The organism is Neisseria subflava (genome assembly GCF_024205705.1).
GTDB classification, from domain to species: domain Bacteria; phylum Pseudomonadota; class Gammaproteobacteria; order Burkholderiales; family Neisseriaceae; genus Neisseria; species Neisseria subflava_D.
In genome coordinates this window covers 979,737-1,036,771 of sequence record NZ_CP073115.1, presented here as the reverse complement: position 1 = coordinate 1,036,771, position 57,035 = coordinate 979,737, and the positions used below count along the sequence as shown (strand labels likewise).

Here is a 57,035-nt window from a genome sequence, read left to right as displayed (position 1 = left end):
GAGCGTGCCGACTTGTTGCACGCCAATGGCGAAATTTTCAAAGTACAAGGCGCGGCGTTGAACAAAGTTGCCCATCGCAACGTTAAAGTCCTCGTCGTCGGCAATCCGGCCAATACCAATGCCTACATCGCCATGAAATCCGCACCCGACATCCCGCCGGAAAATTTCACCGCCCTGATGCGTCTCGACCACCACCGCGCTGTCAGTCAAATTGCCGAAAAAATCAACCGCCCGATTACTTCCATCGAGCAAATGTGCGTCTGGGGCAACCACAGCCCGACCATGTACGCCGACTACCGCTACGCCACCAGCAATGGCGAGTCCGTCCAAGACATGATTACCGAACCTGACTGGAACACCGAAGTCTTCATGCCGAAAATCGCCGGACGCGGTGCCGCCATTATCGCCGCACGCGGCTCATCATCCGCTGCCTCCGCCGCCAATGCCGCCATCTACCACCTGCGCGACTGGTTACTCGGCAGCAGCGGCAAATGGATAACCATGGGCGTTCCATCCGACGGCTCTTACGGCATTCCCGAAGGTTTGATTTTCGGCTTCCCCGTCATTTGTGACGAAGGCAGCTACCGCATCGTCCAAGGCTTGGACTTGTCAGATGAATTCAGCCAAAAACGTATCGCCGCCACACTGGCCGAATTGGAAGAAGAACGTTCAGCCATCCAGGATCTACTCTAAAACAGAGGCCGTCTGAAAACCAAATTTCAGACGGCCTAAATAATTAAATGCCCGTTCTACAATCATTTTTAAAAGCTAGAATGGAACTCTTTGTCCTTGCTTATCTTTAAGATGCCATTGACCTGCCGGTGTACAACCGCCGCCACTACCGCTGACAGCATAATGATCACAATTCGGATCAAGCCGTTTCCCTTGAGAATATGAGCTATTTGTCAAGCCGTCTCCATCAAAGGAACTGCATGCGCCGATGAAAGCTACGCAAAACAGGATTAAAAATTTCTTCAACATTCCCATCACCATTTTTATAAAAGCCACACCACAAAATTGCAGCCTGGATAAAGTTCCCATGCTATCGATATGAGCTACACTGTGTGAGCAAAGAAAACAATCCTGCCTTGCTCACTGTTGTATTGCCGCCGATATAGGTACCAGAATTCCCGCTGCCATCACTCAAAGAAAAACCACTGCTAGAAACTCAAAATAAGCACCTTGCAAGATTAAAAACATAAAAAAATTATCAACATAATTTTATATACATGTGACAAAACTTTTGCAACTTTGTTTCTTATGGTTTTGCTTTTTTATAAAGCTCGTTCTAATAATATCAAACAAAAATAACAAGTAACTTTACTGCGTTTGAAAAAGGCCGTCTGAAAACCAACTATCAGACGGCCTTTACGGTGCAGCCTTATTCCGCTACATCAATGCACAAATATTTCAGTTCCAAATACTCATCCGCACCATATTTGCTACCTTCACGTCCCAAACCGCTGCGTTTCACACCGCCAAACGGTGCCACTTCATTACTGATTAAGCCCGTATTGATACCGACCATGCCGTATTCCAAGGCTTCGCCGACACGCCACTGACGGGCGGTGTCGGAGGTGAAAAGGTAAGCTGCCAAACCGTATTCCGTATTGTTCGCAGCCTCGATGACTTCGGCTTCGGTTTCAAAACGGAACACTGGACACAAAGGCCCGAAGGTTTCTTCGCACGCCACCGCCATTTGCGCCGTAACGCCGCTTAAAACGGTCGGCTCAAAAAACGTTCCGCCCAATGCGCTGCGTTTGCCGCCGGTCAGGCAACTTGCGCCTTTAGCCAATGCGTCGGCGATGTGCTGCTCGACTTTTTCTACCGCTTTTTCCTCAATCAACGGCCCTTGGTTTACTCCATCTTCCAAGCCGTTGCCCAATTTGAGCGCTGCCACTTTTTCACTTAATTTGTGGCAAAATTCGTCGTAAATACCTGATTGAGCGTAAACGCGGTTGGTGCAGACGCAGGTCTGACCGCTGTTGCGGAACTTGCTGGCCAGCGCACCTTCGACTGCTTTGTCCAAATCGGCATCGTCAAACACGATAAACGGCGCATTGCCGCCCAGTTCCAAGCTGAGTTTTTTAATGTCCGCCGCGCTGTCGGCAAAAATTTTCGTGCCGACTTCGGTTGAGCCGGTAAAGCTGATTTTGCGCACGGTCGGGTTTGTAGCAAATTCATGGCTGATTTCCGAAGCACTACCGCTGACAACAGGCAACAAATCCTGCGGCACGCCGGCTTCATAAGCCAAAACGACCAATGCATACGCACTCAAAGGCGTGAGCGATGCTGGTTTAACTATCATCGCGCAACCAACAGCCAAAGCCGGCGCAGCCTTGCGCGCAATCATCGCGGACGGGAAATTCCACGGCGTAATCGCAGCGGTAACGCCGACAGGCTGTTTCAGTACAACCAGTTTTTGCGACGCTTTCACACTTGTCAGCACATCGCCGTCAATCCGCCGCGCCTCTTCCGCAAACCAGCGCACAAACGAAGCCGCATAATCAATTTCACCACGCGCCTCAGTCAGGCTTTTGCCCTGCTCCATCGTCATGATACGCGCCAGTTCTTCTTTGTTTTCCTTAATTAAGAAATACCAACGCCACAACACATCTGCGCGTTCCAACGCGGTTTTTGCCGCCCATAATTTTTGTGCCGCTTCAGCTTTTTGAATCAAAAGCTTCAGGCCGTCTGAATCAGTCTTACGGACAAACGCCAAAGCCTCACCTGTTGCAGGGTTATCAACTTTAATGGCATCTGGGATCGAAGAAAAGGAAATATCAGGATGATTGAGTAAACGGGCAAAATCTTTCATGAGAAACGACCTTTCTAAAACCGAGGATATACGTTCATTATCATATTCATACCATCAAAGTGCAACTAAATAGAAAAATAAACCAACAGCAAAGGCCATCTGAATATCTTTCAGACGGCCTTTTTTATTCGGTTTTATCTAATCTACACACTTATCTCAATTTAGGTGAGCGAAGATAAGAATATATATTGATTAACAGAAGTAACGCATATAGAGCAAATATAATGATTAATCCATAATTACCTGCTTTTATTGTACTGAAGACAATGATAAAAAACAGATCCAATTCTACTAAATGATAGACAAATATACCAATTAAAGCAAAGACGATTGTGCCAAGTATTTTTCTATTAAGCAAAAAAAGCAAAATAGAAATATTATTTAAAATAAAAAATAACTTAACGACGATTTCACTTCCCTCTATCTCACCCTGAAGTTCGGACAGCTTATACATATCTCCATATACAATATAATCTGTAATATAGAAATTTTGCTTAAGAATAAAAAAAGACAATATACATAGTAATAAAAAAATTATATATCCAACAAATTTATCAAATTTCATATCATCTCTTCCATAACAAAGCTTTCTATAGACAGCCAAATTCCATCTAATTATCTAGAGCAGATAAAATAAATGGAAAAAAGGCCGTCTGAAAGGTAATCAATCTTGTTGACTTCCCCTCCAGACGGCCTTTAATCCGCCTTACTCAAACAAGACGTCTATACCTTCTTCTCCAACCTCCAAGCTCGCTCGCTCCGGCATATGACCCGCCGTCTGCTGCCATTGTAAAAAGCTTTGGGCTATCGCCGGCATCACCTGACGGTTCAGCAGGTGGTCAATGTTGCGCGCACCACTGTCGCCGGTCGTACAGGAATCGGCCAGCAGCGCTGCAAAGTCCTCACTGTAGCTGAGGCGCGTTTGATGGGCTTCATACAGCCGGTCTGCTATTTTATCCAACTTCAATCTGACGATTTGAGCCAATGCTTCTTTTTCCAACGGACGGTAAGGAACGACCTGCATACGCGCCAACAATGCGGCCTGGAAGTGGTCTGTCAGTATCGGACGGATGGCTTCCGCCAGTTCTTCCAAGCTGTATTCGGGTGCTTCTTCGGCTTCGGCAGGGCCGTCTGAAACTTCGGTGTGCTCAGACGGAGTTTCCGGCATTTGTGCAGAAAGTTCTACTTCGGTATCGGCGATCTGTTCTTGTTCGTTTGCTTCTTGGTTTTCTGCTGCGGCTTCTTCTGCCTCTTCTGGCTCTTGCGGTTTCAGCAACTGGGTCAGTTCGTTTGCCCCCAAGTTCGAAGTCATCAGGATAACGGTGTTTTTGAAGTCGATTTCCCGGCCTTCGCCGTCACGCATCATGCCTTTGTCGAAGACTTGGTAGAAGAGGTTGAGGATGTCTTTGTGGGCCTTTTCGACTTCGTCCAGCAATACGACGCTGTATGGTTTTTGACGTACGGCTTCGGTCAATACGCCGCCTTCGCCGTAGCCGACATAACCCGGAGGCGAGCCTTTAAGTTGGGAAACGGTGTGTGCTTCGCGGTATTCGGACAGGTTGATGGTAATCAGTGATTTTTCGCCGCCGAAGAGTGCGTCTGCCAATGCTAGAGCGGTTTCTGTTTTGCCGACACCGGATGGGCCGCTCAACAGGAATACGCCCAACGGGGAGTCGTTGGTTTTCAGGCCGGCTTTGGCGGCCCTTAAACTTTGCGCAATCGCATGGATGGCTTCGCTTTGTCCGACTACGCGTTGCTCAAGCAGGCTTTCGAGCTGCAGCAGGTTGGCCAGTTCGTCTTTGAGTACGCTGCCTGCGGGCACGCCTGTCCAGTCGGCGATAATGTCGGCAATCACGGTTTCATCGACGCTGGTAAAAATCAGCGGTTTGCCTGCGACGACGGCATCCAGCTGTTGCTGTTTCTCGGTCAGGCTTTGTTGTGCGGCTTCCCGCTCTTCGGAAGTCAATTCTGTATTTTTGGCGGCTTCCATTAAGGATTGGATTTCGTCCGCCAATTGTTTTTCTTCCTGATAGCGGCGGTTCATTTCTTCGCGTTGTTCGTTCAGCTGGGCAATTTCCTGCTCGACTTGTCGGATGTTTTCTTCTTGCGACGCGTTCAGACGGCCCAGTTGTTTGTCGGCATCCAATGCTTCCAATTCCCGTTGCAGCGAGGAGGCCTGTGCCTCCATCAAGCCGAAGATATGGGGAACGGTATCCAAGCTCATGCGGACGCGGGCGGCGGCTGTATCCAACAAGTCTACGGCTTTGTCGGGCAGTTGGCGGCCAGTAATGTATTTTCTGGAGAGTTGCACGGCTGCGATGACTGCGGAATCCTGAATATGGACTTTATGGTAGGCGGCATAACGCTGTTTCAAGCCGCGCAGCATGGTAAAGGCTGATTCGTCATCGGGCTCTTCTACTTTGACCATTTGGAAACGGCGCTCCAATGCGGCATCTTTTTCAAAATATTGTTTGTATTCGCTCCAGGTTGTGGCGGCAATGGTGCGCAATTCGCCTCGTGCCAAGGCCGGTTTTAAGAGGTTGGCGGCATCTGCGCCACCGGCGCTGTTGCCAGCGCCGATTAAGGTATGCGCTTCGTCAATGAACAATAAGATAGGCTCTTCGGAATTTTGAACGGCTTCAATCACGTTACGCAGGCGTTGTTCAAATTCGCCTTTGACGCCCGCACCTGCCTGCAGCAGGCCTAAATCCAAGACCAATACCTGTGTGTTTTCTAATATTTTAGGCACTTCGCCTGAGGCGATTTTCAAGGCCAGGCCTTCTACCAGTGCGGTTTTGCCGACACCCGGCTCGCCGACCAAAATCGGATTGTTTTTACGGCGGCGCGATAAAATATCCATCATTTGGCGGATTTCTGTTTCGCGGCCAAATACGGGGTCGATGCCGCCTTGGGCTGCTTTTTCAGTCAGGTTGACGGTAAAGCGCGCCAATGCATCGTTTTGTCCGGTTGCTTTAACCGGTTGTGGTTTGGATTCGGCCTGAGTGCCTTCCTGGCCTTCTTCGGCAGAAGTTTGGGCAAACGTATTGTTGGTGCCTTCGATTGAGACTTCATCCAACCATGTTTTCAGACGGCCTATTTGGGTTTCCGTCAGACTCAACAGCGGCCATGCATCCTGCGTCATCAGACGGTAAGGGGATTTCAACAATGCCTGATACAGATAAGCGGAACGGATTTCCGATGCGCCTTCGTCACTTGCCAGTAGCCATGCGTCTGACAATAGGCTGACCAGTGATTTGGACAGTGAAGGATTACCGCGGACATTGCGCGGCAGTTTATCCATCGTGTCCAGCAAAGGGTTCCAGATGTTTTCCGAATCTATTTCGTAACGTCTCAATAAGGCGCCGACATCGCCATCCCCTAATTCCAATAGCTTGATAAACAAATGGTCAACCGTAATTTCGGCATGACCCCGTGTTTGACATAAACCGGCGGCGGCTTCCATTGCCTGTTGGCAATGCGTATTCAGACGACGTAATAATAAGGCTTGATCATGTGCAGACATTTGATATCCCTGATGTAAAAATGTGTTATAAAAAAGTGCTACCTTTATCAGGCAGCACTTTATGTGGATGATTAAGCGCGGCTTTCGTTCCAGCTGTCGGAATGAATGATGTTGCCGTCTTTATAAGTCCAAGTGATTTTTTCGTAGCGCAATTCAACGCGTTCCAAGTGGTTGTAACGCTCGCGTGCAGGGTCTTTGATGTTGTGCATTACAGGACCTACTGCGACAACTTTAACGTTGTCCAGTTTGGTATTGAAGTACTCTTTCTCTTGACCGGATGCATCAATTTGATACCACTTGATTTCTACTTCTTTTAAAGTTTGGCCGGTGGTCACGGCTTTGTACAAGTATGGAGAAGACGCATCGTATTCTTTGTACAATACGATAGGTTCATGAACGCGGGTACCTGTCAGTTTGCCGGTGTTGGCATCTGTAGGAATGCGGACATTGTGTTGGAACTCAACGATCTCAACACTGTCTTCACGGCCGTTAACGTCAACGGAACCTTTAATAGCGGAACCGCCATCGTCTTTCAGCCACATATAAGCAGGAATTGCCATATTTTTACTCCTTAGTTTTATTAAAAACGCTTTAAGTTTTAAGGCTTAAAGCAACTTGTGCTGCATTGAATTACTGTGTTGCCGAGGGAATAAGGATAATCTCAACCCTGCGGTTCTTGGCCTTACCGTCTTCTGTCTGATTGTCTGCAATCGGTTTGGTATCGCCAAAACCTTTGACTTCAAACCTGCCCTCCGGAACATTGGAGGAAATCACCAACCAGTCTTTGACGGATTGGGCCCGTTTTTCTGACAACTGCTGATTGGAAACAGGATTTCCGACATTATCGGTATGGCCTTCAACTAAAATGCGGGTATCAGGATGTGATTCGATTGCCTTCAATACGCCAATCAATGCTTTATTGGCATTATTTTTTAATTCAAACTGGCCGGTTTCAAAGAGTGCCAAACTGTCCAGGGTAAGAACCACCGGCTCCGGCTTTTTGACAGGCTTGGGCGCTTTAGGAACTTCGGCGGGAATTAAGGCTTTTAATTTGGGGGTATAGGCCTGCGCACGATACAGCCCTAAACCCAAATACGCAGGAACACCGTGATCACGGTATCCTTCAAGCAATTTCAAGTCCTGCTTCAACAGCCCTATTTTTTTATCCTGTTCAGCTTTATCCGTTTCCATGCGGAAGTCCGCTATATGCGTGCCGATTTGTTCCAACAAACGGCTGTTGTTGACAGTTGAAAACGACGCGGCCAGAAAAAAACCGGCAACACCAATGAATAATACCTTAAAAATCATATCTGAAATATGATTTCTATGATAAACGGCATATTTATCCAGATATTCGGATAGGATGTATCTTACCGAATCATGTTGAACGCTTTTTGCCGTCGGAATAAGACCATCTGTATTTTTTACCAGATAAGCTGCCCATTCAGATGTATTTTGAAAATTTCCGCAATCGGCAAGGCTTAAACTGCATATGTCCACATACTCCCATCCGCTATCTGTATTTTTTAAGAATTTTTCTTCTAAAAAATTCAGTGCCTCCATCAGATAAATATATTGATGGCTATACTGGGCATTGCTATCATGCAGGAATTTAAGGGACAGGGCGTTTTTCAGGTTCTTTAAGAATTCGTTTATCTGCAGACGGTTGTGTTCTTTCTTATTGATGATAGAAAAAACGGAATGACTGTTTTTTCTATCAAACAAAAAAGACACCGGCGTTTGAATCAACCAGTGCACTGGGATAGTCAAACCCGTGCTCTTCTGCAGAAAAAGTATATTACGCAACCATGTGCGCAAAGTGGTCGCAATATCGGTATTTTCCGCAGGGGAAAGCCACAGCTCCAGACTCACAGAAACATACTTATGGGCTGTATTTTCAAGCAAATTGGAAACGACCGGATGCAGATTTTCCGAACCCGACATATTGATATAGACGGTTTCATTTACCCTCTCTACCAACTTTCTCGGCACAGAAGAGTCATGCAGACGAATGGTATAGCAACCCAAATCTCCGTTGGAATCCAATTCTTCTGTGATTTTCTTCCAAAAATCCGTATTGATTTGTTCGCGTTTTTTCTTTAGATAAAAACGCCAATAATAAAAGGCAGCCCCAACGGACAATGCCCAAGCACAGCCTTTGATTATCCAACCTGCCTGCCAATATACTGCGAACACATACAGTAAAACGAGCTCAAAAACAGCCAAGGTTGCCAGAACCGAAATTTTCCGATAAGTCATTATATAAACACTTGAAATTACAATGCTTGTATTTGTTCAACCAAACCATCCAGATAATATCTAAATGCAAAGTATGCAACCGCTGCTACAACAATGCTTCCCACAAGCAGCCAGGCAGGACGGAGGCTGAATGCTTTTTTCAGCGGCGTTCCCTTTTGATCTATATAAAACAACTTACCGTCTTCCGATACGGCATTGCTTGGAAAGGCGGGTGTGATTTTTTTCAACTGTTCCTGTGCGGTGTGTAATGCATCTTCATCCAGAACATATCGGCCCCTGAAGCCCAAATTAATCACACTCAGATAGGTTTCCGCCACTAAGGGGCTGGCATCCTTGTGGTTTTTACACAAAGATTCGATTCGGTCACACAGGATATCCCCTGCATTATATGATTGGAAAAAACAAACCTGCATAGGGTTTCTTTCCCATACTTCCCTGTCGTTACCTTTCAGCGTGCGCAGTGCAACCTCATCCAAAAGGGCGCATTGTGCATATGAAACTTCTTCAATATCCGCCTCTTTCCATCCAAGCTCAGCTAATTTTGCCTTTAAATCTTGAATCAGATTTTTGCAATGAGCATACCATGATTCGGAATGGTCAGGTGTAAAGCCGGCAGATAATGCGGATACCGCCAAAGCAGTATCTCTCAAAACGGTTCTAATTAAGGGTTGGTTATTCATATTAAATACTCACTACTGCAAATAGGCTTAAATGTAAATCAGAAATAGAGGCCGGAACATAAATGCTGCATACTTGGGACTGCATCATCCTATCAAACGCGACATGCCGTTTATCCAACCTAAAATACACATTGTCCATTCTAAAAGGCAGGCCCGGCGGAGTCTGATGAAGGTGATGTAAAGGTACGCCGACCACTGCCGTATTAATTACCCGCTCCACATCATCGGGCGCACCGATTTTGCTGACCAAAGGCAGCTGTTTTTGCAATTCCAAAAAGTCGACGGAGTCGGAATGGGCGGAAAGATAAAACTCTGCATCAGCATTGATTCGGTCATCAAATATCTGGGCGCGCCAATGCGTCGATTTCAGATGCTCCAGTGACAATTCGATAACAGGGGAAGGAATAACCTCATCCAGCAAATCACGGATTTTTTGTTCCAAACGGTTGAATGTTCCAAACAAATCAAAGTGATCATATGAGTCTATCTCTTTAACGGACTCGTTGGCTCTAAAGGTATACAGCATACCCAGCAGGCGTACCAAAAGTTTATAAAACTCTTCCGGATGCTTCTGCGGGTAGTCATTCAGGTGCTTCAATTCCGGATAAATGGTATTTAAGCCATGCAGAAACCAAAACAGCATCGAATCGGAAACTGAAAAATCAACGACACTTTCGCTCCGAGAGCGGCGGCGGGCAGACAAATTCTCTATACGGGATAATACCATCAAAGTGATGCGGTTAAGACAAGAGAATAAAGTTTCCGATCCTGTTATGGATAACAATGGCGGGATATAGTTTTTAGCCCAAACGAAAGCACCCGTCTCATCTTTCTCTATTGCACCGATAGGACAGGTAATATAGTCGTCATTTTGTTCAAAATCGAAACGAATGGTGAGATTCAATCCCTCCACCGCAAACTCTGTTTCCTCGGTAGAGAAAATATCCTCCACCTTCTCAAAGCTCTTAACAAAGCGCTTGGGCGTATCTTTGGTTTCATCCTCATCTACCAAGTTTGAAACATGCGCCTGATAGACGGGCAGTGCCAACAATACAACATTTCGTTGCTGTAAAGGCAGACCTTCAATATTGCGCACATTGACGTGGCGTCCGCCGGCCTGCAAATCAATTAAGGTGCCATCCGGCAAGCATGCCTGAAGTGTATCTAATTTGATTTTTCCAACTTCTAATGCCTGACGGTCAAATTCACATTGAAAACAGCCCCACCTAAAATCCCCCATCATTCTCATTAACAGGGCATGCATATGATTATTGAATTTGTCTTGTTGTTGAAAATGTTGAGGCGATAGGAGTACCCCCTCTTCCCATAACGGCTTGTGAAATTTCACTGAAAAACCTTTTTCCGGTAAATTTGAATACGATAGACAAGCTATCTGTCTAACATTTATACTAACCAATCAGGATATTTCCTGACCCCATACCTTGCATTTTATTTGAAAAAATGACATAAGTGTCATTTAATCTATCAAAAAAGGATAAATTTCATCGTGAGCAAAAGTTTTCAAAACGAAGTTCCGCCTTCCCGTATCAATATTAAATTGGACTTGCATACCGGCGGCGCACAAAAAAAGGTTGAGTTGCCGCTTAAGCTTTTAGTAACCGGCGATTACAGCAACGGCCAAGATAAACGCGATCTTGCCGAAAAAGAAAAAGTCAATATCAACAAAAACAACTTTGATTCAGTATTATCCGATTTCAATCCTAAAGCCAATCTGACCGTCAAAAACACACTCTCTCCTGCCGGCGGCGAGATGAATGTGAATTTGGATTTCAAATCCATGCGCGACTTCCATCCGGAACAAATTGCCCAGAATGTGCCGGAATTGCGTGCCTTGCTGGCTATGCGCAACCTGCTTCGCGATTTGAAATCCAACTTATTGGACGACTCTGCTTTCCGTCGCGAATTGGAAGCCATTCTGCGTGACGAAAACCTGTCTGCCGAACTGCGCGACCGTCTTGAAAAAATCGCACCTATCAATAATAAGTAATATCAAAGGCCGTCTGAAATACCCGTAAGGATTCAAATATGCAAAAAAGCCAAAAGGCCCAAGCCCAAACTACAGTTATCGAACAAGAAAGCACAAACAGTGTTTATGAAGACCTGTGTAAAAAAATCAATCTGAACGCCGTTGACTCCGTCATCGATATCGAGCAATTCCAAAGTGCCGAGAAAATGTCGGAAGCCTCTGCCGACGAGCGTATCGCCGCAGCCGTCAGCGTCTTCATGAAAATGATCCAAGACTCTTCCCAAAAAGTGGAACGCCTGGACAAAAGCCTGCTCGATTACCACATTGCCCGTATCGACGAACAACTCAGCCGTCAACTGGATGAAATCCTCCATAACGAAGAATTTCAAAAAATCGAATCCGCATGGCGCGGTTTGAAATTCTTGGTCGACCGAACCGACTTCCGTCACAATGTCAAAATTGAAATTCTTGATGTTTCCAAAGAAGATTTGATTCAAGACTTTGAAGATGCGCCTGAAATCGTGCAAAGCGGACTGTACCGCCACACTTACAGTAACGAATACGACACCCCGGGCGGCGAACCTATCGGCGCCGTGATTTCAAACTACGAATTTGACCGCAGCCCTCAAGATATGGCTTTGCTGCGCAATATCTCGCGTGTTTCCGCTTCTGCACATATGCCATTTATCGGCTCGGTCGGTGCATCTTTCTTCGGCAAAGAAAGCATGGAGGAAGTGGCCGCCATCCAAGACTTGGCCAACTATATGGACCGTGCCGAATACATCAAATGGAAAAGCTTCCGCGAAACAGACGATGCACGCTATATCGGCTTGACCCTTCCCCGCTTCCTTGCCCGTCTGCCGTACGGCAGCGATACCGTGCCTGTCCGCAGCTTCAATTACGAAGAACAGGTAAAAGGTACGGAGCATAACCGCTATTTGTGGGCAAATGCATCATTTGCCTTTGCCGCCAATATGGTACGCAGCTTCATCAATAACGGTTGGTGCGTCCAAATTCGCGGCCCGCAGGCCGGCGGTTTGATTGAAGATTTACCTATTCACATGTACGACCTGGGCACCGGCAATCAAATGAAAATCCCGACAGAAGTCCTGATTCCGGAAACCCGCGAATTCGAATTTGCCAACTTGGGCTTTGTTCCGCTGTCTTTCTATAAAAACCGCGATTACGCCTGCTTCTTCTCCGCCAACTCGACTCAGAAACCTGCGTTGTACGAGACCAAGGAAGCAACCGCAAACAGCCGCATTAACGCCCGTTTACCTTACGTCTTCCTGCTTTCCCGTCTGGCACACTACCTCAAACTGATCCAGCGTGAAAACATCGGTACCACCAAAGACCGCCGCATGCTTGAGTTGGAACTGAATAATTGGATCAATACCCTGGTAACGGAAATGACCGACCCGAGCGACGAGCTGCAGGCAACACATCCGTTAAGAGAGGCAAAAGTATTAGTGGAAGATATTGAGGACAACCCGGGCTTCTTCAAAGTCCGCCTGTTTGCCCGCCCGCACTTCCAAATCGAAGGCTTGGATGTCAACTTGTCATTGGTATCTCAAATGCCTAAAGAGAAGAAATAAGCAATTAGGTAAACTTGAAAAATCCTCTTTCCTTTTGGGAAAGAGGATTTCTACTCCTACAAGTAATTATTTCTTTGCCCATAGGTATAAAGAAATTTAGTCAAAATATCCCGTGAAATCTACAATTTTGGAACAATATCCCCTTAACCTAGACTCCTTGGCATAACAAAAATTTGTAATATTTGTGATTATTTTAAACAGGGAATACTCTTCCCAAATACTCTACCTCAAAAGGATAAGACACATGTATGACAACAATTTGCTATAATACAAAACTCATTTCAACCCTCATCCAAAATTCCATTTTCAGACGGCCTTTGTCTGTTTATAAGGCCGTCTGAAATGTTTTCCGTCTATCCTCTTCCGCCGAGCCATGATTCCATCTGATTTCATTGACGAGCTTTTGTCCAAAGTCGATATTGTCGATATTATCGACGAGCAGGTTCCGCTGAAGAAAGGCGGGGCGAACTATATGGCCTGCTGTCCATTTCACAAGGAAAAGACGCCGTCGTTTTCGGTCAGCCCGACTAAGCAATTTTACCATTGCTTCAGTTGCGGGGCGCATGGTTCGGCGATTGGTTTTGTGATGGAACATCAAGGGCTGTCGTTTCCGGAGGCGGTGCAGTTTTTGGCTGATCGCGTCGGCATGACGGTACCTAAAGTTCGTGGGCAGGAAGACAATCCTGAAATCCGTGCCGAACGTAAGAAAAAACAGCAGACTTTGGAAGAAACGACGGCAGCGGCAGCGGATTTTTACGCGCAACAGTTGAAATTTAATCCGGCGGCGAGGGCTTATTTGGACAAACGCGGCTTGAGTGCGGAAGTCATCGCGCATTACGGTTTGGGCTATGCGCCCGACGGTTGGCAACCTTTGGCACAAGTGTTCCAACCCTATCCTAATACTGCGTTGGTGGATACGGGCATGGTCATCGATAACGAAGGCAAACATTACGACCGCTTTCGCCATCGGATTATGTTCCCTATCCGTAATCCGCGTGGGCAGGTCATCGGCTTTGGCGGCCGCGTATTGGACGACTCCAAACCCAAATACCTAAACTCTCCCGATACGCCTTTGTTTGACAAAGGGAAAAACCTTTACGGGCTATATGAAGGGCGTGCTGCCGTAAAAGAGGCAGGACGGATTTTGGTGGTTGAAGGCTACATGGACGTGGTCGCATTGGCGCAGTTCGGCGTCGGCTACGGCGTAGCGGCTTTGGGTACAGCAACCACGGCAGAACACGTCAAAATCCTGATGCGTCAGGCAGACAGTATTTATTTTTGCTTTGATGGCGACAGCGCGGGACGTAAAGCGGCTTGGCGCGCGCTGGAAAATGCGTTGCCGCAATTAAAAGACGATAAATCGCTGCATTTTCTATTCCTACCCGAAGAACACGACCCAGACAGCTACATCCGCGCCTATGGCAAGGCTCAATTTGAAGATGCCTTGTTAAACCAAAGCAAGCCTCTATCCGAATACTTTTGGGAACATCTTTCAGACGGCCTCAACCTCAATACGCAAGAAGGCAAAGCAGAATTGGTCAAAACCAGTTCTCCGCTTTTGGCTCAGATTACTGCGCCGGCATTGGGCTATCTTCTGAAACAAAAACTCAGCGAGCTGGTAGGCATTGATCCGGACAACCTCGCCCAATTACTCGGACAAGAAGCACCAAAATGGCATGTCAAACAAAAAAGTTATAAACTGCCGCCTATTTCTGTCAAACAGCCAACCATGCTGACGCTGGTTCAAAGACAGATACGCAGCCTCTTGATAAATCCGGCTTGGGCTTCATATATAGACCTGCCCGATTATCTGGCTTTAAGCGGCGACTTCGCCTGCCTTGCCAATTTGGCCGAAACCATCAAGCATCACGATACGACTCCTGCAACCGCACAAGTGCTTGAATATATGCGCGGTTCGCCCTATGAGGAAACCGTCAATCAAATCTTTTTATCGACCCTTCATTCTGAAGAAATGGAAGGGGATAACGAAGAAGATTGCGAAAGTTTCCAAATCGGCATGAAAAAGTTGTTAAATGAATTAAAATACAGTCAAATCGAAACTTTAAAGCAAAAAAGTATTCAAACTGGTTTGACCGAAAATGAAAAAAGACTATTGCTGTCGCTTTTGACGGCAAAGCAAAACTAACCCCTCAGGCCGTCTGAACAATCTAAACACACGCTGCGAAGCATGACACGCAGAACACTCCATCCGTAATATTTTCAGACAGCCTCAGAGTATTAAAGTGAAATCTGATTTCACAACAAAAAGCTCTGCTCCGCCTTCAGGTACGGCCACATCACCGTAAACCGTCGGCATCCTATCAACCTAGAGAGCAATCCATGTCTAAAAACCAAAACTACGAAGAATACCAAGACCAAGATGACAACCGTCCCTTGAGTATCGAAGAGCAGCGCGCGCGTCTGCGCCAACTCATTATCATGGGTAAAGAACGCGGCTATATCACTTATTCTGAAATTAACGATGCCCTGCCCGACGATATGTCCGATGCCGAACAAATCGACAATATCGTCAGCATGATTTCCGGCCTGGGTATCCAAGTAACCGAGCAAGCCCCCGATGCTGAAGACATCCTCTTGAGCGACAACGCCGCCGCCATGACCGACGACGATGCCGTTGAAGAAGCCGAAGCAGCACTCTCCAGCGCAGATTCAGAATTCGGCCGCACAACCGACCCTGTGCGTATGTATATGCGTGAAATGGGACAAGTCGATCTGTTGACACGCGAAGACGAAATCATCATTGCCAAAAAAATCGAAAATGCACTGAAAAACATGGTGCAGGCCATTTCTGCCTGCCCGGGTTCGATTGCCGAGATTTTGGCTTTGATTGAACAAGTCCGCAACGACGAAATTCGCGTAGATGAAGTGGTTGAAGCCATCATCGACCCTAATGAAGTTTTGTTAAACGAATTGGGTCTGGGTCATTTGGAAAATACCAAACCTGACGATGAAGAAGGTGAGACTGACAGCGAAGTCGAAGATGACGACGAAGATGACGAAGATGACTCCGGCAGTGATTCCGAAGCCATGTCCGCCGCCCATTTGGCCGAACTGAAACAAAAAGTGTTGGAACATTTTGCCTTTATCGAGAGCGAATACGGCAAAATGATCAAGCAGCTGGAAAAATACGGCAGCCAACACGCCAACTACCTGAAACACCGCGATGCCATTGCCAACAAACTGCTGGAAGTCCGTTTTGCCACACGCCAAATCGAAAATTTGAGCAGCAACCTGCGCAGCCGCGTTGAAAACATCCGCAAACTCGAACGCGAAATCCGCGATATCTGCATCGACCGCGTACGTATGGAACGCGACTACTTCATCGAAAACTTCCTGCCTGCCATTACTGATTTGGAATGGGTTGAAAAAGAAGTAGCCAAAGGCCGAGTATGGGCAAATGCTTTAGATCGTTTCCGCCACGCCATCCTCGAAAAACAAGCCGAGTTGGCCAATATGGAAAGCGAAACCCGCATTTCCATCGAAGAGTTGAAAGAAATCAACAAAAACATGGTGCTGAGCGAAAAAGAAACCTCAGCCGCCAAACAGGAAATGATTCAGGCCAACTTGCGTTTGGTTATTTCCATTGCTAAAAAATACACCAACCGCGGCTTGCAGTTCCTTGATTTGATTCAAGAAGGCAATATCGGCCTGATGAAAGCGGTGGATAAATTCGAATACCGCCGCGGCTATAAGTTCTCGACTTACGCCACATGGTGGATCCGTCAAGCGATTACCCGTTCCATCGCCGACCAAGCGCGTACCATCCGCATTCCGGTTCACATGATTGAAACCATCAACAAAATGAACCGTATCTCGCGCCAATACCTGCAAGAAACCGGTGAGGAACCTGATTCCGCCAAACTGGCCGAGCTGATGGAAATGCCGGAGGACAAAATCCGCAAAATCATGAAAATAGCCAAAGAGCCGATTTCTATGGAAACACCGATTGGCGACGACGACGATTCGCACTTGGGCGACTTCATCGAGGATGCCAACAACGTTGCTCCGGCAGAAGCTGCGATGTACACCAGCCTGCACGAAGTAACCAAAGAAATCCTCGAAAGCCTGACACCGCGCGAAGCCAAAGTGTTACGCATGCGTTTCGGTATCGATATGAATACCGACCACACGCTCGAAGAAGTCGGCAAACAATTTGACGTAACCCGTGAACGTATCCGTCAAATCGAAGCCAAAGCCCTGCGCAAGCTGCGCCACCCTACCCGCAGCGACCGCCTCCGCAGCTTCCTCGACAGCGAAGAAAACAAATCATAAAAGCAAACCGCAGGTTGAAAGACCTGCGGTTTTTATTGGAATACGAAGGCCGTCTGAAAACCAAATCTCAAAAGATTTAATCGCTTCAGACGGCCTTAAATTTATTTTGATAATTTATTCAGCCTCAGTGGTTTTCTTTTTCGGACGGCATCGACGACGTTTGGGTTTGTCGTCAGTTGAGCCACTTTGTTTCTGACGTTTGTACTCATTGGCCGCAGTCATTTGCTGGCGTGCTTCCTCATCGGCATGTTGGAAAGTTGTCCACCAAGAAGCCATCTCTTTATCAACCTCGCCAACCTCGCTACGCAAAATCAGGAAATCATAAGCAGCTCGGAAACGGGCTTGTGATAGCAGACGATATGGGCGTGCGCCGCGCATATTGTCGAATTGCGGCTGAAATTGCCAAATTTCACGCATGGTTGCAGAAAATCGTTGCGGTACGCCCCAACCTTTCTCTACCGTATCGCGCATGGTGTTCATCGCATCCATCAACGCAGGGACAGGTTTTTGACCATGGCTTTGATTGCGTTGCCAAATGGCGTTTAGTGTCGGCCACAATACCGCCGCCAATACAAAACCGACGGAAACGGACTTATCCGCACGAAGGCGCTCATCGGTATTTTTCAAGGCCAACATAATCATACGTTTATCAGCCGCTTCGGCGGTTTTCAAGGCATCTAAAAGCGGATGGATGCCTTCGGGAATACCCAACTCATTTAGCCGTTTCAAACAAGCACGAGAATAACCGGAAAACAGGATTTTCAGAATTTCATCAAATAAACGGGCAACAGGCTCATTTTTCAGACGGCCTGCATATTCGGCAATCGGCAAAGCCGTTTGCTCTTCTACTTCGAAACCCAATTTGCCCGATAAACGTACAGCGCGAAGAATACGGACAGGATCTTCCTGATAGCGTTCGGCAGGATCGCCTATCATCACCAATTTTTTATCAGCAACATCAGCCACGCCCTGATGGAAGTCCCAAATCTCCTCTTTAATCGGGTCGTAATACAGCGCATTACAGGTAAAGTCTCGGCGCATAGCATCTTCTTCAATGCTGCCATAAGTATTGTCCTTCATAATTCGGCCTTGCGCATTTTGCTGAACCTTATCGCCACCGCGGAACGTCGTCACTTCAATGGTTTCAGGGCCAATCATCACATGAACGATTTGGAAGCGTCGGCCGATAATGCGGCTGCGGCGGAATACTTTACGGATTTGCTCCGGCATGGCATCGGTTGCAATATCAAAGTCTTTGGGCTCGACCCCGAGCAACAAATCCCGAACGGCACCACCCACAACATAAGCCTGAAAACCGGCTTCATGCAGGCGTTTGGCAATTTTCTCCGCGGCAAAGCTCAACATATCCGCGCGGATACCGTGTTGCTCAAGCAGGATAATTTCCTTTTCGGGCAACGATTTGACGTGTTTTTTAGGCAACACTTTATGCAGCCATTTTTTTAACATAAGCAGCTCTTTTCACAATAAAAAAGGCCGTCTGAAACTTGTCTGGCTTAAGCCTTTGCGCAATATTCTGCCGCAGAAGGCGCAAAACATTGAGCAAAGGCTTCAGACGGCCTAAAAAAGACGTGCTATTATACCTTATGGAAGTTCGATTAATTAGCGTATTGGCAAAAAATATCGGCTATAATGACGGTCTGACAACGATTCAGGCAGAACATCATGTACCACTACAAATCCGAAGCTACCCAATTCCTCGACAAACTCATGGAAGACAATCCCGAAATGGAAGCGCAACGCCTCGAAAACCGCCATTTGCTGTGGGATGTTACCCTCAATCCGGCCGAACAGGCTGAATTTGAAGCGGCCAAAGTCAACAAAAAACCTTACACCTACTATCAAGACTAATTCCGTATCGGTATGACGACCAACACCCACAATACCGATCCGGCGTTACAGCAGTACCTCAACAGCATCGGTCAATCCGAACATCCCGTTTTGACCGCATTGCGCGAGCGTACCCAATCACATCGTCTGGGAAAGATGGCCATCGCCCGAGAGCAGGCAGCCATGTTGGTGTGGTTGGCCAAATTATTGAATGCCAAAAAATATTTGGAAGTTGGCGTCTTTACTGGTTACAGCAGCACCTCCGTTGCACTTGCCCTCCCCGAAGACGGCAAAATCACGGCTTGCGACATTAATGTAACCTTTACCGATATTGCCCGCGAAACATGGCAGGCAGCAGGCATAGCGCATAAAATCTCGCTTCATCTGCAACCGGCTTTGCTGACTTTGGACGATTTGATTGTGCAAGGCGAATCGGAAAGCTATGACTTGGCACTTATCGATGCCGACAAACCGCCTACGCCAAAATATTTCGAACGCTGTTTGCAACTGGTACGGAGTGGCGGCGTGATTGCCATCGATAATATCTTGTTGGGTGGGCGCGTCATGAATGAAGCTGCCGAAAATGATCCGCCAAGCTTGGATATCCTGCGCCATTTCAACCAAAATCTGCCGCGCGATACACGCATTATTCCCATTACCCTGCCTGTCGGCGACGGTTTGACACTGCTACTAAAAAAATAAAACGACACAATCCGATGAAAACATTATCACATTCCCTGTTTCTTTTGCCGCTTACTCTATTGGCCACATCGTGCGCCGTTTCCCACCCTCTTCAACCAGCCGATAATCCTAACTTCGTCCTGCCGGATATTCCGCGTGAGCCTTTGCCTGAAAAAAGTATTCCCTATCCGCGTTTGGACGCACAAACCCAGATTGACCACTTAGGTATACAAATTGCCCGACTGGAACGCACGGTTGAAGAATTAAATCAACGCTTGCACACATTGGAACAACAACGGACTATCAAACGTCCGACTACTTCTGCTTCCAATCCCAAAGCCCAGCGATTGGACGACCGCAAGCTGAAAATGAACTATTTGGCAAATGGCGGCGGCGTGCCGTCTGAAACAGACTCAGCCGCACAAAACGAATTACGCCTTTATAATCAGGCGCAAAAATACTATCAGCGTAACAACTATTCCGCCGCAGTGGCCATTTTGAAAGAGGCTGACGGCGGCAATGGCAGCGAAATTGCCCGCCGCAATATGTACCTGCTCCTGCAAAGCCAACAACGTCTGGGTAACTGCGAATCCGTTATCGAAATCGGCAACCGCTACGCCAACCGATTCCGTAACAGCCCGCAAGCTCCCGATGCCATGTACAGCATCGGCCAGTGCCAATACAAACTGCAACAAAAAGACATCGCCCGCAGCACATGGCGCAAACTGATACAAAGCTTCCCCAACAGCGAAGCGGCAAAACGTGCTTCCATCAGTCTCAAACAAAGATAAACGTTCAGACGGCCTTGTCATCCCCAAGGCCGTCTGAATATTTTTTTACCCTAATCCATTCAAGCAAAAGGAACTCCTCATGATCCAAGTCGGCATTATTATGGGCAGCAACAGCGATTGGCCGGTGATGCAGCAGGCAGCACAATTTCTCAAAGAATTCGGCGTTGAATACGAAGCGCGTGTCGTCTCTGCACACCGTACGCCTGATTTGATGTTTGAATACGCCGAAACCGCACGCGAACGCGGCATCAAAGCCATCATTGCCGGCGCAGGCGGCGCAGCGCATTTGCCAGGCATGGTTGCAGCCAAAACCACGGTTCCCGTCTTGGGCGTTCCCGTTCCCAGCAAATATCTGCGCGGCGAAGACTCCCTGCTTTCGATTGTGCAAATGCCCAAAGGCGTTCCTGTTGCCACATTTGCCATTGGCGAAGCAGGAGCGGCCAATGCAGCGCTGTTTGCCATTTCACTTTTGGCCAACGAAAATCCTGAATTGGCTGAAAAATTGGCTGCTTTCCGTGCCAAACAAGAACAAACCGTTCTAGCCATGGAATTGCCTGAAGCATAAGGAACAAAGGCCGTCTGAAAGTTGTAAAGAGAAACTTTGATTTTGTTTTACGATTGTTCAGACGGCCTTTTTTCTTTTATCAAATTGAATTAATGCCATGAAAATCCTAGCATTCGTCCTACTCTCCACCCTGCTTTGTTCCTGTCAAAGCCCAAGCACTCCTACTCAATTAACTGCTATTCCATCTCAGCAACAAACCTAAGATACAACCGGCAATCTGATTATCTTCTATGATGCCCAAACTGGTTCTGCGCCATTGCTAAAAGCAGTGAAAACCTCTGGTGCAACTTTGGTTTACGAATACAAAAACCTGAACGGCATTGCTATTCGTCCGGCTTCCAAGACCAATATTGAAGATGCCATTGCCTATTTCAAAAAAGTAAACGGCGTATTGTCTGTTGAACAAGACCGACTGCTTAAACTTCAATAAACAAACTATTTTTTGACCAAATAAAAAAGGCCGTCTGAAACGCATCACTACGATTTCAGACGGCCTTTACTTTTTTCAATAAATCAAATCATGCCGCTGCCTTGCGCTTTTGGCTTGGCTTGGCCGAATTCCAATTTACTCAGCGCAGACAAATAGGCTTTGGCAGTCGCCACCAACACGTCGGTATCTGCGCCTTGACCGTTGACCACACGATCGCCACGTTGCAGACGGACAGAAGTTTCGCCTTGGCTTTCTGTGCCTTGCGTCACCGCATTGACAGAGTAAATCTGCAAGGTTGCGCCACTTTGTGCTACGCTTTCAATGGCTTTAAAGATCGCATCAACAGGGCCAGAACCGGTAGCGGTAGCGTGTTTTTCTTCTCCGCGAATACTGAACACGATATTGGCACGAGGTTCTTCGCCGGTTTCGGTGCTGATTTTTTGGGAAATGAATTTATAGCTTTCGGTATTCATATTGCCCATTTCGTCAGACACCAAAGCGTGCAGGTCTTCATCAAAGATTTCGCGTTTCTTATCCGCCAGCTCTTTGAAGCGTGCAAATGCCGCATTCAACGCCTCTTCGCTTTCCAACTCAATACCCAAATCTGCCAGCTTGCTGCGGAATGCGCTGCGGCCAGAGAGTTTGCCCAAAGTCAAGCGGTTGGTTGACCAGCCGACTGATTCGGCAGTCATGATTTCATAGGTTTCAGGATGTTTCAACACGCCGTCTTGGTGGATGCCTGATTCGTGCGCAAAGGCGTTTGCGCCGACTACTGCTTTGTTTGGCTGAATCGGATAGCCGGTGATAGTAGATACCAGTTTGGATACCGGCACGATTTGCGTGGTATCGATGCCGGTTTCCAAGCCGAACAAATCATGACGCACTTTCAACGCCATCACGATTTCTTCAAGGCTGGCATTGCCCGCGCGTTCGCCCAAGCCGTTGATGGTACATTCCACCTGACGCACACCTGCCTGAACAGCAGCCAATGAGTTAGCAACCGCCATACCCAAGTCATTATGGCAGTGGGTCGACCAAACTACTTTGTCGCCATTGGGAACGCTTTTGATGATGTTGCTGATACGCTCGTACCATACGGAAGGGATGGAGTAGCCGACAGTATCAGGAATATTGATAGTAGTCGCCCCCGCTTCAATAACCGCCGTAAAGATTTTGGCAAGGAAGTCCAAATCCGAACGTACTGCGTCTTCAGCAGAAAATTCCACATCGTCAGTGTATTCTTTAGCAATTTTTACCGCTTTGACCGCCGCATCGATGACCTGCTGCGGCTTCATTTTCAGTTTGTGCTCCATGTGGATCGGGCTGGTGGCGATAAAAGTGTGAATACGTTTATTCGGCGCAGGGGAAACAGCTTCGCCTGCTTTGCGCACATCGTTTTCAACGGCACGCGCCAATGAGCAAACTGTAGATTTAGTAATGATTTTGGCAATCGCATTAACCGATTCAAAATCGCCCGGACTGGCGGCGGCAAAACCCGCCTCAATCACATCGACACCCATCTTTTCCAACTGGCGGGCAATACGGATTTTCTCCTCTTTGGTCATGGATGCACCGGGCGACTGCTCGCCGTCGCGCATAGTGGTATCGAAAATGATAACGCGGTTGGTTTGTGTCATTTCTGTTCTCTCCAGAGATTCGTTTTTTTGTAAAAAAGCATTCAAATCAAGCGGTCTGCCTTGCGCTTCCGCCAAAGCGGTCAGTTTTTGCAACTGAGCCAAAGGCAGAGAACCGCGTGTACGCCATTTGTAGATAGCCGCAGTGGTCGCAGCATTTTCCGGGTCGTGCTGTTTCAGGGCTTCGGCCAGCGAGTTTACGCCGCCAAAATAGGCAACCAAACGGTCAATGTCTAATTGCATGATGTTCCTTGTCCAAATCCGATTAAGATTATTGTGTTTAGGTTTTGTATTATACTCATTTTAGACAAAACGACAATCTATTTTTATCAAAATATTGGTGTAAATTTAAAAATTGAGAAATTTTTATACATTATGTCTAATTTAAACTATTAAAAGCTCCTCTCAAACCGAACGCATCCTAAATATAGTAAACTAATCCCTTATGTCCCCGATTTGAAACACATTATGCCCCACACCATCCCTACCAACCGATCCGACATTGAATGGCGCAATGAAAGTACACAAAAGCCACCTAAGCAGGCGGTTTACATCCAAGAAGCAGGCGCAGCAGAAATTTTAAAAAATGCCCACGCGCAAACTGCAACCGTTTGGACTGGCGATTTTCACAATGCCAAGCAAGTCTTATCTGCAATGAAAAAACGTATCCGCAGGCCGTCTGAAAAAAAGAAAGGCGCACCTGCCGATATTCAGACGGCCTTTCACGCCCACCGTATGAAACAGGCGCAACAAAGTCGTTTGCTCAATATGCTTGCCGTTGAAATCCAACCGAATTTTCAACTGGATAATGCACGTGCACCCGACATCTACGCCGCCCTGTGCGATGTTTACGACACACCAAACGACAAACCGTTTCTCTTGCCGCTGAATCAATTACTGGGCTTTATCGGTGCGCACGAGTGGCACAAAAAAGGTATAGATATTCCGCAGCTAGACGGAAAAATCCATGTTCCTTTCGGCGTATTCTCTCCACTGCGTGGCGAATATTTGGATTTAATCGCCCAAGCGCCACTCGCTCCCAATATTCAGACGGCCTTTGACATCGGCACCGGCTCAGGCGTGATTGCCGCAATTTTGGCCAAACGAGGCATACCCGACATCATTGCCACAGACACCAACCCCAAAGCAATTGCCTGCGCCACAGCAACCCTCGAACGCCTAGGCTTGGATAAAGCCGTCAACATCCAATCGATTGATTTATTTCCAGAAAGTTGCGCCGACCTTATCGTCTGCAATCCGCCTTGGCTGCCGGCAAAACCGACCTCCGCTATTGAGACTGCCCTTTACGACCCCAATCATGCCATGCTGACTGCGTTCCTCAACGGCGTACCTCATCACTTAAATCCAAACGGCGAAGCTTGGCTGATTATTTCCGACTTGGCAGAACACTTGCATTTGCGCGATAAAGACTTTCTAAACCAATGCTTTCAGACGGCCTCACTCAATGTAGTCGATATTTTGAAAACCAAACCGCAACACAAAAAAGCAATAGATGAATCCGATCCTTTGGCGTTTGCCAGAAACAAGGAAACTACTTATCTATACCGTTTGAAAGCAATATAAAATCAAGGCCGTCTGAACATTCAGACGGCCTTTAAGCATTTCCATAAAAGAAAACGGCATATCCGTAAAGATATGCCGTTGATGGGAGCAGGGACTGCTATATTTGGCAGTGGTTTGTGTTTTAGTCCTCTTGCGCCGCTGTTTGCAGGTAGTTTGGCAAACCAACTTTGCCAATCAATTCCTGCTGAGTTTCAAGCCAGTCGATGTGTTCTTCGTTGATGTCTTTTTGTTTTTCCAACAAATCACGGCTGACGTAGTCTTGTTGCTCTTCTGCAAGAGCGATGGCTGCAACCAGAGCATCATGTTTTTCATACTCTTTTTTCAGATCGCAGGCAATGATTTCTTCGGTAGATTCACCGATCAGCAGTTTACCCAGTTCTTGCAGATTAGGCAGGCCTTCCAAGAACAAAATACGCTCGATCAAATCGTCTGCGGATTTCATTTCGCGGATGGATTGTTTGAAGAAGTGTTCGCCCAATTCTTCAAAGCCCCAGTTTTTCAAAATGCGGGCATGCAGGAAGTATTGGTTGATGGTAACCAAAAGCAAGCCCAAGTTTTTGTTCAGCTCGCGAATAACTAAGCGATCGCCTTTCATATTCAGCTCCTTATATGTTATACGCTAGATTACAGTTGGCTTTGGTAGTAGTTGCCTTCGCCGACCAATTCGATCAGACGCAGTTGTTGTTCCAACCAGTGAGCGTGATCTTCTTCAGTGTCTTTCAGTTGGGCAACCATCAAATCGCGGGTAACATAGTCTTGAGCTTCTTCGCACAATTTGATGCCTTTTTTCAGCGCATCGCGTACTTCGTATTCGGTGTTCAAGTCTGCTTTCAGGCAGGAAATTACGTCAGTACCGATGTTCAGTTCGGCACGAGTCATTTTAGGAGTACCGCCCAACATCAGGATACGACGGATGAAGTCTTCGGCGTGAGTGGTTTCTTCTTCCATCTCGTGGTTCAGACGTTCGAACAGTTTGGTGTAGCCCCATTCGGAGTACATGCGAGAGTGGATAAAATATTGGTCGCGAGCAGCCAACTCGCCAGACAATAATTCGTTCATGTAATCAATAACTGCTTGGTTGCCTTGCATAATTCTTTCTCTTTCTTTTAAAAGTTGACGATCACGAAATGAAGATTCGTGTGTTGTTATGGAATGAGGTAATTGTATGCATAAGTAGCACTTTTGACAAATTTTCTATTTAAAATACAAACAATTATCAAAAAATTTAACCCGTCTAAAAGGCCGTCTGAAAAATTAATCCCCTGTTTTTAATAACATTTTTTTGACATTAGTATTAAGAATCCATTGCATCATTCAAAAACATTTACATTCGTTAACCATAAATAAAAGCAAATAATCCAACAAAATCAATCAAATTTAATTATGAATTATTCTCAACTGCTTTTGCCTCATTTTTTTGAATCTTCTACTCGGTCAATACTTAGGAATCGTGCTATAATTACCAGTTATCTTTTTTTTAAGCACCTAGCTGAAACACATAAATTATCATGAAACAAATCCGCAATATTGCCATCATCGCCCACGTCGACCATGGCAAAACCACATTAGTTGACCAATTGTTGCGCCAGTCCGGTACATTCCGTTCCAACCAGCAAGTAGAAGAGCGCGTAATGGACAGCAACGATCTTGAAAAAGAACGCGGCATTACCATTCTCGCTAAAAATACCGCTATTGAATACGAAGGCTACCACATCAACATCGTAGATACCCCGGGACACGCCGATTTTGGTGGCGAAGTGGAACGTGTATTGGGCATGGTTGACTGCGTCGTACTGTTGGTTGACGCACAAGAAGGCCCTATGCCGCAAACCCGTTTCGTGACCAAAAAAGCCTTGGCTTTGGGTCTGAAACCTATCGTTGTCATCAACAAAATCGACAAACCGTCTGCCCGTCCAAGCTGGGTTATCGACCAAACATTCGAATTGTTCGACAACTTGGGCGCAACCGACGAACAATTGGACTTCCCTATCGTCTATGCTTCCGGCCTGTCCGGCTTTGCCAAATTGGATGAAAACGACGAGAGCAGCGATATGCGCCCTCTGTTCGAGACCATTTTGAAACACACGCCTCCTCCAAGCGGTAACGCAGACGCAACGCTGCAACTCCAAATTTCCCAACTGGACTACGACAACTACACCGGCCGCCTTGGTATCGGCCGCATCCTGAACGGCCGCATAAAACCCGGCCAAGTCGTTGCCGTCATGAACCATGAAGAACAAGTTGCCCAAGGCCGTATCAACCAACTGTTGGGTTTCCAAGGCTTGGAACGCGTACCGTTGGAAGAAGCTGAAGCCGGCGACATCGTGATTATTTCCGGTATCGAAGACATCGGTATCGGCGTAACCATTACTGACAAAGACAATCCCAAAGGCTTACCTATGTTGAGCGTGGACGAGCCGACCCTGACCATGGACTTTATGGTCAACACTTCTCCTTTGGCCGGTACTGAAGGCAAATTCGTGACTTCCCGCCAAATCCGCGACCGTCTGCAAAAAGAATTGCTGACCAACGTTGCCCTACGTGTTGAAGATACTGCCGACGCTGATGTATTCCGCGTTTCCGGCCGTGGCGAATTGCACCTAACCATTTTGTTGGAAAACATGCGCCGCGAAGGCTTTGAATTGGCAGTCGGCAAACCGCGCGTGGTATTCCGTGAAATCAATGGCCAAAAATGCGAACCTTACGAAAACCTGACCGTGGACGTACCTGATGACAACCAAGGCGCCGTTATGGAAGAGCTTGGTCGCCGCCGTGGCGAATTGACCAATATGGAAAGCGACGGCAATGGCCGTACCCGCTTGGAATACCACATTCCAGCACGAGGCCTGATCGGTTTCCAAGGCGAATTCCTGACCTTGACCCGCGGTACCGGCTTGATGAGCCACGTTTTTGACGACTACGCACCGGTTAAGCCCGATATGCCCGGCCGTCACAACGGCGTACTGGTTTCTCAAGAGCAAGGTGAAGCCGTTGCTTACGCCCTGTGGAACTTGGAAGACCGAGGCCGTATGTTCATTTCTCCAAACGACAAAGTCTACGAAGGTATGATTATCGGTATTCACAGCCGCGACAACGACTTGGTGGTAAACCCTCTGAAAGGTAAAAAACTGACCAACGTTCGTGCCAGTGGTACAGATGAAGCCGTGCGCCTGACTACGCCTATCAAATTGACTTTGGAAGGTGCAGTTGAGTTCATCGATGATGACGAACTGGTTGAAATTACGCCACAATCCATCCGCCTGCGTAAACGCTACCTGAGCGAATTGGAACGTCGCCGTCATTTCAAAAAACTGGATTAATTCTGTTTGATTGATACGTTTTAAAACTAAGGCCGTCTGAAAAGTGTTTCGGAAATCTTAGATTTCATTTTTACACTTTCAGACGGCCTTTTATCATCTGTTCAAATAAAGTAAATCGGCATTTCTTCCGCTTGTACTGCCGCTTCATCAGTACGATCATTTTTTCGATATTGTCCCGGCGATATCCCATATTGCTTTTTAAATGCCTTGCCAAAATGCGTTTCCGATTGAAAACCGACCGAGAGCGCAACTGATAAAACCGAATCCGCCGTCTGTTTCAACAATAATGCCCCCTGTTGCAAGCGGATACTGTTTACAAAGGCATGCGGGCTTGTTCCCGTCTGCTGCTTGAATACCCGCATCAACTGGGCGCGAGATAAATTGGCAATCGCGGTCATTTTCTCGATATTCCATTCCTCTTCCGGCTTATTCACTACTGCCTGAAGCAAATTCCGCAGGCGTTTGTCTTGCCAACCATTCAGCAAACCGCTTAATTGCGCTTCCCCATTTTTCTCCAGACTGGCTCGAAGTAGAAATACCAGCAACACCGAAGCCAATGCGTTCACAACCGCTACCGAGCCGGACAAAGCCTGACCGCTCTCATATTGCAACAATGCCACCAAATACTGTAAGGACGGATGGTGGATATTCAGTAAGACCGTATCAGGCAGCCCCGCCATAATATCCGCCTGAGCTTCATATTCAAACCGCGCGCAGAAAAGATGCAAAGCCGCATCGCCTCCTGCATGACTCTGCTTGACTTTAAATGCACCTTTTTCACTCGTCAGCACGCTGACACCGAGATTTTCACAACTGCTATCACTGCTCAAAGTATGCCCTACGCTGCGCGGAAAAAAAATGACATCCCCCACACTCAGCAGCCTGGCCTCTTGCTCCCCATCAATTCGGATATAACCCGAACCGGCAGTTACGATATGCACCAAACCATGCGCACGCTTTGGTTCATGCCGCACATACCACTCCCCCTGAAACAGACATTGAACATCCACGCTGCCTTTTACCTGCGCCAATTCGACCAGCCTATCCAAAATATCCATAGTGTTTTTTTACCAATAAATGAGATGTTTTGACGATTTAAATCTTCCAATTATTGCAATAATACACACACCAAACACAAACGGATAGGATTTTTTATCTTATCCACTCACATTAAGAAAGGACATATTATGTTTAAAGACTGGCCTGAACATACCGCCTTGGTAAAAAAATCATTCGGTGAACTGGGTAAAAACCATCCTAAAATGCTGCAAGCCTACGGCGCACTGGATCAAGCAGCCGCTGCCGAAGCATTGGATGCCAAAACACGCGAACTAATCGCTATTGCCGTTGCTATTACCACCCGTTGCGAAAGCTGCATCAGCGTGCATGCAGCCGCCGCGGCCAAAGCAGGTGCAACCGAAAGCGAAATCGCCGGCGCATTGGCCACCGCTATCGCCCTGAACGCAGGTGCCGCTTATACCTACGCTTTGCGCGCTTTGGAAGCAGTAGAAACCCAACGCTAATCGGTTTGTAAAATCAGGCCGTCTGAAAGCCGACTCCCCTTTCAGACGGCCTGATGAAATGCTAGACTGATAAAGTTATCATATTGTTTTCTGTCTAATAGGAGATTGAACCATGAAGAAACTGCTGACCGCCGTACTTTTTGCCGCCGCTGTTGCCACTCCTTTGGCCGCTTCCGCAGCCTCTATGCCTAAGGTTGAAAAAAGCGCGGCACAGCCTGCAAAAGCAAAAGGTGTTTGGATTGATGTCCGCTCTGCCGAAGAATTTAAAGAAGGCCACTTACAAGGTGCACTCAATATTCCGCATGACCAAATCGTTGACCGCATCAAATCCGTCAGCCCGGATAAAAACGCACCGGTCAACCTCTACTGCCGCAGCGGCCGCCGTGCAGAAGTCGCGCTGACTGAGCTGAAAAAAGCCGGCTACACCAACGTAACCAACCATGGCGGTTATGAAGACTTGGTGAAAAAAGGTTTGAAATAAATCTAGCTGATTTTAAAAAGGCCGTCTGAAACTTTTCAGACGGCCTTTATTGCCATTACAGGCAGCAACTTCCAAACCTCAAACGTTTGCTGAGACCGGTTTCGTGAATTAATTGTTTGATAACCAAAATATTGGTGTTATCGGCCAAGGCGCGAATGCTGTGTGCTTCCATCGGTTCAAGACGGATAACTTGCAAGCCTTCGGTTTGCAAAACTTCGTCCACCGTTTTGATTTCGGCTTTACCGTTTAAAACCAAAAGCAAAATAATCGCATCCGCCTCATAGGCCGGAATTTCATTATCCTTCTGCAGTGAAAGCTGAACAATCTCCTGATTGCCGTCTGAAGCAATCACGCCGCCCAATAAAGCTTTGGGGTCTAACTCATAATGTTTCATTATTATCCTTTCCGCCCAAACGTTGCCGATTCGTGGACAATCGCTCAAGCAAACCAGTACAATACCGCCCATCTTACCGATAGACACAATATTGTCACATGAACATATTAATCTCAAACGACGATGGTTATCTTGCGCCCGGTTTGGCTGTTTTGGCAAGAGTATGTGCAGAATTTGCCAATGTCAGGGTGGTTGCGCCCGAACGCGATCGCAGCGGCGTCAGCAATTCCCTGACTTTAGACCGTCCTTTACAACTGAAACAGGCGGAAAACGGGTTTTACTATGTGAATGGCACACCCACCGACTGCATTCATGTCGGCCAGCACGCCCTTGCCGACTTCAAGCCCGACTTAGTCTTGTCCGGCATTAACAACGGTGCAAACATGGGCGACGATACGCTTTATTCCGGTACGGTTGCCGCTGCGACGGAAGCCTACCTGATGGGCATTCCCGCCATTGCTTTCTCGCTCGCCGATTCCAGCGGCCGTTATTGGGAAACCGCGGAAAAAGCCGCTTGGATACTGCTTTCCTACTTTCTCAAACGCCCTATTTCCGAACCCATCTTATGGAACATCAATATCCCGGCCGTCGCACCTGAGGATATCCAAGGCATAAAAATTACACGGCTCGGGCGTCGTCATCATGAACAAAGCATTGTTCCCATGTATAATCCACGTGGCGAACAAATTTATTGGATTGGGCCGGTCGGCGATGTTTCCGACAGCGAAGAAGGTACCGACTTTGGCGAATGTGCGTCCGGCTTCATCACGATTACCCCCCTGCAAGTCGACTTGACTGCCTACGGACAAATGGAGCAAACCGCTTCCTTTTGGTCAGAAATCCCTGCGCCTTAACAGTCCCTAACAGCCGAACACTTGAGAAACAAGCATATTTTTATTATGATATGCCCCGACGAGAACAATTACCCGAATACGAAAGTCATTAACATGTTGAAAAAAAGTGTATCTTATGCCGGATCGGCAGCTTTGGTTTTATTACTTGCAGCCTGTGCCAGCCAACAACCGGCTCCTGTAGTCGTCGGCACGCAAAGCGGTGGTTCAACAACAGGCTCTACCGCTGACAATCCTTACGGTGCAGCGCCTTACAATACCAACACCAGCCCAGCGGCAGATGCTCCATACACTCCGCCGACAAGTACACCTGCTCCAACGTACAACAGCGGCAGCACCGGCACTTACACGCCTTCTTATGCGCCTGTTGATATTAATGCAGCGACACATACTGTTGTTCGTGGTGATACCGTTTACAACATCTCCAAACGCTACAACATTACCCAAGACAATCTGCGTGCATGGAATAACCTGGCCGACAACACCATCAGCATTGGTCAAACCCTGCGCGTGAAACCTGAAGGCTACGTTGCACCTGCAGCTTCTGCAAGTAAACCTTCTACTCCAACAACGACAACCACTGCTCCGGCTCCAAGCACTCCTGCCAATACACCAACCGTGTCTACCGGCAGCAGCCGCAACGTCAGCGGCATCACATGGCAACGTCCGACTACCGGTAACGTTATCGCCAACTTCGGCGGCAGCAATAAAGGTGTAGATATCGCCGGTACGCAAGGCCAGCCTGTTGTTGCAGCGGCAGACGGTAAAGTCGTTTACGCAGGCTCAGGCTTGCGCGGTTACGGCAACTTGGTCATCATCCAACACAACTCCTCATTCTTGAGTGCATACGGCCACAACCAACGCCTGCTGGTTAATGAAAACCAAACCGTGAAACGCGGTCAAACCATTGCGCACATGGGTAATACCGATGCATCTCGTACCCAATTGCACTTTGAAATCCGTCAAAACGGCAAACCGGTCAATCCGGCAAGTTATGTTGCCTTCTAAGCTGATTCAAGCAACCTAATTTCAATTCAATCCCTGCCTAAATGTCATTTAGGTAGGGATTGTTTGTACCGGTTCCCCATGAAATTTCATCTTCCCTTTCTTTATATCCTGCTATTGGGTGGGTGCGCCGCGTTTTTGCCTTCATTGGATGAACGCACCCAAAGCAGTTATCTTGACATCCCTTCAACGCCGCGACTGGACAGCGCTTTAGGTATTCCTTCTACCCCCTCCAAGGCCGATATTTCCCATATCTATCTGCTGAACGATGCCCATGAAGCCTTTGTCGCCCGTGCCGCCCTGATTGAATCCGCCGACCATACCCTCGATTTGCAGTACTATATCTGGCACAACGACATCTCCGGCAAGCTTTTGTTCAACCTGATTCATCGCGCGGCCGAACGCGGCGTCCGTGTGCGTTTATTACTGGACGACAACAACACCAACGGCATGGATGATCTCCTGTTGGCACTCGACAATCATCCCAATATTGAAGTCCGTCTGTTTAATCCCTTTATTTTCAGAAAATGGCGTGCACTCGGCTATGTTACCGACTTTCCGCGACTTAACCGCCGGATGCACAACAAATCGTTTACCGCCGACAACCGTGCCACCATTTTGGGCGGACGCAATATCGGCGACGAATATTTTAAGGTTAACGACGATACCATCTTTGCCGACCTCGATATCCTCGCCACAGGCCGCGTCGTAACCGAAGTTTCCCAAGACTTCGACCGCTATTGGGCAAGCCATTCCGCTTATAACGCAACAAGCATCATCAAACGAGGAAACCTGCAAAAAGGATTGGCAGAGCTTGATTACACCGACCAAGATAAAAATCAAACGCTCATCCGCTACCGTCAAAGCATCGAACACTCCAACCTCTATCAAAAAATGCAGAGCAACCTTATGGAGTGGCAAAGTGTCAGCACACGCCTGATCAGCGATGACCCGGCTAAAGGCTTAGACCGCGACCGGCACAAACCGCCTATTTCCGAACGCCTGCAAGACGCCCTCAAGCAACCTGAAAAAAGCGTTTACCTTGTCTCCCCTTATTTTGTACCCACAAAATCGGGCGTTAAGGCCATAGAAAAGCTGATTCACAACGGCGTGGACGTTACCGTCCTGACCAACTCCCTACAGGCGACCGACGTTGCCGCCGTCCATTCCGGCTACGTCAAATACCGCAAGCCCTTGCTTAAAGCCGGTGTCAAACTTTACGAGCTCCAGCCAAACCACGCCGTTCCGACTTCCAAAGACCGCGGCTTGACCGGTAGCTCCGCCACCAGCTTGCATGCCAAAACATTCATCGTGGACGAGAAACGCATTTTCATCGGCTCATTCAACCTCGACCCACGCTCCGCACGGCTCAATACCGAAATGGGTGTCGTCATCGAAAGTCCCGAAATCGCAGGCCAAATGCAGCGCACCCTCGTTACGACCACCCCAAACTACGCCTATCAGGTAACGCTTGGCAATTACAATAAACTATACTGGTATGACCCAAGCGAAAAACGAACTTACGCACAAGAACCAGAAGCCAAATTCTGGAAACGGGTTACTTCAAAAATCCTGTCCATCCTGCCCATAGAAGGATTATTATAGAGGCCGTCTGAAAACATAAATCATGCGGCCGGAGGAATTCATCATGTCTCGACTCATCTGCAAAACCCTATTTGTTTGTACCGCCTGCCTATTGTTGGCCTCTTGCGGCACCACCGGCAAACACAAATCCCACAAGCCGCAAACAACCGCCAGAAAAGTCCAACCTGTCCGCATTTCCCATATTGACCGCACACAAGGTTCGCAGGAATTGATGCTTCACAGCATGGGCCTGATCGGCACACCCTACAAATGGGGCGGCAGCACCACAGCCACAGGCTTTGACTGCAGCGGCATGATCCAATTCGTCTATAAAAACGCCCTCAATGTCAATCTGCCACGCACCGCGCGCGATATGGCTGCAGCCAGCCGAAAAATTCCCGACGGCAAATTAAAAGCCGGCGATCTTGTCTTTTTCAATACCGGCGGCGCACACAAATATTCCCATGTCGGTCTCTACATCGGCAACGGCGAATTCATCCACGCCCCCAGCAGCGGCAAAACCATCAAAACCGAAAAACTTTCCACCCCGTTTTACGCCAAAAACTATTTGGGCGCACATACCTTTTTTACTGAATAAATCAAGGCCGTCTGAAAGGTATCGCAACATCATCGATACCTTTCAATCTATTGCTGATGAGTAAAGCTTGATTGCAAGATAGGCCCATGCAAAAATTTACCCATAACAAAGCAATAGAAAGATAACACACAGTTTCAACAACTTAAATCATCTTCCGCCCTGTCATTTTGTAAGTACAAACCATCAAGGATATATCATGCACACAGAATCCGTTCTAACCCTTCTCAAAACCCTGCAAAACCAAATCTGCGCCGCGCTGGAGCAAGAAGATGGCGAAGCCAAATTTGTGCATGAAGCATGGACGGGGAAACTGGGTATCGGCGAAACCCGCGTATTGAAAAACGGCGCAGTATTCGAGCAGGCAGGTGTGAATTTCTCGCATGTAAAGGGAACCCAAATGCCGGCTTCTGCTACGGCCCATCGTCCTGAATTAGCAGGCGCGGCGTTTGAAGCCATGGGTGTGTCGCTGGTCATTCATCCGAAAAATCCTTATGTTCCGACCAGCCATGCCAATGTGCGCTTTTTTATTGCCTATCCTGAAAATGCCGAGCCGGTTTGGTGGTTCGGCGGCGGCTTTGATTTGACGCCGTTTTATCCTTTTGAAGAAGATATCGTGCATTGGCACACAGTGGCTCGGGACGTATGCGCGCCATTTGGCGAATCGGTTTATCCTGAATTCAAACAATGGTGTGACGAATATTTCTATTTGAAACACCGTAACGAAACACGCGGTGTGGGCGGCCTGTTTTTTGACGATTTAAACCGCTGGGATTTCGATACCTGCTTGAATTTTATCAAGGCAGTCGGGGAAGGCTATATCGCAGCGTATCTGCCGATTGTGGCAAAACGCAAAAACACGCCTTATGGAGAATGTGAACGAGATTTCCAACTCTACCGCCGCGGACGCTATGTGGAATTTAACTTGGTTTGGGACAGAGGCACGCTGTTCGGCCTGCAAAGCGGCGGTCGTACGGAAAGCATTTTGATGTCCATGCCGCCTTTGGTACGCTTTGAGTATCAATATGCGCCGGAAGAAGGTTCTCCAGAAGCCGCATTAAATCAATTTTTGGTAGCGCGAGACTGGCTGAAAGAATTCGGAAAATAATATCTGTTTGCAATCAGGCCGTTTGAAAAGCTGTTTTTAATCATAAATCCTGCTTTTTCAGACGGCCTTTGCTTCAATTGCTTTGAATTTGCATACCTTTGCCTATTGCGCTGTTTCCTCTCTATAGAGTTTTTGAGACAATGCGCCCATATAAAAATCACCTCACAAACCACACTAAAAAGGAATAATCGGTGAAACGCATTTTCTTATTTATCGCGACCAATATCGCAGTTCTGGTTGTCATCCGTGTTATTTTGGCCATCTTGGGCATCAACAGTACCGACCAAGTCGGCAGCCTGTTGGCTTATTCCGCAGTCGTCGGCTTCAGCGGCTCGATTGTCTCCCTGCTGATGTCGAAATCCATCGCCAAACATTCGGTCGGCGCCGTCGTCATCGACCAGCCCCAAAGCGAAGAAGAAGCTTGGCTGTTGGCAACTGTTGAAGCGCAAGCCCGCCAATGGAATCTGAAAACTCCGGAAGTAGCCATTTACGACTCTCCCGAGCCTAACGCCTTTGCAACCGGCGCGACCAAAAACAGCTCGCTCGTCGCTGTCAGCACCGGCCTGCTCGATCACATGACCCGCGATGAAGTCGAAGCCGTTTTGGCGCATGAAATGGCGCACGTCGGCAACGGCGATATGGTAACGCTGACGCTGATTCAAGGTATTGTAAATACTTTCGTCGTCTTCTTGGCGCGTATCGTTTCCAGCATGGTGGCGCGCAACAATGACGGCAGTACGTCGCAAGGTACATATTTCATGGTCAGCATGGTCTTGCAGATCGTATTCGGCTTCCTCGCCAGCATCATCGTGATGTGGTTCAGCCGCCAACGAGAATACCGCGCCGATGCGGGCGCTGCAAAACTGGTGGGCGCGCCGAAAATGATTGCCGCCCTGAAACGCTTGAAAGGCAACCCCAGCGATTTGCCGCAAACCATGACCGCAATGGGTATTGCCAGCGAAGCCAAAGACTCTTGGTTCAGTACCCATCCTTCTTTGGACAACCGCATCAACCGTTTGAAAAACCGCTAATCGAAAAACATCAAGGCCGTCTGAAACATCCATTTCAGACGGCCTTTTTTTATTTCTTCATCAAAGCCCGCTTGATGATAATCATCCAGTCTTTCTTATCCAACAGCGGCCGCTGGTTAAACACGTCATATTTGCAACCGTCCAACTTCTGCAAAATCAACTGGCCGCCGACAATAATCATGCGCAGCTCAAAACCGATTCGTCCTTTGAGGGTTTTACCCAACGGCGAGCCGGCCTTCAGCATTTGAAAGGCACGTTGGCACTCATGCGCCATCAATCGTTGAAAGGCGAAGTCGGCTTTGCCGGCCGCAATCTGTTCTTCACTGACTTTGAACTTCTGCAAATCTTCCTGAGGAATGTACACGCGCCCTTTGTGCCAATCCACCGCCACGTCCTGCCAGAAATTAATCAGCTGCAAGGCAGTGCAAATGCCGTCGCTTTGCGCCATGCTCACTTCATCGGTTTGACCGTACAAATGCAGCATAATGCGCCCCACCGGATTGGCGGACAAGCGGCAATAGGCAATCAATTCACCAAAGTTTTCATAACGGGTTTTGACCACATCCTGACTAAACGCCGCCAGCAAATCATAAAACGGCTGCAACGGCAATTGAAACGGCACAATAGCTTCGTTATATAAACGCTGCATCAAAGCCGTTTGCGGTTTTCCGCCTTGTGCAATGCGGTCTAACTCTGCCTTCAGTTCGTCCAGTTGGTGCAAGCGTTCGGCTGCTTCGGCATTGCCTTCGTCGGCAATATCGTCCGCCGTCCGTGCAAAAGCGTAAACGGCGTGAACCGGCTTGCGCAAACGGCGCGGTAGCACAATGGAGCCGACTGGGAAATTTTCGTAATGATTGACTGACATGGGAAATCCAAAAATTTAAAATAAAGTATTTTTGCTGACAGGCCGTCTGAAATTCAGACAGCCTTCCGTTTGGCCGCAAAGAAATCCTGCAATACGCTTTGGCATTCTTCTGCCAATATGCCGCCCAAAATTGCGGTATGCTTGTTCAGACGTTTGTCGGCAAACAAATCAACCACGCTGCCTGCCGCACCGGTTTTGGGTTCGGCCGCACCATAAATCACGCGCCCGACCCGTGCCTGTATCAAGGCAGAGGCGCACATGGTGCAAGGTTCTAGGGTGATGTACACATCGCAATCTTCCAAGCGGTAGTTTTGCAAGGCTTTGCCGGCGGCAGCAAGCGCGTTGATTTCGGCATGGTGGCTGACATTATGGTCACCAATGCAGGTATTGTGTGCCGCTGCGATTGCCTCACCTTGATATACGATGACCGCGCCAACGGGCACTTCGCCCAATGCCGCCGATTGTCTGGCCTGTTCTATTGCCAGCCGCATAAAGGCTTCCATATCGTTTTGCGAAGGGAAAACGGCAACAGGCGGATGGTTTTTTAATGCTTCGCCCAGCTCAGTCTTTCTCTCCTCGGAAATATGCCGGACATCCACACCTGAAACCAACGCATCCAGTTGCCACAAGGTGCTTTTGGTTACGGTCAAACCCGATGCTTTCAGCAATAGAAATGCGCGGACTGCGCCGATTTTTTGCAAATCTTCCAGTGTACGAATACCCAATTTTTTTAGCGCGGCCAACGTCTTAGGCGCAAGTGGTAGCGTGGTCAGCATGGATTATTCCTGAAAATGCCGACGCGCCAAGGCTAAGGCCGTCTGAACATAATCGCTGTCTGCGTAAGGGTCTAGCGTGTGCGCCAAAGGAATTTTCCGCAACCAGGTCAACTGGCGTTTGGCAAGCTGGCGTGTGGCGACAATGCCTTTTTCGACAAAGATGTCATAATTGGTTTCACCTTCGAGATAATCCCAAGCCTGACGGTAGCCCACGCAGCGCATAGACGGCATATCGGCATGCAGCTGAGGATAATCACGGCGTAAGGCGTGCATTTCATCGAGGAAACCGTGTTCCAACATACTCAAAAAGCGTTTTTCGATTTGGCGGTGTAACAAATGGCGGTCTTCGGGAATCAGGGCAACCGTGCATAAATCCAATAAAGGCGCAGCCTGTTTCTGCTCTGTAAAATGTTCGCTCAAAGGCTTGCCGGTCAAAAGATAGACTTCCAAAGCGCGCTCAATGCGCTGGCTGTCATTGGCTTTCAGACGGCCTGCCGTAATCGGATCAACTTCCTGCAAACGGCGATACAGGCCTGCCAGACCGTGTTCGTTCTTTTCCGCCTGAAGCTGTGCGCGCACCGCCGCATCCGCGCCGGGTAAATCGTTCAAACCTTCCGTCAGCGCGTGGAAATACATCATCGTGCCGCCGACAATCAGCGGATAGCGACCGCGCGCATGTATTTCGTTCACCAAGCGCACGCAGTCGCCGACAAAATCCGCCGCGCTGTAACTTTCCAGCGGCGAGATAATATCAATCAAATGATGCGGTACGGCGGCAAGCTCTTCGGCAGTCGGCTTGGCCGTACCAATGTCCATGCCGCGATACACCAGCGCGGAATCCAAACTGATGATTTCCACCGGCAAAAATTGGGCAATATTTAAGGCCAGCGCGGTTTTACCGCCGGCGGTTGGGCCGAGTACGGAGAAGGCTTTGAGCGCGTTCATAAGAAAACGGAAAAATTAAAAATGCGATTATAGCAAACCCGGGCAGACCATATTTCAGGCCGTCTGAAACATTTGCCCTACATTATCAAAAGCGTTACACTTGCTGCGCCGTTTCAGACGGCCTTTTATATTGATTTCAAACCTGCTGCTGCCGTCATTGCGCCGGCAGTCAAGCCGTCAGCGACACTGCGCCGCTGTAAACACGAAAGAACACATTATGACCGTATCTCCCGTAGCCTTGCGCCGTCAAACCGAGCGCAAGCCGCATCCGACTGCGCGTTATTGGAAAAAATGCGATGTCGAGGCTTTATTCGGACTGCCTTTCCTCGACCTCGTTTTCCAAGCCGCCGAAATCCACCGCCAAAACTTCAATCCGCGCGAAATCCAACTTTCCACCCTGCTCTCCATCAAAACCGGCGGCTGCCCCGAAGACTGCGCCTACTGCCCGCAATCGGCACACCACAACACCAATCTGGGCAAAGAGCAGATGATGGATGTGGACGAAATCGTCGAAAAAGCCAAAATTGCCCAATCGCGCGGCGCCAGCCGTTTCTGCATGGGCGCGGCATGGCGCGGCCCTAAGCCTAAAGACGTGGCTGTCGTTTCCGAAATCATTAGCGCGGTGAAAAGCTTGGGCATGGAAGTGTGCGGCACCTTCGGCATGCTCGAAGACGGCATGGCGGAAGACTTCAAAAAAGCCGGTCTGGACTACTACAACCACAACCTCGACACCGACCCCGACCGCTACAACGACATCATCCACACCCGCAAACATGAAGACCGCATGGATACTTTGGGCAAAGTCCGCAATGCCGGTTTGAAAATCTGCTGCGGCGGCATCGTCGGCATGAACGAAACCCGCGCCGAACGCGCAGGCCTGATTGCCAGCCTTGCCAACCTCGACCCGCAGCCCGAAAGCGTGCCGATTAACCAGTTGGTCAAAGTGGAAGGCACGCCGCTGGCCGATGCCGAAGATTTGGACTGGACGGAATTTGTCCGTACCATCGCCGTCGCACGCATTACCATGCCGCACAGTTACGTCCGCCTCTCCGCAGGCCGCAGCAATATGCCGGAATCCATGCAGGCCATGTGTTTCATGGCTGGTGCAAACTCGATTTTCTATGGCGACAAGCTGCTGACTACGGGCAATCCGGATGAAGACGGCGACCGCCTGCTGATGGAAAAATTGAATTTGTATCCGCTGCGCTTTGAATTGGAAGAAGAATACAAAGCCGCGCAGGAAACGCCCAAAATCAAAGTTGACTATTAACCGCCATGATAAAAGGCCGTCTGAAACTTTTTCAGACGGCCTTTTATCATGATTCAACATCAAAACCTTCAATCTTCCGTATCCATTCTTCCTTTTCCGCCTCGCTCAAAAACGAAGCGCGGAACGAATTGGCGCACAAGGTTTTGATTTCTTCCGCACTCAAATCCAAAGCCTCGGCAAGCGCTACAAAATTTCGGTTCATATAGCCGCCGAAATACGCCGGATCATCGGAATTGACGGTTACCAACACGCCGCGTTGCAACATACGGCGCAAATTGTGTTTTACCATCTCGGGAAATACTTGTAATTTCAAATTGCTCAACGGGCAAACGGTCAACGGCATTTGTTCTTTAATCAAACGCGTCATCAATGCCTCGTCTTCTTCTGCCCGTACGCCATGATCAATACGGCGGACATGCAGCAAGTCCAAAGCCTCGTAAACATATTCCGGCGGGCCTTCTTCTCCGGCATGCGCTACCGTCAACAAACCCTCCGCCCGCGCCTGCGCAAACACGCGCTCGAACTTGGACGGCGGATGCCCCAACTCGCTCGAATCCAAGCCTACGCCGATGATGTGTTCTTTATAAGGCAAAGCCTGATTTAAGGTTTCAAATGCGCTTTCTTCCGACAAATGCCGCAGGAAACACATAACCAAACGCGTACTTATACCCCATTGCTGCCCGGCTTCACGGCAGGCGCGGACAATGCCGTTAATCACGGTTTCAAACGCCACGCCTCGCGCAGTATGGGTTTGCGGATCGAAAAATATTTCCGTATGCACGACATTGTCTTCGCGGCAACGCTCAAGATACGCGCGGGTCAAATCGTAAAAATCCGCTTCGTGCAGCAATACGCCGGCACCGGCATAATAAATATCCAAAAACGACTGCAAATTGTGAAAATCATAAGCCTGCCGTACCGCATCGACATTTTCATAAGGAATCGCTATGTGGTTGCGCTTGGCGATTTCAAACATCAATTCCGGCTCGAACGTCCCTTCGATATGGACGTGCAGCTCGGCTTTGGGCAAGGCTTGGATCAATTGTTTGATATTCATATTTTCTCTGTTTTTCGGTTTATATTTAATATTGAAGGCCGTCTGAAATGTTCAGACGGCCTTTGACCATTTATCTGTTAAAAACCATTTTCCATCATGATTTCGCCGGGGATGCGGTTGCGGTGCATGGCATAGCCCAAATCCATCAGGGCTTGGAAAGTGTCTTTGACCATTGCCGGATTGCCGCAAACCATAAAGCGCGTATCGGCCTTGGTAAACTTAAAGCCGATTTTTGCTTCCAAACCGCCATTCTTCAACAATTCGGGAATCCGCTTGCCGCTCAATGCGCCTTCCGTTTCCTCACGCGTGGTAACCGGAACAAAAGTGAATTTATGGAAATATTCTTCAATCAGCGGATGCTCTTTCAAATCGGCAAGGCGTTGGTTGAAAATCAATTCGTCGGCATAAGAGACGGAATGCGCCAAGACCAAACGGTCGAAACGCTGCCAGATTTCAGGTTGCTCGATAATGGAGAGGAAAGGCGCAATGCCGGAACCCGTGCAGAGCATGACCAAATCTTTGCCGTCGGGGAAACGCTCGGGCAAGAGGAAACCGGTAGCCGTTTTATCCAGCAAAATGGTATCGCCCTCTTTCATTGCAGCAAAACGCGCCGACATCGGGCCGCCTTCGATTAACACCGCGAAATACTCAAGCGTATCGGCGTATTCGGCAGAAACGACAGAATACGCGCGCCAAATAAAGCCCTCGCCGTCGCGAAACCCGAGCCGCGAAAACTGCCCTGCCGAAAAACGGTAGGATTCAGGGCGGCTGATGGCAAAAGTCATCAGCTTAGGCGTATGGTGTTTGATCCACAAGACTTTTTCTTCGGTAAACTTGGCTTCTGGAGAAGCTGCCATAATAGGTTTCCTTGATATTCGGTATCAGTTTCAAATAGGGCTTATTATAAAGATTCAAAAGGCCGTCTGAAATATTTATTTTCAGACGGCCTTTAAGATTATTCACGGCGCAAACGGATACTGATGCCTTTTTGTTCCAAAATCAAATCGTTACCGTCAAAACGATAGTTCCATACACTTTGTTTGCGCAAAAACGCATCTTCCAGCTTCATGTCTTCACACAGCATCATGCTTACCGCAATATGGCCAAAATCAATTTTGTCCGAACCAATCGTATTGGCTTGGAACATCATACCGTTGCAACCCATCTTGCCATACGCCTTAGGCATCTCGCTTAAATCCAGATAGGCATCAGTACCGGCTAAATCTTTTTCGGTGAATTTATTGAAAGCGACAACACGCCATTTGGCGGCTAAAGTAGGCTGAGCCGTTTGCTGAGTTTGTACCTGCGCTTTAGAGGTTTGTTCAGCCTGAGACGCTGAAGGAGATGTACAAGCTGCCAAAACTACCATACTCATCAATGCACCGAATAATGTTTTCATATCCATTCCTAATTTATTGCTAAAGGCCGTCTGAAAAACTATCCACCTTCAGACGGCCTTTAAGCCTTATTTACAAAGTCGTATCCAATGCTTTGGAAATATCGTTCCAAATATCGTCCACATCTTCAATACCGACAGAGAAACGCAGCAGGCCGACTTTGATGCCCATTTCCATTTTCACATCATGCGGCACGCCGCTGTGGGATTGGGAATAGCAATGGTTGACCAAACTTTCCACGCCGCCGAGGCTGGAAGCCATTTTGACCAGTTTCATGTTTTTAATCACGCTGTTTGCCGCTTCACGCGTGTCGTTTTTGAGATAAACCGTAACCACGCCGCCAATGCCTTTGGGCATTTGTGCTTGGGCAAGTTCGTAATGTTCGTGCGACGGCAGGCCGGGATAGAACACTTTTTCAATGGCAGGATGAGCTTCCAAACGGCGCGCGATTTCGAGTGCGTTTTGGCAATGGGCGTTCATACGCAGAGCCAGCGTTTTGATGCCGCGCAACACCAGCCAGCAGTCCATCGGACCTGCAATCGCGCCTGTATGCACCATCATGTCGTGCAAAGGCTGTGCCAGCTCTTTGGTTTTGGCTACAACAATGCCCATCAATACGTCGGAATGGCCGCACAAATATTTGGTAGCAGAATGGAACACAAAATCGCAACCCATATCCAACGGCTGTTGCAGATACGGCGTGGCAAAGGTGTTGTCGATGCCGACCAGCGCACCGGCCGCTTTGGCTTTTTCGGCAAGCGCTTTGATGTCTACCAAGCGCAAAAGCGGATTGGACGGCGTTTCCAGCCAAACCAGTTTGACATTGTGCGCTTTGAGCAGCTCGTCCAAATTGTCGGGATTGCTCAAATCGGCAAAAACAACGTTCACCCCCCATTTTTGATAAACATCAACCAATAAATCATAAGCGCCGCCGTAAATATCGGCGACGGCAACAATGGTATCGCCAGGTTGCAAGAATGTGCGCCACACGGCATCAATCCCCGCCATACCGCTGGAAAACGCAAAACCGGCCGCACCGTGCTCCAAATCGGCAACGGTATCTTCCAAGACTTGGCGGGTCGGGTTGCTCAGGCGCGAATAGCGGTAAGGAACCTGCTCGCCGATTTCGTGCAGCGCAAACATACTGTTTTGATAAATCGGCGGCATCAGCGCGCGGTTGTGTTCGTCGCAATCGTAGCTGGAATGGATGGCTTTCGTGGCGAATTTCATTTGGTCTCTGCCTATGTAGATGTGAATAATCGAAGATTTTATCACTATCTGAAAAATAGAAACAATCAATGCAGGCGGATAAAGCAAGTGATATAATCTCGCATTTGCAAATCGGCCGACACGAGCCGATTCCCCTACACGCATCTCAACAATCCTATCATGAAGGACATACCACGCATGAACGCCATTGCAGACGTGCAATCCAGCCGCGATTTACGCAACCTGCCGATTAATCAGGTCGGCATCAAAGACCTGCGCTTTCCGATTTCCCTCAAAAGCAAAGAAGGCGAACAATCCACCGTCGCCCGCCTGACCATGACGGTTTTCCTGCCTGCTGACCAAAAAGGCACGCATATGTCGCGCTTTGTCGCCCTGATGGAAAAACAAACCGATGCTTTGGATTTCGATACGCTGCACAAGCTGACTGCCGACATGGTTGCCCTGCTGGATTCGCATTCCGGCAAAATCAGCGTTTCCTTCCCGTTTTTCCGCAAGAAAAGCGCGCCGGTCTCCGGCATCCAATCGCTGCTCGACTATGATGTTACCCTGACCGGCGAAATTAAAAACGGTACATACAGCCACAGCCTGAAAGTGATGGTTCCGGTTACTTCCTTGTGTCCGTGTTCCAAAGAAATTTCCCAATACGGCGCGCACAACCAACGTTCGCATGTGACGGTCAGTCTGATTGCGAATGCGGATGTAGGCATTGAAGAAATCATCGATTACGTTGAAGCACAGGCAAGCTGCCAGCTCTACGGCTTGCTCAAACGCCCTGACGAAAAGTATGTAACGGAAAAAGCATACGAAAATCCGAAGTTTGTCGAAGACATGGTTCGTGATGTGGCCACGGTGTTAATAGCCGACAAACGCATCGAATCATTCGTCGTCGAAAGCGAAAACTTCGAATCGATACACAACCATTCCGCTTACGCTTATATCGCTTATCCTTAAAGTTAAGCCGAATAGCAACAAAGGCCGTCTGAAAATCTTCAGACGGCCTTTGGCATAAATTGAACGATAATATGAGACTATCGCTCATGTACGGTTAACTGCAATCCGATATAATTCAAAAGAATTAGACAACTCGCGTAATCTTTAACTTAAATTAAGCCGATTGTTTTCCCCATCATTTATAATGACGGTTTCTCAACGGCATATCCGTGGATATTATGAAAAAATTCCTTTATTTCCTCATTGCATTTTTAGGCTTGAGCAGCTTCGCATTCGCAGTAGATGCCAATGATTTGCTGCCACCCGAGCAAGCCTTTGTGCCTCAAGTCAATGTAACTGATCAAGGCGTCAGCGTGCAGTTCAAAATCGCTGACGGCTACTATATGTACCAGTCCAAAATCGTTGCAGCGACCGATCCGGACAAAGTCTTGGGTGAACCCAAATTCAGCAAAGGCGAAGAAAAAGAAGACGAATTCTTTGGCAAACAAACGGTTTACCACCATACCGCACAGGTTGACCTGCCTTACAAACAAGCCGCGCCGCAATACAAACTGACGCTGACTTATCAAGGCTGCGCCGAAGCCGGTGTGTGTTATCCGCCGGTGGATACTGAGTTTGACGTAAAAGGCAACGGGGTTTACCAGCCGCAAAGCGATGAGCCGGTTTCTGCCAAAGACCGCTTTTTGCAACCGTCCGCCTCTTCAGACGGCCCAATGCCTGCCCAGCCTAGTGCAAACAATCCCGACAGCAGCCGCTTCAAGCTCTCTTGGGATACTTTAAACGCCAATCTGTTGGCGTTTTTTGTCGCAGGTTTGGGCTTAAGCTTTACCGCCTGTATGTATCCGCTCCTGCCGATTGTTTCCAGCATTGTCGTAGGCGATAAAAAAGCCGGCAAAGGCCGCGCGTTCACCTTGTCGATGGTGTATGTACAAGGTTTGGCATTGACCTATACCTTGGTTGGCGTGATTGCCGGTTTGACAGGCGCGCTCTTGACCGTATGGCTGCAACAGCCTTGGGTTGTGCTTGCCGCTGCCGCATTGATGGTGGTACTGGCCCTGTCTATGTTCGGCCTCTTCAATATCCAACTGCCAAACTCCGTCCAATCCTATTTCCAAAACCAAAGCAACAAACTCTCCGGCGGCAAAATCATTTCCGTTTTCATCATGGGTATTTTGTCCGCCCTGATTGTCGGCCCTTGCGTTGCGCCTCCGCTGGCATTTGCTCTGGGCTATATCGGCCAGACCGGCGATGCCGTATTGGGTGGCCTTGCGCTCTATACATTAGCACTCGGCACCGGTGTACCGCTCATCATCATCGGCACATTCGGCGGCCATATCCTGCCCAAAGCAGGCGACTGGATGAATGGCATCAAATACGCATTCGGCTTCATCTTGCTGGCCGTTGCCGTATACCTTGCCACACCGCATCTGCCTTACTTCGCAGTAGTCGGCCTCTACACCTTGCTGATGATTGTTCCCGCCCTTATGCTTTTGGCAAAATCCGGCAAACAAAAAGGCCGTCTGAAAACAGTTGCCGCCGTATTGGGCTTTTTACTGCTGATTGGCGGCTCATGGTTTGGCTGGCAAAGCTTTAATAAACAAACCACTGCCCTGCACCACTTCTTAACGTTGGTTCCGCCATCCGAAGCCGGACAAGAAACCGACCACGGCAAGATGTTTACTGATGTCGGCGAACTCAAAGCCGCTATGGATGCCGCCTTGAAAGCCGATCCAACCAAGCCCGTGTTGATTGATTTCTACGCCGACTGGTGCGTATCCTGCAAAGAAATGGCCGCCTACACGCTCAACCAACCGCAGGTACACGAAGCAGTCGATATGCAGCGCTTCTTCCAAATCGACGTGACTGCCAATACTCCCGACCATCAGGCCTTACTGAAAGAATACGGCCTCTTCGGCCCTCCGGGTGTGTTTGTTGTCCGCGCCGACGGCAGTCATAGCGAAGCCTTATTAGGCTTTGTCAAACCCGATGCCTTTATCGAATGGTATCGCAAAAACGAGAAATAGCTGTCTATAAAAAAGGCCGTCTGAAAACAAAATTTCAGACGGCCTTTTCTTATGTTCAGAAATTAAAATTCATCTTGATGCCAACGCGTAGAACGCAAAATGCTGGAATCCACATCTTGAATATTGCGATGACCGGTAAACGCCATGGAAATATCCATTTCTTTATACAGAATTTCCAGCGCACGGGTTACGCCTTCTTCACCATACGCACCCAAACCATACAGAAACGCCCGACCAATCATCGTACCTTTCGCACCCAAAGCCCAAGCCTTCAAAATATCCTGACCGCTGCGAATGCCGCTGTCCATCCAAACCTCGATGTCGCTGCCCACTGCGCTAACCACATCAGGCAAAGCTTTAATGGCAGACACGGTATCGTCAAGCTGACGACCGCCATGATTGGAAACGACCAATGCGTCCGCACCGCTTTTCGCTGCCTTTTCCGCATCTTCAGGTTCCATAATGCCTTTGATAATCAGCTTGCCGCCCCACAAATCCTTAATGCGCGCCACATCGTCCCAGCTCAGGCGCGGGTCGAATTGTTCGGAAGTCCATGAAGACAGCGAAGACAAATCGCCTACGTTTTTCGCATGACCGACGATATTGCGGAAGGTACGGCGTTCCGTGTTCAGCATTTTCATACACCATTCCGGTTTGGTCGCCAAATTGATTAAATTGGCGATGGTCGGTTTCGGCGGCGCAGACAGGCCGTTTTTAATGTCTTTGTGGCGCTGACCCAAAACCTGCAAATCGGCGGTCAATACCAAAGCCGAACAATTAGCATCCTTCGCACGCTTAATCAGGTTCTCCATAAACTCGCGGTCGCGCATCACATAAAGCTGAAACCAAAACGGCGCGCTGGTGTTTTCAGCCACATCTTCAATCGAACAAATGGACATGGTTGAAAGCGTAAACGGAATACCGAATTTTTCCGCCGCCCGCGCTGCCAAGATTTCGCCATCGGCGTGCGCCATGCCCGTGAAACCGGTCGGTGCAATCGCCACCGGCATTTTCACATCCTGACCGATCATTTTGGTCTCAAGGCTGCGTCCTTCCATATCAACCAATACTTTTTGGCGGAAACGGATGTCTTTAAAATCCGAAGTATTTTCACGATAAGTGGTTTCCGTCCAAGAGCCTGAGTCAATATAGTCATAAAACATACGCGGCATTTTACGTTTGGCAACAAGGCGCAAGTCTTCGATACAGGTTATTTTGCTTAAATCACATTTCATTGTCGATTGCCTCTGTTCAAGTAAAGATGGATGGTCAAGGCCGTCTGAACATTTCAAACGCCTCATTCATTTTACTCCATCAAAACAACTAAATTTTAAGAATAATTTTGATAATCTATATTACTATCAATATTAAATCAAAACATTTTAACCCTGATATTTGTAGGGTTGATAGCCTTTTTTCAGACGGCCTTAAATCCAAATTACAGAAAAATAAAGAAAATATTTTCCGATTTAAAAATCAGCCAATACTACCATTTAAACAAACAATCAAACCGAGTTACCACATACTTGACTGAAACACTCAGATATTAGACAATTCCCCCACTAATAAAAACGCCCACACAGGCAACCACACCATGAGACTGACTACCAAAGGGCGATTTGCAGTAACCGCCATGATAGATTTGGCGATGAACGCGCAAACTGGCGCTGTCAAACTCAGTGCCATCAGCGAACGACAAAGCATATCGCTTTCCTACCTCGAACAATTATTCAGCAAACTGCGCCGTGCCGGATTGGTTGAAAGCCTACGCGGCCCCGGCGGAGGCTACATCCTTGCCGCACCCGCCGAGCAAATCAATATTGCACAAATCATCTCCGCAGCCGAAGACCGACTGGATGCCACACAATGCGGCAGCAAAGCAAACTGCCACCACGGCGCCCCCTGCCTGACCCATGACCTTTGGGAAAACTTAAACAAAACCATCAATGATTACCTCAGCGGCGTTACGCTGCAAAGCATCATTGAACAAAAAAACTGCAGCGACAGCAGTCATGTCGTTACCTTTACACACATTCATTAAACCGACTTGCGGCATAGACCGCAGGCAGATGACCAAACGAAAGAGCAAACCATGACCGTCAAAACCCCCGTATACCTCGACTACGCCGCCACCACTCCCGTTGACCGCCGCGTTGCCGAAAAAATGATTCCCTACCTGTCCGATATTTTCGGCAACCCAGCCTCCAACAGCCATAGCTTCGGTTGGGAAGCAGAAGAAGCCGTAGAAAAAGCACGTGCAGACATCGCAGCCCTGATTAACGCCGACTCTAAAGAAATTGTTTTCACCAGCGGCGCAACCGAGTCCAACAACCTCGCCATCAAAGGCGCGGCCCACTTCTACAAATCCAAAGGCAACCACCTCATCACCGTAAAAACCGAGCACAAAGCCGTACTCGACACCATGCGCGAACTCGAACGCCAAGGTTATGAAGTGACTTATCTGGACGTACAAGAAAACGGTTTGGTTGATTTAGACGTACTGAAAGCCGCCATCCGCGAAGACACCATCCTCATTTCCGTAATGTGGGTAAACAACGAAATCGGCGTGGTTCAAGATATTCCTGCCATCGGAGAAATCTGCCGCGAACGTAAAATTATTTTCCACGTTGACGCAGCACAAGCATGCGGCAAAGTACCTGTCGACGTTGAAGCCGCCAAAGTTGATTTGTTGTCCATGTCCGGCCACAAAGTATACGGCCCTAAAGGCATCGGCGCCCTGTATGTACGCCGTAAACCACGCGTCCGCCTCGAAGCCCAAATGCACGGCGGCGGCCACGAGCGCGGTTTCCGTTCCGGCACATTGCCGACCCACCAAATTGTCGGTATGGGCGAAGCCTTCCGCATTGCCAAAGAAGAATTGGCACAAGATACTGCGCACTACTTGAAACTGCGCGATATCTTCCTCAAAGGTATCGAAGGCATCGAAGAAGTCTACATCAACGGCGACCTCGAACACCGCGCTCCAAACAACCTGAACGTCAGCTTCAACTTCGTCGAAGGCGAAAGCCTGATTATGGCAGTCAAAGAACTCGCCGTATCCAGCGGCTCCGCCTGTACTTCTGCCAGCCTTGAGCCAAGCTACGTTTTACGCGCACTCGGCCGCAACGACGAATTGGCACACTCTTCCCTGCGCATCACCTTCGGCCGCATGACCACCGAAGAAGAAGTGCAATTCGCTGCAGAACTGATCAAATCCAAAATCGGCAAACTGCGCGAACTGTCGCCGCTGTGGGAAATGTTTAAAGAAGGTATCGATTTGAACTCGATTGAATGGGCGGCGCATTAATCCGCATTTATAAAAGGCCGTCTGAAAATCAATACAATTTTCAGACGACCTATATATAGATCTTATTTAATCTCCTAGCCCACTAAGGCATAACTTTCAAATTAAAGACATAAACTATGGACGAACAAGATCTCGACCTCGACAACCTCGACAACCTGCTTGAAGATTTTGACGGCGTTACCGTAGAAGGCGGCGTTGATTCAGAGAATGATGACGGCTGCGAAGGCGGCGCGTGCAAAATCTAAACTTCAGGCCGTCTGAATATTCGTAAACAAACCATTTACACCACTAAAAACACAAAGGAAACCACATCATGGCATACAGCGATAAAGTAATCGACCACTATGAAAACCCCCGCAATGTCGGTACTTTCGACAAAGACGAAGAGTCTGTCGGCACCGGCATGGTCGGCGCGCCGGCTTGCGGCGACGTGATGCGCCTGCAAATCAAAGTGAACGACGAAGGCATCATCGAAGACGCCAAATTCAAAACTTACGGCTGCGGCTCTGCCATCGCTTCTTCCAGCCTGATTACCGAGTGGGTCAAAGGCAAAAGCCTGGATGACGCGCTGGCAATAAAAAACAGCGAAATCGCTGAAGAATTGGAACTGCCACCGGTAAAAATCCACTGCTCCATCTTGGCTGAAGATGCGGTAAAAGCCGCTGTGGCGGACTACAAAAAGAAAAAAGGCGTATAACATGGCTGGCGGCTGGGCGCCTGACGGCGCGGAACAGGCGCAAATCGACGCCAATTTGGACGATGCGCTGGCCTCTGCCCGGCAAAACCTGCCCTCCGGCGAAAGCGCCCGTAAATGTGTGGAATGCGGCGAGCCGATTCCCGAAGCCCGCCGTCGCGCTCTACCCGGCGTGCAGTTGTGTATTGCCTGCCAAGAAGAAGCGGACAAGCAACAGCAATTCCACTACGCCTACAACCGGCGTGGCAGTAAGGACAGCCAGTTGAAATAGGCTGCTTGAAAGTATTGCTAGGCGTATCCTTAAGCTTTGTCTCAGTGGATACTATTTATGCTGAAGGCACTGCAAGTGACTGGAAAACAAGGGTCTGACACGCCTCGCCAACATCCATGTCGTGCTTGCTCTCTCTCAGCCCGATGGTTTCAGGCAGACTGCATCCTAGCTAAACTTTACAGACGCCTACACGAAAAAACTATACTTAGCCAAGAAGAAGCCTGATTTCTTCTACTGTCAAAGGCATAGGCAAAACCGTATTGCAGCGTTTGCAGCAAATGGGTTTGGATGATGTTGCCACGCTGGCGGCAGCGGATTTGGAAGACATTTTGGAACAAGGCGCAAAATTGACCGGCTAGACCTGTTGGAGAAACAGTTCGCAGGCTAAAGCTGCCATTGCCGCCGCAATAGAGTGGGCAAAACAGCGTTTTCAGACGGCCTGATAATCAAGATGCCGTCTGAAATAAAAAAGCAGGCAAAACAGAAAATAATTGCGAAATGAGGAAAGAAGCATGATTACCATCACAGAAAATGCAGCCAAATACATCAACAATTACCTGACCAAACGCGGCAAAGGCTTGGGCGTACGCTTAGGTGTGAAAACCAGCGGCTGCTCAGGTATGGCATACAACCTTGAATTTGTCGATGAAGCGAACGAGGACGACCTGATTTTTGAAGAACACGGCGCGCGCATTTATATCGACCCGAAAAGCTTGGTTTATCTGGACGGCACTCAAGTCGATTACACCAAAGAAGGTTTGCAGGAAGGTTTCAAATTTGAAAACCCGAATGTCAAAGACTCTTGCGGCTGCGGCGAGAGCTTCCACGTTTAAGACATAAAAATGGCGGGACAGTATCAAAACCGTCCCGCCATTTTTTCGCTTCCTGCCTGTTGTAGCTGCCTTTGCCTTTTCTTTTCCGTTCTACCTTGTGTCGGAACAAATCGGATTTCACTAAAGCTTTTAAAGCATTGTCGCGTATTTTGCCTTTATTGTGTTGCACTTTATTGCTCATATTCAGTCCTTTGGGTTAAGAATTAGCGGATTATAAGGCAAAATCAGGCTTCTGCCGAAAATTTCACATTAATTATCCCGCCATGTCTCAATATTTCACACTCTTCCAGCTTGAACCCGCTTTCAATATCGACGCCGAAAACTTGGATCAAACCTACCGCGCCTTGGCTGCCCACTTCCATCCCGACAAATTCGCTTCAGCATCAGCCTTCGAGCAAAAACAGGCTGTGATGATGTCGTCCACCATCAACGATGCCTACCGTACCTTAAAAAATCCCATTGACCGTGCTGCATACCTGTTGAAAATGCGAGGTATCGATACTGACGCACCCGAACATACTTCGTTTTCACCAGAATTCCTCATGCAGCAAATGGAATGGCGGGAAACATTAATTGATGCCCAGATGGAACAAAACCATGATGCCATCCGAGCATTGGATCAAGAAATCCAAAATACACAAAGCAATCTATATCAAGATTTGCAACAAGCATTTAAACAGCAGGATTATGAATCGGCTGCACAATGGGTACGGCATGGACGCTTTCTTAATAAACTTCGCAATGAAATTGCTTCAATCTTATAAGGTACATATGCTGTTACGTTTACCCAAGTTTTATAGCAAATGATTTTATATACAAAACAAAAACCGTATCAGATAAATCTGATACGGTTTTCTTATATTGACTACCGATTAGCGTTTTTTACCGGTAACAGTAGCAACAGCCAGGTTTTCGTTACGTTTCAGAGAAACGCTTTCAACACCTTCTGGCAATTTGATGTCTGACAAGTGCAGAATGTCGCCGGCAACTACTGATGCACAATCCAGCTCCAAGAAAGCAGGAATGTTTGCAGGCAAAGCAACTACTTCAACAGAAGTGTTCAACAGAGATACGCGGCCACCTTGCAATTTAACAGCTTGAGAGTTTTCAGCGTTAACAATGTGCAGAGGAACGCGGATACGTACAGGTTGATCAGCTTTTACAGCTTGGAAGTCGATGTGTTGAACTTCGCGACGGAATGGGTGCATTTGGAAGTCACGCACGATAACGTCTTTAGTTTCAGCGTTCAAAGACAGTTTAATCAAAGCAGTATGGAAAGATTCTTTTTCTAATGCGTAGAATACAGTTTTGTGGTCTACAGCGATAGCAACAGGCTCTTGACCTTCACCGTACAGAATGCCAGGGATTTGGCCTTCGCGACGCAGGCGGCGGCTCGCACCAGTGCCTTGGGCTTCGCGAACAGAGGCTTGAATTTCGTAAGTCATGTTTAATACTCCAATTTAGATAAAATCGTCGTCATCGGCCGCGACCAGCTTAAGACGACATCGGGTTATGGCAGCAACATGCCGCCAGTCATCACATCCTCATTGAAAAGATATGAGACGGATTCTTCATTGCTGATACGGCGTACCGTTTCAGCCAGCAAACCGGCAATGGTAACTTGACGGATGCGTTCACATTTTTTAGCTGCTTCAGACAACGGAATCGTATCTGTCACAACTACTTGGTCAATTTCGGAAGAAGCAATTCTATTCACTGCTTCGCCAGAGAATACTGCATGGCTGGCGTATGCCAGTACACGATCCGCACCGCGCTCTTTCAGGGCAACAGCCGCTTTACACAAAGTATTTGCCGTATCGATCATATCATCTACGATTAAGCAAGTACGGCCTTGAATATCACCAATAATATTCATCACTTCAGCCACGTTGGCTTTAGGACGACGTTTATCAATAATGGCCAAATCAGCATTTAAAGATTTAGCAACAGCACGTGCACGTACAACACCACCGATATCAGGGCTGACAACAGTCAGATTGTCGATACGTTGTTGTTTAATATCGTTCAATAAAATCGGGGTAGCATAAATATTATCTACCGGAATATCGAAGAAACCTTGAATTTGATCGGCATGCAAGTCAACAGTCAATACGCGGTCGATACCTGCTGAGTACAACATATTCGCTACCAATTTAGCAGAAATCGGTACACGAACAGAGCGAGGACGGCGATCCTGACGCGCATAGCCAAAGTAAGGAATCGCGGCAGTAATACGACCGGCAGAAGCACGTTTGAGTGCATCGGCCATAGTCAAAATTTCCATCAGGTTGTCATTGGTTGGCGCACAGGTAGGTTGCAAAATAAACACATCGCGACCACGCACATTTTCCAACAGTTCAATGGCTACTTCGCCATCAGAGAATTTGGAAACGGTGGCTTCACCGAGTGAAATATCCAAATGTTTGACAACGCGTTGCGCCAATTCCGGATTTGCATTACCGGTAAACACCATTAAACTGTCATAAGCGGCCATATCTTCACCTGATTCTAAATTTGATTTACGCGCAGAAAACATTACGCTTCCCTTTGCCCTATGTCTAAGACACTAATTACGCGATTATACGCGTAAAGACGGGTAAAAAAAAGTTTTTCAGCGTTATTTCGTTCTTAGCGTAAAAAAGCGTGTAAGAGAACTTACACGCTTTTATTTGGCTGGGGAGGAAGGATTCGAACCTTCGCATGCTGGAATCAAAATCCAGTGTCTTAACCGCTTGACGACTCCCCAATAAAGGGTGTTGGCTGGGGAGGAAGGATTCGAACCTTCGCATGCTGGAATCAAAATCCAGTGTCTTAACCGCTTGACGACTCCCCAACAAAGGGTTTGGCTGGGGAGGAAGGATTCGAACCTTCGCATGCTGGAATCAAAATCCAGTGTCTTAACCGCTTGACGACTCCCCAACTTACTAAATCATATGAAACAGCGGATGAATATCTAATCCTTCCACACAATAAGCTTCATATAATTGAGAAACCTGTTGGTAAATTGTATTTGCTTCTTGATGAGATGCACTTGCTATAAACAAACAAGCTCCAGAACCGGTCATTAATGTATAACCATATTGGGATAACTCAACATAAGCCTTCCAAACTTCAGGATATTCCTGAAACACAACCGCCTGCATATCATTTTGAAACGGCTGTAACGATTGGAAAGTCGGCATTATGCTGGGTTTGGAATCACGTGTCAAGCCTTCATGTGCAAAAATTTTAGCTGTTGCCACATGGACGGGGGGCTTAACGATAACATACCATTGTTTAGGGACATCTATTTCAGCCAGCTTCTCGCCTACGCCTTTGGCAAAAGCACTTCTGCCAAAAATAAAAAAAGGAACATCCGCACCAAGACTTACACCTAAATCAATCAGTTGCTGCCTGCTCAAACCACATTGCCACCATCGGTTTAAAACCATTAAGACTGTGGCCGCATCAGAGCTTCCACCGCCCAATCCGCCTCCGGTCGGAATCACTTTATCCAACCAAATTTCAATGCCGTGCGGCACACTTGCATATGGCAGCAATAATTTAGCCGCCCGATAAGTCAAGTCCTGTTCGGGCTCAAGCCCTTCAATCGGCGTATGCAGAATAATCTGCCCATCAGTACGCATTTTCAGATGAACGGTATCGTATAAGCCGATCAAACAGAAAATACTTTCCAAATTATGATAACCATCGCTCCTGCGGCCGGTAATCCTCAAATCCAAATTTAATTTGGCCGGCGCAGGAAAGGCTTGAATTCCCTCTGAAACAGACATGGCATCCTCTATTTGCGTGCTGCGCATCGGGTTTGTCCATTCTTATCCAAAGAGTGATTTACTGTATCGAACACCAAGCGGATATTAAACTTGGCATTCTCAAGTTGAAGCGTTTTCGGCTGTCCTGAACTATTTAAAGTGCGCAATATTGTCCAGTCAAACTGCTTCAGACGGCCATCAGGCAGGATTTTGTATGGCGCATTGGCAACGCGTTTACCATCCGCCCAAATATGCAGATATTGAACCGGCAAAGCAAAGCCTAAAAGCTGTCTGCTCAATTCCTCAGCCGTTTCCGCCTGATAAACCTTACCCTTACTGTCTACTGCCAATACGCCTTCGCTATCTTGACACAGCTGGCCTACGGTATTGCCCAACGGTGTATTGACATCAATGGTTTGAACCGCGTTCTGATAAGTCCAGTCAAAATTGGCATAAGAGCCTTTGCCTTCCACTTTGACAGCCAAACGACCGTCTGCGCTAAAATCCTGCACCTGTTCGGCCGCTTGCCAACTGTTTTGCTGAGGCAAGTTTGGCTGCGCACAGGCAGCCAAAAGCAATAAGGCTGTAACCGATGATATTTGTTTTAAATTCATGGATATTCCTTCATAGGCCGTCTGAAATCAAACGCTTTTCAGACGGCCTGTTGGTTTTATTTGTGTTTTTGAATATGCGGTTTACTGGACGTTATACCAAATTTGGACATTGTCTCTTTTAATACTCGGAGATTGCTTCCGCGTTTCAAACCGTCATTCCAGATTTGTTTGGCCTTATCTTGGTCTCCAAGCGTCCATAGGACTTCGCCCAAATGCGCGGCAACTTCGGCTTCAGGTTCTTTTTCATAGGCATATTGGATATATGGAAGCGCCATTTGCGCATCACCTTTAAGATAATAAGCCCAGCCTACACTATCATTAATGGCTGCGCTTTCCGGCTCCATTTGATAGGCCGTCTGAACCATTTTAAACGCTTCTTCCAAATCCTTGCCGTTGGACAGCAAGGTATAGCCCAAAGCATTCCAACCGTGCGGATTATCCGGATACAGCTCTACCACACGGCGCAAAT

At 48.0% G+C, this 57,035-nt stretch carries 58 protein-coding genes, 3 tRNA genes and 1 pseudogene (2 of these 62 cut by a window edge); 31 read left to right on the top strand and 31 right to left on the bottom strand.

The annotated features are described in order from the left end of the window. A protein-coding gene (locus KCG54_RS04975; RefSeq protein WP_254324835.1) for a malate dehydrogenase crosses the window boundary here: on the top strand, positions 1-693 show its 3' portion. It extends 294 nt beyond the left edge of the window; the window shows 693 of its 987 coding nt (coding positions 295-987); its start codon lies off the left edge, out of view; its stop codon occupies positions 691-693. A gap of 75 nt (positions 694-768) precedes the next feature. On the opposite strand, the gene KCG54_RS04970 is transcribed toward KCG54_RS04975, so the two are convergent. The 8 genes from KCG54_RS04970 to tssK all read right to left on the bottom strand — a co-directional run bounded on the left by KCG54_RS04970 (position 769) and on the right by tssK (position 10,628). After that, complete coding sequence (locus KCG54_RS04970) at positions 769-1,041, bottom strand: hypothetical protein (protein ID WP_254324834.1); 273 nt, start codon at positions 1,039-1,041, stop codon at positions 769-771. A 340-nt stretch (positions 1,042-1,381) separates the two neighbouring features. After that, positions 1,382-2,818: an NAD-dependent succinate-semialdehyde dehydrogenase gene (locus KCG54_RS04965; protein WP_254324833.1), complete on the bottom strand. Its 1,437-nt coding sequence runs from the start codon at positions 2,816-2,818 to the stop codon at positions 1,382-1,384. 151 nt (positions 2,819-2,969) lie between these two features. Then, positions 2,970-3,383, bottom strand: coding sequence for a transcriptional regulator (locus KCG54_RS04960; protein WP_254324832.1), 414 nt, complete (start codon positions 3,381-3,383; stop codon positions 2,970-2,972). A gap of 141 nt (positions 3,384-3,524) precedes the next feature. Next, entirely contained in the window at positions 3,525-6,341 is a 2,817-nt protein-coding gene (tssH, locus tag KCG54_RS04955) for a type VI secretion system ATPase TssH (RefSeq protein ID WP_254324100.1), read from the bottom strand. A 71-nt stretch (positions 6,342-6,412) separates the two neighbouring features. Next, positions 6,413-6,901, bottom strand: coding sequence for an Hcp family type VI secretion system effector (locus KCG54_RS04950; RefSeq protein WP_049332188.1), 489 nt, complete (start codon positions 6,899-6,901; stop codon positions 6,413-6,415). Between the two features lie 70 nt (positions 6,902-6,971). Next, the gene (locus tag KCG54_RS04945; RefSeq protein WP_254324101.1) at positions 6,972-8,600 is read right to left on the bottom strand and encodes an OmpA family protein; all 1,629 of its coding nucleotides are present in this window, start codon (positions 8,598-8,600) and stop codon (positions 6,972-6,974) included. Positions 8,601-8,617: 17 nt separating this feature from the next. Beyond that, the gene (locus KCG54_RS04940; protein WP_101756361.1) at positions 8,618-9,280 is read right to left on the bottom strand and encodes a DotU family type IV/VI secretion system protein; all 663 of its coding nucleotides are present in this window, start codon (positions 9,278-9,280) and stop codon (positions 8,618-8,620) included. Between the two features lies 1 nt (position 9,281). Then, positions 9,282-10,628 carry a type VI secretion system baseplate subunit TssK gene (gene tssK / locus KCG54_RS04935; protein ID WP_254324102.1) on the bottom strand — a complete coding sequence of 449 codons (1,347 nt, stop codon included), beginning with the start codon at positions 10,626-10,628 and terminating at the stop codon, positions 9,282-9,284. Between the two features lie 159 nt (positions 10,629-10,787). On the opposite strand from tssK, the gene tssB reads away from it, so the two are divergent. The 4 genes from tssB to rpoD all read left to right on the top strand — a co-directional run bounded on the left by tssB (position 10,788) and on the right by rpoD (position 17,155). Further along, positions 10,788-11,288, top strand: a complete 501-nt coding sequence (tssB, locus tag KCG54_RS04930; protein WP_049332195.1) for a type VI secretion system contractile sheath small subunit — start codon at positions 10,788-10,790, stop codon at positions 11,286-11,288. Between the two features lie 38 nt (positions 11,289-11,326). Beyond that, positions 11,327-12,862, top strand: coding sequence for a type VI secretion system contractile sheath large subunit (gene tssC / locus KCG54_RS04925; protein ID WP_128580714.1), 1,536 nt, complete (start codon positions 11,327-11,329; stop codon positions 12,860-12,862). Between the two features lie 373 nt (positions 12,863-13,235). After that, complete coding sequence (dnaG, locus tag KCG54_RS04920; RefSeq protein WP_254324831.1) at positions 13,236-15,008, top strand: DNA primase; 1,773 nt, start codon at positions 13,236-13,238, stop codon at positions 15,006-15,008. A gap of 194 nt (positions 15,009-15,202) precedes the next feature. Beyond that, a complete protein-coding gene (rpoD, locus tag KCG54_RS04915) occupies positions 15,203-17,155 on the top strand; it encodes an RNA polymerase sigma factor RpoD (protein ID WP_254324830.1) in 1,953 nt (650 codons plus the stop codon). A 114-nt stretch (positions 17,156-17,269) separates the two neighbouring features. Here rpoD and KCG54_RS04910 read toward each other — a convergent pair whose 3' ends face one another. Further along, on the bottom strand, positions 17,270-18,622 hold the full coding sequence (locus tag KCG54_RS04910) for a polynucleotide adenylyltransferase PcnB (RefSeq protein WP_254324829.1): 1,353 nt from the start codon (positions 18,620-18,622) through the stop codon (positions 17,270-17,272). Between the two features lie 216 nt (positions 18,623-18,838). Here KCG54_RS04910 and KCG54_RS04905 point away from each other — a divergent pair, with 216 nt between their 5' ends. The 5 genes from KCG54_RS04905 (at position 18,839) to KCG54_RS04885 (ending at position 21,470) form a co-directional block, all read left to right on the top strand. Beyond that, on the top strand, positions 18,839-19,024 hold the full coding sequence (locus tag KCG54_RS04905) for a DUF3460 family protein (RefSeq protein WP_070461836.1): 186 nt from the start codon (positions 18,839-18,841) through the stop codon (positions 19,022-19,024). Positions 19,025-19,036: 12 nt separating this feature from the next. Then, entirely contained in the window at positions 19,037-19,705 is a 669-nt protein-coding gene (locus tag KCG54_RS04900) for a class I SAM-dependent methyltransferase (RefSeq protein WP_254324828.1), read from the top strand. A gap of 14 nt (positions 19,706-19,719) precedes the next feature. Next, the gene (locus tag KCG54_RS04895) at positions 19,720-20,475 is read left to right on the top strand and encodes a tetratricopeptide repeat protein (protein ID WP_004520309.1); all 756 of its coding nucleotides are present in this window, start codon (positions 19,720-19,722) and stop codon (positions 20,473-20,475) included. A gap of 79 nt (positions 20,476-20,554) precedes the next feature. Then, positions 20,555-21,040, top strand: coding sequence for a 5-(carboxyamino)imidazole ribonucleotide mutase (gene purE / locus KCG54_RS04890; protein ID WP_003686478.1), 486 nt, complete (start codon positions 20,555-20,557; stop codon positions 21,038-21,040). 268 nt (positions 21,041-21,308) lie between these two features. Further along, positions 21,309-21,470, top strand: a complete 162-nt coding sequence (locus tag KCG54_RS04885; RefSeq protein WP_254324827.1) for a hypothetical protein — start codon at positions 21,309-21,311, stop codon at positions 21,468-21,470. An 83-nt stretch (positions 21,471-21,553) separates the two neighbouring features. Here KCG54_RS04885 and KCG54_RS04880 read toward each other — a convergent pair whose 3' ends face one another. Next, positions 21,554-23,347, bottom strand: coding sequence for a 2-isopropylmalate synthase (locus tag KCG54_RS04880; protein ID WP_254324826.1), 1,794 nt, complete (start codon positions 23,345-23,347; stop codon positions 21,554-21,556). 225 nt (positions 23,348-23,572) lie between these two features. Here KCG54_RS04880 and KCG54_RS04875 point away from each other — a divergent pair, with 225 nt between their 5' ends. Then, positions 23,573-24,688: a methyltransferase gene (locus tag KCG54_RS04875; RefSeq protein WP_254324825.1), complete on the top strand. Its 1,116-nt coding sequence runs from the start codon at positions 23,573-23,575 to the stop codon at positions 24,686-24,688. Positions 24,689-24,809: 121 nt separating this feature from the next. On the opposite strand, the gene bfr (KCG54_RS04870) is transcribed toward KCG54_RS04875, so the two are convergent. Both bfr (KCG54_RS04870) and bfr (KCG54_RS04865) read right to left on the bottom strand, forming a co-directional pair. Then, positions 24,810-25,283, bottom strand: a complete 474-nt coding sequence (bfr, locus tag KCG54_RS04870; protein WP_003686403.1) for a bacterioferritin — start codon at positions 25,281-25,283, stop codon at positions 24,810-24,812. Between the two features lie 29 nt (positions 25,284-25,312). Beyond that, complete coding sequence (bfr, locus tag KCG54_RS04865; RefSeq protein ID WP_003686357.1) at positions 25,313-25,777, bottom strand: bacterioferritin; 465 nt, start codon at positions 25,775-25,777, stop codon at positions 25,313-25,315. A gap of 419 nt (positions 25,778-26,196) precedes the next feature. Here bfr (KCG54_RS04865) and typA point away from each other — a divergent pair, with 419 nt between their 5' ends. Beyond that, positions 26,197-28,008, top strand: a complete 1,812-nt coding sequence (gene typA / locus KCG54_RS04860; protein ID WP_063075817.1) for a translational GTPase TypA — start codon at positions 26,197-26,199, stop codon at positions 28,006-28,008. Positions 28,009-28,109: 101 nt separating this feature from the next. On the opposite strand, the gene KCG54_RS04855 is transcribed toward typA, so the two are convergent. Then, on the bottom strand, positions 28,110-29,066 hold the full coding sequence (locus KCG54_RS04855; protein WP_254324824.1) for a cupin domain-containing protein: 957 nt from the start codon (positions 29,064-29,066) through the stop codon (positions 28,110-28,112). 129 nt (positions 29,067-29,195) lie between these two features. Between KCG54_RS04855 and KCG54_RS04850 the strand changes: the two genes are divergently transcribed. Together KCG54_RS04850 and KCG54_RS04845 are read left to right on the top strand one after the other, a co-directional pair. Further along, positions 29,196-29,531: a carboxymuconolactone decarboxylase family protein gene (locus KCG54_RS04850; protein ID WP_003680742.1), complete on the top strand. Its 336-nt coding sequence runs from the start codon at positions 29,196-29,198 to the stop codon at positions 29,529-29,531. 112 nt (positions 29,532-29,643) lie between these two features. Then, a complete protein-coding gene (locus tag KCG54_RS04845) occupies positions 29,644-30,012 on the top strand; it encodes a rhodanese-like domain-containing protein (protein ID WP_070504598.1) in 369 nt (122 codons plus the stop codon). Positions 30,013-30,067: 55 nt separating this feature from the next. Here KCG54_RS04845 and KCG54_RS04840 read toward each other — a convergent pair whose 3' ends face one another. Then, positions 30,068-30,406, bottom strand: a complete 339-nt coding sequence (locus tag KCG54_RS04840; protein WP_049329421.1) for a hypothetical protein — start codon at positions 30,404-30,406, stop codon at positions 30,068-30,070. Between the two features lie 98 nt (positions 30,407-30,504). On the opposite strand from KCG54_RS04840, the gene surE reads away from it, so the two are divergent. The 6 genes from surE (at position 30,505) to htpX (ending at position 36,580) form a co-directional block, all read left to right on the top strand. Continuing rightward, positions 30,505-31,260 (top strand): 5'/3'-nucleotidase SurE, encoded by a 756-nt coding sequence (surE, locus tag KCG54_RS04835; protein WP_003686460.1) that lies wholly within the window; start codon positions 30,505-30,507, stop codon positions 31,258-31,260. A 93-nt stretch (positions 31,261-31,353) separates the two neighbouring features. Then, positions 31,354-32,265 carry a peptidoglycan DD-metalloendopeptidase family protein gene (locus tag KCG54_RS04830; RefSeq protein WP_254324823.1) on the top strand — a complete coding sequence of 304 codons (912 nt, stop codon included), beginning with the start codon at positions 31,354-31,356 and terminating at the stop codon, positions 32,263-32,265. A 78-nt stretch (positions 32,266-32,343) separates the two neighbouring features. Then, positions 32,344-33,867, top strand: coding sequence for a phospholipase D family protein (locus KCG54_RS04825; protein ID WP_254324822.1), 1,524 nt, complete (start codon positions 32,344-32,346; stop codon positions 33,865-33,867). Between the two features lie 43 nt (positions 33,868-33,910). After that, positions 33,911-34,444 carry a C40 family peptidase gene (locus KCG54_RS04820; protein ID WP_254324821.1) on the top strand — a complete coding sequence of 178 codons (534 nt, stop codon included), beginning with the start codon at positions 33,911-33,913 and terminating at the stop codon, positions 34,442-34,444. 196 nt (positions 34,445-34,640) lie between these two features. After that, positions 34,641-35,549, top strand: coding sequence for an oxygen-dependent coproporphyrinogen oxidase (hemF, locus tag KCG54_RS04815; RefSeq protein WP_254324820.1), 909 nt, complete (start codon positions 34,641-34,643; stop codon positions 35,547-35,549). A gap of 191 nt (positions 35,550-35,740) precedes the next feature. Then, complete coding sequence (htpX, locus tag KCG54_RS04810; protein ID WP_254324819.1) at positions 35,741-36,580, top strand: protease HtpX; 840 nt, start codon at positions 35,741-35,743, stop codon at positions 36,578-36,580. Between the two features lie 49 nt (positions 36,581-36,629). On the opposite strand, the gene hpnC is transcribed toward htpX, so the two are convergent. From hpnC to miaA, 3 genes are read right to left on the bottom strand one after another with little or no spacing between them, the layout of a single operon-like run. Further along, on the bottom strand, positions 36,630-37,445 hold the full coding sequence (gene hpnC / locus KCG54_RS04805) for a squalene synthase HpnC (protein ID WP_254324818.1): 816 nt from the start codon (positions 37,443-37,445) through the stop codon (positions 36,630-36,632). A 53-nt stretch (positions 37,446-37,498) separates the two neighbouring features. After that, positions 37,499-38,221: a tRNA adenosine(34) deaminase TadA gene (gene tadA, locus KCG54_RS04800; protein ID WP_254324817.1), complete on the bottom strand. Its 723-nt coding sequence runs from the start codon at positions 38,219-38,221 to the stop codon at positions 37,499-37,501. Positions 38,222-38,224: 3 nt separating this feature from the next. Then, complete coding sequence (gene miaA / locus KCG54_RS04795; protein ID WP_254324816.1) at positions 38,225-39,166, bottom strand: tRNA (adenosine(37)-N6)-dimethylallyltransferase MiaA; 942 nt, start codon at positions 39,164-39,166, stop codon at positions 38,225-38,227. 217 nt (positions 39,167-39,383) lie between these two features. Here miaA and bioB point away from each other — a divergent pair, with 217 nt between their 5' ends. Next, entirely contained in the window at positions 39,384-40,436 is a 1,053-nt protein-coding gene (bioB, locus tag KCG54_RS04790) for a biotin synthase BioB (RefSeq protein ID WP_188211967.1), read from the top strand. Between the two features lie 46 nt (positions 40,437-40,482). Here the strand turns inward: bioB and KCG54_RS04785 are convergent, their stop codons facing one another. The 4 genes from KCG54_RS04785 to KCG54_RS04770 all read right to left on the bottom strand — a co-directional run bounded on the left by KCG54_RS04785 (position 40,483) and on the right by KCG54_RS04770 (position 44,120). Next, positions 40,483-41,493, bottom strand: coding sequence for an adenosine deaminase (locus KCG54_RS04785; RefSeq protein ID WP_254324815.1), 1,011 nt, complete (start codon positions 41,491-41,493; stop codon positions 40,483-40,485). A 77-nt stretch (positions 41,494-41,570) separates the two neighbouring features. Beyond that, a complete protein-coding gene (locus KCG54_RS04780; protein ID WP_049322251.1) occupies positions 41,571-42,350 on the bottom strand; it encodes a ferredoxin--NADP reductase in 780 nt (259 codons plus the stop codon). Positions 42,351-42,448: 98 nt separating this feature from the next. After that, positions 42,449-42,892: an META domain-containing protein gene (locus KCG54_RS04775; RefSeq protein ID WP_188211965.1), complete on the bottom strand. Its 444-nt coding sequence runs from the start codon at positions 42,890-42,892 to the stop codon at positions 42,449-42,451. Between the two features lie 70 nt (positions 42,893-42,962). Beyond that, positions 42,963-44,120 (bottom strand): trans-sulfuration enzyme family protein, encoded by a 1,158-nt coding sequence (locus tag KCG54_RS04770; RefSeq protein WP_188211964.1) that lies wholly within the window; start codon positions 44,118-44,120, stop codon positions 42,963-42,965. A 177-nt stretch (positions 44,121-44,297) separates the two neighbouring features. Between KCG54_RS04770 and folE2 the strand changes: the two genes are divergently transcribed. Next, positions 44,298-45,071, top strand: coding sequence for a GTP cyclohydrolase FolE2 (gene folE2 / locus KCG54_RS04765; RefSeq protein WP_003685690.1), 774 nt, complete (start codon positions 44,298-44,300; stop codon positions 45,069-45,071). 218 nt (positions 45,072-45,289) lie between these two features. Next, positions 45,290-47,095 (top strand): protein-disulfide reductase DsbD, encoded by a 1,806-nt coding sequence (gene dsbD, locus KCG54_RS04760; RefSeq protein WP_254324987.1) that lies wholly within the window; start codon positions 45,290-45,292, stop codon positions 47,093-47,095. A 62-nt stretch (positions 47,096-47,157) separates the two neighbouring features. Here dsbD and KCG54_RS04755 read toward each other — a convergent pair whose 3' ends face one another. Further along, entirely contained in the window at positions 47,158-48,330 is a 1,173-nt protein-coding gene (locus KCG54_RS04755; RefSeq protein ID WP_254324814.1) for an alpha-hydroxy acid oxidase, read from the bottom strand. Positions 48,331-48,689: 359 nt separating this feature from the next. Here KCG54_RS04755 and iscR point away from each other — a divergent pair, with 359 nt between their 5' ends. From iscR to iscA, 7 genes and pseudogenes are all read left to right on the top strand, one after another. Beyond that, the gene (gene iscR, locus KCG54_RS04750) at positions 48,690-49,136 is read left to right on the top strand and encodes a Fe-S cluster assembly transcriptional regulator IscR (protein WP_003746476.1); all 447 of its coding nucleotides are present in this window, start codon (positions 48,690-48,692) and stop codon (positions 49,134-49,136) included. A gap of 51 nt (positions 49,137-49,187) precedes the next feature. After that, positions 49,188-50,402, top strand: a complete 1,215-nt coding sequence (locus tag KCG54_RS04745) for an IscS subfamily cysteine desulfurase (RefSeq protein ID WP_254324813.1) — start codon at positions 49,188-49,190, stop codon at positions 50,400-50,402. 116 nt (positions 50,403-50,518) lie between these two features. After that, positions 50,519-50,647, top strand: coding sequence for a hypothetical protein (locus KCG54_RS11960; protein ID WP_016687545.1), 129 nt, complete (start codon positions 50,519-50,521; stop codon positions 50,645-50,647). A 68-nt stretch (positions 50,648-50,715) separates the two neighbouring features. Further along, complete coding sequence (iscU, locus tag KCG54_RS04740; protein ID WP_049229051.1) at positions 50,716-51,099, top strand: Fe-S cluster assembly scaffold IscU; 384 nt, start codon at positions 50,716-50,718, stop codon at positions 51,097-51,099. Position 51,100: 1 nt separating this feature from the next. Continuing rightward, on the top strand, positions 51,101-51,367 hold the full coding sequence (locus KCG54_RS04735; protein ID WP_222570561.1) for a DksA/TraR family C4-type zinc finger protein: 267 nt from the start codon (positions 51,101-51,103) through the stop codon (positions 51,365-51,367). Between the two features lie 221 nt (positions 51,368-51,588). After that, positions 51,589-51,810 (top strand): annotated as a pseudogene (locus KCG54_RS04730) (recombinase RecA). Between the two features lie 69 nt (positions 51,811-51,879). After that, positions 51,880-52,200 carry an iron-sulfur cluster assembly protein IscA gene (gene iscA / locus KCG54_RS04725; RefSeq protein WP_003680782.1) on the top strand — a complete coding sequence of 107 codons (321 nt, stop codon included), beginning with the start codon at positions 51,880-51,882 and terminating at the stop codon, positions 52,198-52,200. Here the strand turns inward: iscA and KCG54_RS04720 are convergent. After that, positions 52,160-52,381 (bottom strand): alternative ribosome-rescue factor A, encoded by a 222-nt coding sequence (locus tag KCG54_RS04720; protein WP_254324812.1) that lies wholly within the window; start codon positions 52,379-52,381, stop codon positions 52,160-52,162. The genes iscA and KCG54_RS04720 overlap by 41 nt on opposite strands. Before the next feature lie 82 nt (positions 52,382-52,463). Between KCG54_RS04720 and hscB the strand changes: the two genes are divergently transcribed. Continuing rightward, on the top strand, positions 52,464-52,964 hold the full coding sequence (gene hscB / locus KCG54_RS04715) for a Fe-S protein assembly co-chaperone HscB (RefSeq protein WP_254324811.1): 501 nt from the start codon (positions 52,464-52,466) through the stop codon (positions 52,962-52,964). Positions 52,965-53,072: 108 nt separating this feature from the next. On the opposite strand, the gene KCG54_RS04710 is transcribed toward hscB, so the two are convergent. From KCG54_RS04710 to KCG54_RS04675, 8 genes are all read right to left on the bottom strand, one after another. Next, positions 53,073-53,645, bottom strand: a complete 573-nt coding sequence (locus KCG54_RS04710; RefSeq protein ID WP_070873754.1) for a 50S ribosomal protein L25/general stress protein Ctc — start codon at positions 53,643-53,645, stop codon at positions 53,073-53,075. 65 nt (positions 53,646-53,710) lie between these two features. After that, positions 53,711-54,694 carry a ribose-phosphate pyrophosphokinase gene (locus tag KCG54_RS04705; protein WP_101755247.1) on the bottom strand — a complete coding sequence of 328 codons (984 nt, stop codon included), beginning with the start codon at positions 54,692-54,694 and terminating at the stop codon, positions 53,711-53,713. 176 nt (positions 54,695-54,870) lie between these two features. Continuing rightward, positions 54,871-54,946 (bottom strand) — tRNA-Gln (locus KCG54_RS04700). A gap of 11 nt (positions 54,947-54,957) precedes the next feature. Beyond that, positions 54,958-55,033: transfer RNA gene (locus KCG54_RS04695), tRNA-Gln, on the bottom strand. A gap of 10 nt (positions 55,034-55,043) precedes the next feature. Continuing rightward, a tRNA-Gln gene (locus KCG54_RS04690) sits at positions 55,044-55,119 on the bottom strand. Between the two features lie 5 nt (positions 55,120-55,124). Further along, entirely contained in the window at positions 55,125-55,973 is an 849-nt protein-coding gene (gene ispE, locus KCG54_RS04685; protein ID WP_070873761.1) for a 4-(cytidine 5'-diphospho)-2-C-methyl-D-erythritol kinase, read from the bottom strand. Between the two features lie 8 nt (positions 55,974-55,981). Then, on the bottom strand, positions 55,982-56,566 hold the full coding sequence (gene lolB / locus KCG54_RS04680; protein WP_254324810.1) for a lipoprotein insertase outer membrane protein LolB: 585 nt from the start codon (positions 56,564-56,566) through the stop codon (positions 55,982-55,984). A 56-nt stretch (positions 56,567-56,622) separates the two neighbouring features. Beyond that, positions 56,623-57,035, bottom strand: partial view of a tetratricopeptide repeat protein gene (locus KCG54_RS04675; RefSeq protein ID WP_254324809.1) — the final stretch only. Its footprint extends 1,450 nt past the window's final position; 413 of the gene's 1,863 nt are visible here — the last part of the coding sequence; its start codon lies beyond the right edge, outside the window; the stop codon is at positions 56,623-56,625.

Bases quoted from the DNA above. Each gene is read 5' to 3' on its own strand.
- bfr (WP_003686357.1), bottom strand. From the start codon at position 25,777: ATGCAAGGCAACCAAGCAGTTATTGATTACATGAACGAATTATTGTCT.
- KCG54_RS04735 (WP_222570561.1), top strand. From the start codon at position 51,101: ATGGCTGGCGGCTGGGCGCCTGACGGCGCGGAACAGGCGCAAATCGAC.
- dsbD (WP_254324987.1), top strand. From the start codon at position 45,290: ATGAAAAAATTCCTTTATTTCCTCATTGCATTTTTAGGCTTGAGCAGC.
- tssC (WP_128580714.1), top strand. From the start codon at position 11,327: ATGCAAAAAAGCCAAAAGGCCCAAGCCCAAACTACAGTTATCGAACAA.
- KCG54_RS04945 (WP_254324101.1), bottom strand. From the start codon at position 8,600: ATGACTTATCGGAAAATTTCGGTTCTGGCAACCTTGGCTGTTTTTGAG.
- typA (WP_063075817.1), top strand. From the start codon at position 26,197: ATGAAACAAATCCGCAATATTGCCATCATCGCCCACGTCGACCATGGC.
- KCG54_RS04775 (WP_188211965.1), bottom strand. From the start codon at position 42,892: ATGAAAACATTATTCGGTGCATTGATGAGTATGGTAGTTTTGGCAGCT.
- KCG54_RS04780 (WP_049322251.1), bottom strand. From the start codon at position 42,350: ATGGCAGCTTCTCCAGAAGCCAAGTTTACCGAAGAAAAAGTCTTGTGG.
- tadA (WP_254324817.1), bottom strand. From the start codon at position 38,221: ATGCTGACCACGCTACCACTTGCGCCTAAGACGTTGGCCGCGCTAAAA.
- KCG54_RS04755 (WP_254324814.1), bottom strand. From the start codon at position 48,330: ATGAAATGTGATTTAAGCAAAATAACCTGTATCGAAGACTTGCGCCTT.
- KCG54_RS04710 (WP_070873754.1), bottom strand. From the start codon at position 53,645: ATGACTTACGAAATTCAAGCCTCTGTTCGCGAAGCCCAAGGCACTGGT.
- dnaG (WP_254324831.1), top strand. From the start codon at position 13,236: ATGATTCCATCTGATTTCATTGACGAGCTTTTGTCCAAAGTCGATATT.
- bfr (WP_003686403.1), bottom strand. From the start codon at position 25,283: ATGAAAGGCGATCGCTTAGTTATTCGCGAGCTGAACAAAAACTTGGGC.
- KCG54_RS04895 (WP_004520309.1), top strand. From the start codon at position 19,720: ATGAAAACATTATCACATTCCCTGTTTCTTTTGCCGCTTACTCTATTG.
- KCG54_RS04900 (WP_254324828.1), top strand. From the start codon at position 19,037: ATGACGACCAACACCCACAATACCGATCCGGCGTTACAGCAGTACCTC.
- KCG54_RS04850 (WP_003680742.1), top strand. From the start codon at position 29,196: ATGTTTAAAGACTGGCCTGAACATACCGCCTTGGTAAAAAAATCATTC.
- KCG54_RS04825 (WP_254324822.1), top strand. From the start codon at position 32,344: ATGAAATTTCATCTTCCCTTTCTTTATATCCTGCTATTGGGTGGGTGC.
- KCG54_RS11960 (WP_016687545.1), top strand. From the start codon at position 50,519: ATGGACGAACAAGATCTCGACCTCGACAACCTCGACAACCTGCTTGAA.
- bioB (WP_188211967.1), top strand. From the start codon at position 39,384: ATGACCGTATCTCCCGTAGCCTTGCGCCGTCAAACCGAGCGCAAGCCG.
- miaA (WP_254324816.1), bottom strand. From the start codon at position 39,166: ATGAACGCGCTCAAAGCCTTCTCCGTACTCGGCCCAACCGCCGGCGGT.
- KCG54_RS04720 (WP_254324812.1), bottom strand. From the start codon at position 52,381: ATGAGCAATAAAGTGCAACACAATAAAGGCAAAATACGCGACAATGCT.
- ispE (WP_070873761.1), bottom strand. From the start codon at position 55,973: ATGTCTGTTTCAGAGGGAATTCAAGCCTTTCCTGCGCCGGCCAAATTA.
- tssH (WP_254324100.1), bottom strand. From the start codon at position 6,341: ATGTCTGCACATGATCAAGCCTTATTATTACGTCGTCTGAATACGCAT.
- rpoD (WP_254324830.1), top strand. From the start codon at position 15,203: ATGTCTAAAAACCAAAACTACGAAGAATACCAAGACCAAGATGACAAC.
- KCG54_RS04965 (WP_254324833.1), bottom strand. From the start codon at position 2,818: ATGAAAGATTTTGCCCGTTTACTCAATCATCCTGATATTTCCTTTTCT.
- KCG54_RS04855 (WP_254324824.1), bottom strand. From the start codon at position 29,066: ATGGATATTTTGGATAGGCTGGTCGAATTGGCGCAGGTAAAAGGCAGC.
- hscB (WP_254324811.1), top strand. From the start codon at position 52,464: ATGTCTCAATATTTCACACTCTTCCAGCTTGAACCCGCTTTCAATATC.
- KCG54_RS04880 (WP_254324826.1), bottom strand. From the start codon at position 23,347: ATGCAATTAGACATTGACCGTTTGGTTGCCTATTTTGGCGGCGTAAAC.
- folE2 (WP_003685690.1), top strand. From the start codon at position 44,298: ATGAACGCCATTGCAGACGTGCAATCCAGCCGCGATTTACGCAACCTG.
- KCG54_RS04745 (WP_254324813.1), top strand. From the start codon at position 49,188: ATGACCGTCAAAACCCCCGTATACCTCGACTACGCCGCCACCACTCCC.
- KCG54_RS04875 (WP_254324825.1), top strand. From the start codon at position 23,573: ATGCCCCACACCATCCCTACCAACCGATCCGACATTGAATGGCGCAAT.
- KCG54_RS04940 (WP_101756361.1), bottom strand. From the start codon at position 9,280: ATGAATAACCAACCCTTAATTAGAACCGTTTTGAGAGATACTGCTTTG.
- KCG54_RS04905 (WP_070461836.1), top strand. From the start codon at position 18,839: ATGTACCACTACAAATCCGAAGCTACCCAATTCCTCGACAAACTCATG.
- iscR (WP_003746476.1), top strand. From the start codon at position 48,690: ATGAGACTGACTACCAAAGGGCGATTTGCAGTAACCGCCATGATAGAT.
- KCG54_RS04970 (WP_254324834.1), bottom strand. From the start codon at position 1,041: ATGGGAACTTTATCCAGGCTGCAATTTTGTGGTGTGGCTTTTATAAAA.
- KCG54_RS04845 (WP_070504598.1), top strand. From the start codon at position 29,644: ATGAAGAAACTGCTGACCGCCGTACTTTTTGCCGCCGCTGTTGCCACT.
- KCG54_RS04840 (WP_049329421.1), bottom strand. From the start codon at position 30,406: ATGAAACATTATGAGTTAGACCCCAAAGCTTTATTGGGCGGCGTGATT.
- hemF (WP_254324820.1), top strand. From the start codon at position 34,641: ATGCACACAGAATCCGTTCTAACCCTTCTCAAAACCCTGCAAAACCAA.
- KCG54_RS04960 (WP_254324832.1), bottom strand. From the start codon at position 3,383: ATGAAATTTGATAAATTTGTTGGATATATAATTTTTTTATTACTATGT.
- KCG54_RS04950 (WP_049332188.1), bottom strand. From the start codon at position 6,901: ATGGCAATTCCTGCTTATATGTGGCTGAAAGACGATGGCGGTTCCGCT.
- surE (WP_003686460.1), top strand. From the start codon at position 30,505: ATGAACATATTAATCTCAAACGACGATGGTTATCTTGCGCCCGGTTTG.
- lolB (WP_254324810.1), bottom strand. From the start codon at position 56,566: ATGAATTTAAAACAAATATCATCGGTTACAGCCTTATTGCTTTTGGCT.
- purE (WP_003686478.1), top strand. From the start codon at position 20,555: ATGATCCAAGTCGGCATTATTATGGGCAGCAACAGCGATTGGCCGGTG.
- iscA (WP_003680782.1), top strand. From the start codon at position 51,880: ATGATTACCATCACAGAAAATGCAGCCAAATACATCAACAATTACCTG.
- KCG54_RS04910 (WP_254324829.1), bottom strand. From the start codon at position 18,622: ATGTTAAAAAAATGGCTGCATAAAGTGTTGCCTAAAAAACACGTCAAA.
- KCG54_RS04830 (WP_254324823.1), top strand. From the start codon at position 31,354: ATGTTGAAAAAAAGTGTATCTTATGCCGGATCGGCAGCTTTGGTTTTA.
- hpnC (WP_254324818.1), bottom strand. From the start codon at position 37,445: ATGTCAGTCAATCATTACGAAAATTTCCCAGTCGGCTCCATTGTGCTA.
- KCG54_RS04705 (WP_101755247.1), bottom strand. From the start codon at position 54,694: ATGGCCGCTTATGACAGTTTAATGGTGTTTACCGGTAATGCAAATCCG.
- iscU (WP_049229051.1), top strand. From the start codon at position 50,716: ATGGCATACAGCGATAAAGTAATCGACCACTATGAAAACCCCCGCAAT.
- KCG54_RS04770 (WP_188211964.1), bottom strand. From the start codon at position 44,120: ATGAAATTCGCCACGAAAGCCATCCATTCCAGCTACGATTGCGACGAA.
- KCG54_RS04785 (WP_254324815.1), bottom strand. From the start codon at position 41,493: ATGAATATCAAACAATTGATCCAAGCCTTGCCCAAAGCCGAGCTGCAC.
- KCG54_RS04820 (WP_254324821.1), top strand. From the start codon at position 33,911: ATGTCTCGACTCATCTGCAAAACCCTATTTGTTTGTACCGCCTGCCTA.